Below are 49,566 nucleotides of genomic sequence, written 5' to 3' on the forward strand. Positions count from 1 at the left end.
TCCCACAGGTACACCACAGGTCCTGAAACCTGCGGCGTACCTGTGGGAGCTGGCTTGCCGGCGATAGGGCCGGTGAAGGCAGCGGATGAATCAGACGAGATGCAGGTGGTTGTCCCAGAAGCCGGATGGCAGGTTCATCGGCTGCCCGACCAGTTCGGCCTTGCGGCAATCGTAGAACCGGCAACGGCCCTGCCCGGAGGTGACGACAAAGCCGTCTTTCACCGCGCCAACCCCTGCGCAATCAGGCATGGGTGCATCCAGGCGAACTGCGCCGCTGTCCAGGTCCCAGACAAACAGGCGGTTGGCCCGCGGCGCGGTCAGTGCCACCAGCCGCAGTTCGCTGTGGATGGCAACGCTTGCGGTGTACTGGGCCATGGCCTGCAACTGCCGCTCTGGCACCGGGAAGGCCTTGAACGGCTCGCCCGGGCGCTTGATCGCCAGCAGCTCGGCAGTTTCATCGGCATCGCCCATGAACTGCTGGCAGGCGGCGATGGTGCCATCGCTGCCCACCGCCAGGTGGCGCACGCTGTTCATCTGCTGGGCCAGGGTTTCCTTGCTCAGCAGGGTGCCGTCGCGTTGCATCAGCACCAGGCTCGGCTGCATGGCGTCGAGGTTCATCTCCACCCGGCTTTCGGCTTCGGTGCGAATACCGCCGTTGGCCACGATCAGCGTTTCGCCATCGGGCAGCCAGGCCACCTCGTGCGGGCCGATGCCGTGGGTCGGAATCTCGCCGGTGTGTACCAGGCGTTCACCTTCGAAGCGGTACACGCCGAGCACGCCCCGGCCCGGGTCGGTGGTGTCGTTCTCGGTGGCATACAGCCATTCGCCGCCTTTGTGCACCACGGCGTGGCCGTAGAAGTGCCGGTTCGGCTGCGAGGCTAACGTTTGCAGCAGGCGCCCGTCGCGCAAGTCGATCAGGTAGCTTTCGGTACCGGGGCGGCGGGCGACGAACAGGGCGATCGGCTGCTCGGGGTGGTGGATGATGGCATGGCAACGCTGGGCGACCTGGGTGCTGAACACCTGGGTGCCGTCCAGGCGGAAACCGACGGCATAGTGCTTGCCGTCGCCGTCGTCACGCGCCGAGAGCAGCAATGGTTCGCTGCCTTTTTTGCGGAACAGGCTCCAGCCGCCCAAGGTGAGGGCGCTGAGCAATACGCTACCGAGTTTGAGTGCCTGGCGTCGCAGCATGATCAGTCACCGTCGTTGGCATTGAAGCCCAGCTGGATGTTCAACGCCTTGGCCAGTTCGCCTTCGTGCAGGCGGTGGACGACGTTGAGGCTGTCGTAGATCTGGTTGAGGGTTTGCTGGCCCGCGTCGTCGGCCAACAGCTCACCGAGGGTTTTCTGGTTGTCGGCCAGCAGTTTGAGCGAGGTAGCGTAGGCGGCGTCGATCTTGTCCGCCAGTGCTTTCTGATCGCTGGGCAGCAGGCCGCGCAGGCCCTGGTTGTCGACCCCGACCCAAACGGTTTCGGCGGCCTTGAGGGTGGCCTCCAGGCTTTTCAGCGAGTTGTGGCTGCGCCAGGCTTCGGCTTGCAGCGGCTGCGCGATGCCCTTGCTCTGGCGACCCATCGGCGCACCCAGCTTCTTCTTCAGGGTATCCAGGGCGGTGACCTGGGAGCGCAGCAGGTCGGCGATTGCCTCGTGAGAGTCAGCGTAGCGCTGGTTCGGGAACTTGGTCATCTGCGAAAGCATGCCGTCGGTGCTGTTCCAGCCCTTGAGGATCTCCTCGGCCAGCACCTTCTGGTGTTCACCGATGGCCACCAGCAGCGGGCAGTAGCGGGCTTTCTGCTCGGCAGTGGCGATGTCCGGCTTGCTGTCGAACAGGATGTACTCGTAGGCCGACAGGCCACGAACCACCACGCTGGACTTGCCCAGGGTCGCGGCATCGACCGGCTTGTCGCCATTGACCAGCTGTTCGACCTGGCGGCCGACCAGGTTCTTCTTGTCGGGCCAGAACTGTACCTGCCAGGCGCGGTTGCCTTCGGCCAGCGGGCCGACCAGCAGCGGCTGCAACTCGGCCCAGGCCTTTTGCGCGTTGAGGAAGTCGGCGCGGGCCTTGTCCAGGTCTTCCTTGCCTTCGCAGTAGGCCAGGGCGCTGGCGGCCAGCGCGCGATCGGCTTCGACCCAGCGGCTGTAGGTGGGCAGAATGACCTGTTTGGCGATGGCGGCAGAGGTCACTGCTTGCGGATCCTGCGGCGAGCAGGCACCGAGGGCGAGTGCGGCGAGGCTGGTGAACAACAGTTTGGGTCGGAACATGCCCGGCTCCTTTGCGCGTTTTAAAGTGAGTTCAGGAACGCCAGCAACGCGGCGCGTTGCTCGGCATTGAAAGTGAGTACGAAATTGCGTGCCGCGTCGGCTTCGCCACCATGCCAGAGCACGGCTTCAAGCAGGTTGCGGGCGCGGCCGTCGTGCAGGAACTGGCTGTGGCCGCTGACCGTTTCGTTCAGGCCCACGCCCCACAGTGGCGGGGTCCGCCAGTCCTGGCCGTTGGCGGCAAATTCGGTGCGTTCGTCAGCCAGGCCCGGGCCCATGTCATGCAGCAGCAGGTCGCTGTAGGGGCGGATGACCTGATTGGCCAGCTCCGGCTCGGCGGCATCGGCAGCGGTGGTGAACTGCGGTGTGTGGCAACCCTGGCAACCAGCCTGGTAGAACAGGTTCTTGCCCGCCAGCACCTGCGGCGCGCCCACATCGCGGCGGGCCGGTACGGCCAGGTTGCGGGTGTAGAAGGTCACCAGGCGCAGGATATTGTCACTGACTTCCTTCTCGCCATCGGCGCCGTCACCGTTGGGCGCGGCCAGGCAGTCGGCCTGGGCAGGGGTGCAATCGTCCTTGGGTTGCAGGGTACTGGTCAGGCCCATGTCGCCGACAAAGGCGTGCACGTTCTGCTGGTTGACGTTGGGCTGCCCGGCCTTCCAGCCGAAGCGACCGACCACGGTCTTGCCCTGGGCGTCGTCCCACACCCGGTTGGCCCGCCCGCGAATGCCGTCGCGGTTGTGGTCGTCCGGGTCTTCGTTGGCCAGCAGGTCGGCTTCGGGGATGGCTTCGAGCAGGCCCAGGCCGATCATCGGGGGGGCTGCCCGCGCCGAAAAACGGGTGTCGGGGTGCATCACGCCATAGCCGAGCTGGGTAATCTGCAGGGTTGGCTTGCGCAGCTCGACCTGGTGGCCGTCCTTGAACGACACGGTTTCCTGGGTGTAGGTCACCCGCACCTTGCCTTCTGGCGCCACGCCAGGGATGGCCATGTCCTGCAACTGGGTGCCGTACACCGGCTCCGGTACCACGCCGAGGCGCTCGATGACTTTGGCGAGGTAGGGCTGGTCGGGGATCGACAGGCGTACCAGCATGCCCACCGCGTTGCTGTCATCCGGCTCTGGCGGGTGGCCACGGCCATCGCGCACATGGCAGTTCTGGCAGGCGTTGGTGTTGAACAGCGGGCCCAGGCCATCACGTGCGGTGGTGGTGGACGGGGCGATCACCCAGGGGTTGCGGAAGAAGCTGTTGCCCACGGCGAAGTCCAGGCGCCGCTCGGGCGAGAGGTTGGCCGAGGGCAATGAATAGGCGTTGCGGTCGCTGCGCTGCACGGTCGCCTTGCCACCCGACAACGCTTCGCCGGGCTCGGCCTGGGTGAAACGCGGGGCGTCGTCACAGGCGGCGAGGGCAAGGGTTAGCAGCAGGGGGGAAAGTCGGGACAGCGACGAGGACATCAAGGATCCTGGGCGTGAGCGAAAACCGGCGTGCAAGCTTAGCAAAGTGGGGGTGTTTGAATAAGAGCAATTTGCAATTGCTGGATGAAATCGGTGTCAGTTGGCCAGTGTTTGTGATGGCCTGGTCGGGCCCTATCGCCGGCAAGCCTGCCCCCACAGGTAAACCACCAGCCTCAAAACCTGTTGAGTACCTGTGGGAGCTGGCTTGCCGGCGATAGGGCTAGATGCCAAAAAGGCGACCCGAAGGCCGCCTTTTCTGAGAACCGCTACAGCAAGATCAGAATTCGTGATCTGCGGTGTCCGGGTTCAGGTTGGCAATACCCAGCTTGCCTGCAGCCTGCTCGATCGCACCGGTCTGCTTGACCAGGGCGGCGATGGCGTCACGCACGATCTGGTTGCCGGCTGCGTTGTCGGCAGCGATCAGCTGGTCGTAGTGCTCGCCTTTGAGGGCGTGGTCGACGATCACCTGGATCTTGGCTTCGGTGGCTTCCAGGTCGGCCTTGAGGGTGGCGTCGGTGGCCGGGTCTGCCTTGGCGACCAGCGACGACAGGCTCGGGCCGCTTACCTTGGTGCCGTCCGGGCGGGTGTACTCGCCCAGGTAGACGTTGCGGATGCCTTTGGCGTCATAGAAGTGCGAGTAGTGGGTGTTGTCGCTGAAGCAGTCCTGCTCGTCTTCCGGCGAGTTGGCTTCCAGCGAAACTTTCATGCGCTCGCCAGCCAGTTCACCCAGCGACAGGCTGCCCATGCCGAACAGCATCTTGCGCAGGCCGTCGTTGACCGGCTCCGCTTCCAGGGTGGCACGGTAGTTGTCGGCAACGTTCGGCGCCCAGTTGCCGACCATCTCTTCGAGGTCCTTGACCAGCAGGTCGGTGACCGCTTTCAGGTAGGCACGGCGGCGATCGTTGTGGCCGCCAGTGGCGCCCTGGCCTTCCAGGTAGTCCGACGCAGGGCGATTACCAGCGCCTGGGCCGGTGCCGTTCAGGTCCTGGCCCCAGAGCAGGAACTCGATGGCGTGGTAGCCGGTGGCCACGTTGGCTTCAGAACCGCCCAGTTCGTTCAGGCTGGCCAGCTTCTCGGGGGTGATGTCCTTGACGTCGACCTTCTCTTCGCCCACCTGGATCTCGGTGTTGGCGATGATGTTGGCGCCGGCGGCCGGGTTGCCCAAGGCGTGCTCGTAGCTCTTGTCGACGTAGTCGATCAGGCCTTCGTCCAGCGGCCAGGCGTTCACCTGGCCTTCCCAGTCGTCGATGATGGTGTTGCCGAAGCGGAAGGCCTCGGTCTGCAGGTACGGTACGCGCGAGGCGAACCAGGCTTCCTTGGCGGCCTTCAGGGTTTCGTCGTTGGGCTTGGCCAGGAACGCGTCGACTGCGGTCTGCAGGGCCTTGGCGGTGCTCAGCGAGTCGCTGTACACGGCGTAGACCATTTCGGCGTAGTGCTTGACCACGGCTTTGCCGGCGGCTTCGTCGACAGCCCCTGGCGCAGCAGCGGTGGTGCTGGCGGCAGCAGCAGGTGCCTGGGCTTGCGGCGCGGCGGCTTTGTCGTCCTTTTCACCGCAACCGGCGAGAGCGATGGCAATGGCCAGCAGACTGGCGGAGGCCAGAGGCATTCGAATCATTATTGGTTTTCCTGCATCGTGTGGTTGGACCAAGGGGTGGACCGTGCGCCGTGGCACGCGAAACCGCAACATCATGCGAAAGATTTGCATTTGCTGTAAAGGGGCGGGCGTGCAATTCATGTAATTGCCGGTCACAGCCTGTAACCCGGCAGGCCGGCTCAGAGCATCGAAACCTGATTGCGCTGCGCCTGCTTGAGGAAACTGGTCAGCTCACGGGCCGACAGCGGCTTGCTGTAGTGATAGCCCTGGCCCTCGTGGCAGCCCTGGGCAACGATGTAGGTTTCCTGTTCGGCGGTTTCCACCCCTTCGGCAATCACCTGCATCCCCAGGCTCTTGCCCAGCTGGATGATGGCGCGAACGATGGTGGCGTCGTCATCGTCGTCGAGCAGGTCCTGGACGAAGCTCTTGTCGATCTTGATCTTGTCCAGCGGCAGTGATTTCAGGTAGCTGAGCGACGAATAGCCGGTGCCGAAGTCGTCGATGGCAATCAGCGCCCCGGAGCGGCGCAGGCTCAGCAGGTGCTGGGCGGCCGTGCTGATGTCTTCCATCAGGCCGGTCTCGGTCACTTCCAGCTCCAGGCTGCGTGGCGGCAGGCGGTAGGCCTGCAGCAGGTTGTTGACCACCCGCGGCAGTTCACTGTGGTGCAGCTGCACGGTGGACAGGTTGACCGCCATGCGCAGCTCGCTGAAGCCTTGATCGTGCCATTCGCGCAGTTGCCGGCAGGCCTGGTCCAGTACCCATTCGCCGATGCTGATGATGCTGCCGTTCTGTTCGGCCAGCGGAATGAACTGGTCCGGCGGGACCATGCCCAGCTCCGGGTGCTGCCAGCGCAGCAGCGCCTCGACGCCGACCACGCGGTGGTCGCGGTAGCTGATCTGTGGCTGGTACACCAGGTACAGCTGGTTGCGCGGCAGGGCTTCGCGCAGGTCCTTTTCCAGCTCGCGGCGGCGGCGCATCTCGCTGTCGACGCTGGCGATGTAGAACTGGTAGCGGTTGCGCGAACGGGCCTTGGCCAGGGTCATGGTCTGTTCGGCTTTCTGCAGCAGTTTCTCGGTGCTGTCGCCGTCTTCGGGGAACAGGGTGATGCCGATGGTGGCGCGCAGGCGGATCTGCTGGTGGTGGTCGAGGTCGAAGGGCACTTCCAGGTCGTCGAGGATGCTTTGCGCCAGTTCGGCCGCCTCGTAGGGCTGCTCGATATTGGCCTGCACCAGGGCAAACTGGTCACCGCCTAGCCGCGCCAAAGCGCCCAGGCGGCCGCTGTGGGCCCGCAGGCGGTCGGCCAGGGCCAGCAGCAGCTGGTCACCGACCTGGTAGCTGAACTGCTCGTTGATGCCCTTGAAGTCGTCCAGGCCCACGCACAGCACCGCCACACGGTGTTGCAGGCGGCCGCCGTCGACGAGAATCTTGTCCAGTTGCTGCTGCAGTTGCTGGCGGTTGGGCAGGCCGGTGAGGAAATCGTACTGGGCCATGCGCTGCAGGCTGTTTTCGGCTTCATGGCGCAAGTGGGTATTGCGCTCGATCGATGCCAGCAGCTGGTTGGCGGTATTGACCCAGAGGCCCAGTTCGTTCTTTTCGTGGCCCTTGAGTAGCGGTATCTGGTGCTGGCTGGGGCGGTCGGGGTTGATCTGGGTGAGGTGCTCGATGATCTTGGACAGCGGCTTGGTCAGCAGCCAGTGGTAGACCAGGTACAGCACCAGGCCCATGGCCAAGGCCCGCAGTACGCCGGAAATGAAGATGATCACCGCGTTGATCAGGAAGTCTTCGCCGTAGGACGAGGTGTCCAGGGTAATGCTCAGGTCGCCGTAGTATTCGCTGTAGGGGCCGCGGCCGACCAGTTGCGTGGTGTAGGTGCGTTCCTGGCCGAGGATCGGGTCGGTCAGCCAGCGCATGGGCATGTCCTGCAGCGGGCGGGACTTTTCTGCCAGCATGGTTTCGTTGGGGTGGCCGATGGACGCCATGCGCACCGACTCGTCCTGGAACAGGCCTTCCATCACCTGCATGCCCATTTCGCGGTCGAGGCTGTACACCGCCTGGGTGGAGGGGTCGCGGAACATGTCGAGGATGCGCTGGGCATCGTTGTTCACGGCCTGGCGGGTCTTGTAAGTGTCGTAGACAATTTGCGCACAGCTGAGCACGACGCCAACCGCCAACGCCGACAGCAGCACGACCCTGAGCAACTTGACCGACAAGCTGTTCCGCAATTCCAGCTTCAATGGGGTTTCCTTAATCCATGCGCATGGCATCATTTTGCCATCAACGATGACGATACACTACCGGCCGATCATGAGCAGTGTATCGGTTGCCTGACCCCGCAACTTGAGTGCGCTGTGTCAATCTTCCAGAGGTTTGATGTTAGCGCGGTATACGGGCTGAGCAAGCAAAACCGTGCCGGCCTCTTCGCGGGCACAGGCATAAAAAAACCCGGCACATGGCCGGGTCTTTACGTTCAGGGCTGAAGGACTCAGGCCTTGAAGGTGTTGCCTTCGAACTGCTCGGCAACGAAGGCCCAGTTGACCAGGTTCCAGAACGCCTCGACGTACTTCGGACGCAGGTTGCGGTAGTCGATGTAGTAGGCGTGTTCCCAGACGTCGCAGGTCAGCAGCGGGGTGTCGCCGCTGGTCAGCGGGCAACCGGCGCCGATGGTGCTGGCCAGGGCCAGGGAACCGTCAGCTTTCTTCACCAGCCAGCCCCAGCCGGAACCGAAGGTGCCAACCGAAGTCTTGGTGAACTCTTCCTTGAACTTGTCGAAGGAACCGAAAGCGGCGTTGATGGCGTCAGCCAGGGCACCGGTCGGTTGGCCACCGGCTTTAGGTGCCAGGCAGTTCCAGTAGAAGGTGTGGTTCCAGACCTGAGCGGCGTTGTTGAAGATGCCACCCGAAGAGGTCTTGACGATCTCTTCCAGGGTCTTGCCTTCGAATTCGGTGCCTGGGACCAGGTTGTTCAGGTTCACGACATAGGTGTTGTGGTGCTTGTCGTGGTGATACTCCAGGGTTTCCTTGGAGATGTGCGGCTGCAGGGCATCGTGGGCGTACGGCAGCGGCGGCAATTCAAAAGCCATGGTGGATCTCCTGATTCAGGTCTAGTTCGCGGTTTGCGCAGGGCCGATCACGGGCGGCCCTATGAGCGTCGGCGAGTTTGTACTCTTTGCGACGCAAGGGGTCGATCATAGCACCAGCCCCGGCGCATAACCACGCAACAAACATAGGGAATAGAGGTTCCGCAGCGGTTGGCGGGTACCGACCAGTGGTGGTCGTTTCCAGGCCAACCGATGTGTGCCGGGCCATGCAGGCCAGAGCTCAGTTGAAAATCAACTGCGCCGCCACCGCGAACATCATCACCGCCACCATCAGGTCGAGCATGCGCCAGGTCGCCGGGCGGGCCAGCCACGGTGCCAGCCAGGCCGCACCGATCGCCAGGGTCGAGAACCACAGCAGCGACGCACTGGCCGCCCCGGCCACATAGGCGCCAGGCTCGGTCTGCTGGGCGCCCAGCGAGCCGATCAGCAACACCGTATCAAGGTAGACGTGCGGGTTCAGCAGCGTTACTGCCAGCGCACTGAGCAGTACGGCACGGCGCGAGCGCATGCCTTGGCCTTCCTGGTGTTGCAGGCTTTGTTTGGAAAAGGCACTGCGCAGGGCTTTGGCGCCGTACCAGATGAGGAACAACGCGCCGCCCCAGCGCGCAACGGCCAGCAAGGTCGGGTTTTGCGCCAGCACCGTGGCCAGGCCGAATACCCCGGCAGCCACCAGCAGCGCGTCACAGACAATGCACAGCGCCGCTACCGGCAGGTGATGCTCGCGGCGCAGGCTCTGGGCGAGGACGAAGGCATTCTGGGTGCCGATGGCCATGATCAGGCCGAAGGCCACCAGCATGCCGTTGAGATAGCTTTGCCACATGGCGTGCCCTCCATAAAGGAAACGAAAGATGCTGGCCATTGTGGTGGTTGGCGCTGTATAAGAAAAACAAATAAAGCTGATCAGGCATTAGGAAAATCGATGTTCGACTACAAGTTGCTCGCCGCCTTGGCGGCGGTGATCGAACAGGGTGGTTTCGAGCGTGCCGCGCAAGTGCTCGGGTTGTCGCAGTCGGCCATCTCCCAGCGCATCAAGCTGCTCGAAGCGCGGGTCGGGCAACCGGTGCTGGTGCGTGCCACGCCGCCGAGCCCGACCGAAGTCGGCCGCCAGTTGCTCAACCATGTGCAGCAGGTGCGTCTGCTTGAACGTGACTTGCAGCGCCAGGTGCCGGCGCTGGACGAAGAGGGCATGCCGGAGCGCCTGCGCATCGCCCTGAACGCCGATAGCCTGGCCACCTGGTGGGCCGGTGCGGTGGGCAACTTCTGTGCGCAGCAGAACGTGCTGACCGACCTGGTGGTAGAAGACCAGGAAGTGGGCCTGAAACGCATGCGTGCCGGCGAAGTGGCGGCCTGCCTGTGTGGCAGTGAGCGCCCGGTTGCCGGGGCACGCAGCCTGCTGCTGGGGGCCATGCGCTACCGGGCGTTGGCCAGCCCCGGCTTCATGGCGCGGCATTTCCCCCAGGGTTTTGTCGCCAGCCGCCTGGCCCGCACCCCCGCTATCGTGTACGGCCCGGATGATTTCCTGCAGCATCGTTACCTGGCATCACTGGGCATCGAGGACGGTTTCCTGCACCACCTGTGCCCGTCGTCCGAAGGCTTCCTGCGCATGACCGAGGCCGGGCTGGGCTGGGGGCTGGTGCCCGAACTGCAGGCTCGGGAGCAGCTGGCCAGCGGGCAGTTGGTGGAAATCTGCAGCGATACCCCCATCGACGTGCCGCTGTACTGGCATCATTGGCGCAATGGCGGGCAATTGCTCGCGCAGCTGACCGACCACCTGCGGCACACCGCGCAGCAATGGCTGGTGCCCTTGTAGCCACGGCTGGCGTCAGTTGCATCTGAAATCTGGCAAGACGGAGTCTTACATGCGAATTCTGGTCACCGGCGCGAGTGGCTTCATTGGCGGGCGCTTTGCGCGCTTCGCCCTGGAGCAGGGCCTGGACGTGCGGGTCAGCGGCCGCCGCGCCGAAGGGGTCGAGCACCTGGTCAAGCGCGGCGCCCAGTTCATCCCTGGCGATCTGGGTGATCCCGAGCTGGCCCGCCGCCTGTGCCAGGGCATGGAGGCTGTGGTGCACTGTGCCGGCGCGGTGGGCAACTGGGGGCGCTACCAGGACTTCTACCAGGGCAATGTGGTCGTCACCGAAAACGTGGTCGAGGGCTGCCTGAAGGAACATGTGCGGCGCCTGGTGCACCTGTCGTCGCCGTCGATCTACTTCAATGGCCGCTCGCGCCTGGACATCCGTGAAGACCAAGTGCCGCGTCGTTTTCACGACCACTATGGGCAAACCAAGCACCTGGCGGAGCAAAAAGTGTTCGGGGCCCAGGAGTTCGGCCTTGAAGTGCTGGCGCTGCGCCCGCGCTTCGTCACCGGTGCCGGCGATGCCAGCATCTTCCCGCGGCTGATGCAGATGCAGCGCAAAGGCCGCGTGGCGATCATCGGCAACGGCCTTAACAAAGTCGACTTCACCAGCGTGCACAACCTCAACGAGGCCCTGCTCAGCGCCTTGTTCGCCGATGACCGTGCGCTGGGCCAGGCCTACAACATCAGCAACGACCAGCCGCTGCCGCTGTGGGACGTGGTCAACTACGTGATGCGCCAGATGCAGCTGCCGCAGGTTACCCGCTACCGTTCCTATGGCCTGGCCTACAGCCTGGCCGCGGTGAACGAGGTGGCCTGCATGTTATGGCCGGGGCGCCCGCAACCCACCCTGTCGCGCTTGGGGATGCAGGTGATGAGCCGTGATTTCACCCTGGATATCAGCCGTGCGCGGCAGTACCTGGACTACCAGCCCAAGGTCAGCCTGTGGACGGCGCTGGATGAATTCTGCGGTTGGTGGAAGCATTTGCCGCCTAGGCAGTAAAGCCGCTGGCGTGACAATGGTCATCAACGCGCCGCGCTTGCGGTTTATACTCGTGCCTCTTTGCGACTACCGCGGTTGAATGTATCCATGCGTAACCATGCTCACGATGACTTCGATGACGTGCCCAGCTTGCGGGCGGGGACCGTTGATGATGACGAACTGATGCCGGCGCACGTGGTGCGCAGCCGCCAGAAAGCCGCCCGCGGGGCCAGCACGGCGCCGTTGTGGGCGTTGCTCGGGGCCTCGTTCATCGCGTTGGCGGGCCTGGGCTGGTGGAGCTTCCAGCAGATCTCGCTGATGGAGCAGCAGCTGGTGGCGACCCAGGAGAGCTTTGCCCGCATCAGTGAAGAAGCAGCCGGGCGTTTGCAGGCGATCAGTGGCAAGGTGGAAGCGAGCGAGTCTGGTGTCACAACCAGCAGCGAGGCGCTGAAGCTGCAGTTGCGCCAGTTGCAGCAAGGCGTAGCCGGGCAGACCGGCGACCTGGGTAAGCGCCTGGAGCAGGTGCTGGCCGATACCCGTGAACAGCAGAAGGCTGTGACCGAGCTGCAAAGCCAGCTGCAGGCGCAGTTGAAGCTGGTGAATGGCGAGCTGGCCGCGTTGCGTTCAGGGCAGGTTGATGGCGGCAAGCTGGATGCCCAGTTGAAGGGCCTGAACGAGCAGGTTGCCGCGCTTAAGGCCGCGCAGGTGGATGGCGGCACGCTGGACGGGCAGCTCAAGAGCCTGGGCAGCGATGTGGCGGCGCTGAAGAAGCAGGGTAACCCCAGCGCTGCCATTCAGAGCCTGGAACAGGACATGCTGGTGCTGAAGAGCCAGATTGACAACCGCCCGGCTGCTGCGGCGTCCGGTGGTGCGTCGGTGCAGGAGTTCGATGCCTTCCGGGCGCAGATGACCCGCAACCTGAATACCTTGCAGAGCCAGGTTCAGAATCTGCAACAGCAGATCAACGCTCGGCCGTGACGCCCCAAGGGAGGGCGTTGCCCTCCTATCGCGACACAAGGCCGCTCCCACAATGTACGGTGTACGCCGATCCATTGTGGGAGCGGCCTTGTGTCGCGATGGGCCGCAAAGCGGCCCCGGCAACCATGATTACAACCGCGGATAATCGATATATCCCACCGGCCCCTTGCCATAGAAAGTCTCAGGCCGCGCCTCGTTCAACGGCGCATCCGCCGCCAGCCGCGCCGGCAGGTCGGGGTTGGCGATGAACGGCACCCCAAACGCCACTGCATCGGCCTTGCCACTGGCCAGGGCCGCATTGGCGCTGGCTTTGTCAAACCGCTCGTTGACGATGTACAAGCCGCCGAACGCTTCTTTGATCAATGGGCCGATGCTGTCATCGGCTTCCCGCTCCCGCGAGCAGATAAAGGCAATGCCCCGCTTGCCCAGCTCGCGAGCCACATAGCTGAACGTTTCGGCGCGGTCGGCATCACCCATGTCGTGAGCATCGGCACGCGGCGCCAGGTGCACGCCTACGCGGTTCGCGCCCCACACTTCGATGGCCGCATCGGTCACCTCCAACAGCAGGCGTGCACGGTTTTCCAGCGACCCGCCATAGCGGTCGGTACGCTGGTTGGTGCTGCTTTGCAGGAACTGGTCAAGCAGGTAACCGTTGGCGCCGTGAATCTCTACACCATCGAAACCGGCAGCCTTGGCGTTTTCGGCACCGCTGCGGTAGGCCTCGACGATGTCGTTGATTTCCTCGGTTTCCAGCGCGCGCGGGGTGGGGTAGTCACTCAGCGGGCGCACCAGGCTTACATGGCCCTTGGGCTGGATCGCGCTGGGGGCAACCGGCAGCTCGCCGTTCAGGTAGCTGGGGTGGGAGATACGGCCAACGTGCCACAGCTGCAGGAAGATGCGCCCGCCGGCGGCATGCACGGCCTTGGTGACGTTGTTCCAGCCACGCACCTGCTCATCGTTCCAGATGCCGGGGGTATCCGGGTAGCCGACGCCCATGGCACTGACCGAAGTCGCCTCGCTGAGGATCAGCCCGGCGCTGGCGCGCTGCACATAGTATTCGGCCATCAGCGCATTGGGTACGCGGCCTTCGTCGGCCCTGCAGCGGGTGAGCGGGGCCATGATGATGCGGTTGGGCAGTTGCAGGTCGCCCAGGGTAATCGGATCGAAAAGCGTGGTCATAGCGGTTACCTGCCTTGTCAAAGTGCTTGGCGCAGTTGTTCGAGGAACGCCTCGATGGTGGCTTCGTTGCGTTTGAAGAAGTGCCATTGGCCAATCTTCTGGCTGCTGATCAGCCCGGCGCGCTGCAAGGTGGCCAGGTGGGCGGAGACGGTCGACTGCGACAAGCCGCAGCGTTGGTCGATCTGCCCGGCACACACACCGTTTTCGGTGCTGTGGTACTGGTCGGGGAACTGCGTTGCCGGGTCTTTCAGCCAGCTGAGGATTTCTCGCCTGACCGGATGGGCCAGCGCTTTTATGATTTCGTCGAGATCGAGAGGCATGGGTTGAGGCTCGTTGTAGCGGTATATCGCGATAGGGCGAAATGTAAATCGCCCGATCCCGATATACAAATACGAAGAGGTTCTGAGCTGAGCACGAATCGCTATATCGCGTTATAACGATATGTCGGTGAGCGGTGCTAGACTGCGCCCATGAACTACCTCGCACACCTGCACCTGGGCGGCCCGGCGCCGCAACAACTGCTTGGCAGCCTGTATGGCGACTTCGTCAAGGGCTCGCTGGAAGGGCGCTTTCCGCCTGCGCTGGAGGCGGCTATCCGGCTGCACCGGCATATCGACAGCTACACCGATCGGCACCCGTTGGTGGGGGCAGCCCTGGCGCGCTTTCCGCGTGAGCGGCGGCGCTTTGCCGGCATCGTCCTGGATGTATTCTTCGACCATTGCCTGGCGCGGGATTGGGGCAACTACGCCGAGCAGCCCCTTGAGCAGTTTACTGGCGCGTTTTATCGGGTGCTGCTGGCGGAGCCAGAGCTGCCGGGGCGGCTGGCGCGGATTGCACCGTTCATGGCAGCGGATGACTGGCTAGGGGCGTATGGCGATTTTGCCACCCTGGAGCATGTGTTCAACGGCATTGCCCGGCGTTTGTCGCGACCTGAGGGCATGGCCGGGGTGATGGTGGAGCTGGAGCGGCTGTATGAGCCGCTGCTGGCGGATTTTCGCGAGTTCTACCCGCAGTTGCAGGCCTTTGCAGCGGCGCGCATGCCTGACAGCTGATTTTATTCGCCTGTTCCGGCCCTATCGCCGGCAAGCCAGCTCCCACAGGTTGAGCAACAGCTTCAAGACCTGTGGAGTACCTGTGGGAGCTGGCTTGCCGGCGATAGGGCCAGTACTGACAGCACAAAAAAATCAGGCAGCCCGCGCCTGCCGCCTTGGCGCTGCTTCAACTTCTTCAACCCCAAACAGCGCCAGGTGAATCGCCTGCTGCGCCTGCAACGCCAGCACCGCACGTTCCTTGCCCACGCTGCCAATCGGTTGCAGCAGGTGAATGCACACCTCGCTCCGCGGCTGGGCAAACAGGCGCATCAGGTGCGACACCAGGTCATCATCGCCAATGAACGGCGCAATCGGGTCGATCTGGCCATCACGCAAATACTGGATAGCCACCGGCTGCACGGGCACGCCGCGGTCGATGGCACCTGCCAGCAGGCGGCCATGGAAGGTGCGCAGGCTGCGACCGCTGGTAGTGGTGCCTTCGGGGAAGATCAGCAGCGGCCGGGCCAGCCCCAGTTGCCCGGCGATCTGTTCGCGCAGGCGCTGGCTGTCTCCCCCGCCACGGCGAATGAACAGCGTGCCGGCTTTTTCCGCCAGCCAACCCGCCACCGGCCAATGACGCACCTCGGCCTTGGACAGGAATGACAGCGGCAGCAGCATGCCGAGCAGGGGGATATCGGTCCACGAGACATGGTTGCTGACCCACAGCATCGGCCGCTGCGGCAACTCACCCACCACCCGCACATCGAAGGGCAGGGCGGCGACCAGGCGTTTCATGAACAGGCAGGTCCAGCGCTGGCGGCGTTCGAGGGGGGCCTTGAAGCCCAGGCGTTCACCGAGGGCGACAAGGCTGGCCATCAACATGCCCAGCAACAGTACCAGCAGCAGTCGGATCAGGCGGGCTACTACCCGCAGCTTCGGCATCACACCGCTGCCTTGAAGTGGCGGGCGTAGCGCGGGCACAGGTCGTCGCGCTTGAGCAGGATGAACACGTCGGCCACCTGGAAGTCCTCGTCCCAGCACGGTTCGCCGCAAATCTTCGCGCCCAGGCGCATGTAGGCCTTGAGCAGCGGTGGCATTTCGGCGATGACGTTACCCGGCAGGGCCAGGCTTGGCAGCGGCTTCTTCGGTTCGGCACGCAGGTGCTCGTTGCACAGGTAGCGGTCACGCAGGCGCTGCATCACGGCATGGGCCTGTATGCCGCCGTCCTGCATGGGGATGCTGGCGCAGCCCATCAGGTAGCTGTAGCGGCCCTCGTTGAGCACCGCGGCCAGTTCACCCCAGAGCACGGCGATGGTACCGCCGTTGCGGTAGTCGGGGGCTACGCAGGTTCGGCCCAGCTCCAGGATCGGGCCCTGCAGCTGCAACAGGCCGTGCAGGCGGAATTCTTCTTCGCTGTAGAAGCGGCCCAGGCTGCTGGCGGCCTGGTGGTCGAGCAGGCGGGTGGTGGCCACCAGCTCGCCGGTGCTCAGGTCACGCACACCAATATGGCGGCAGTGCACGTCGTAGTCGTCCATGTCCAGGCCCTGCTCGGCACCCTTGAGCTTGGCCTTGAATTCTGCGCTGAACACTTTGAAACGCAGGGCCTGGGCCTCTTGCAGCGCCGCGGCGCCAACCAGGCGTTCGGCTTGCAGACGGCGTTCAGTGCTGTTGTCGCCAGAGTGAGCGATCCGAGTCATTACGAGTCTCCATAAGCCAGCCATGAGGGTTGCGGCCGGTCGGCTTTGTTGTGCAAAGTCAGCCTAGGTAGACGCGGTGTCACCCCTGTGAATCTTTGGTGATGCTTGCGTGACACCCCCGAACCTTGACCAGAAAGCCCCAGCAAGGAGCCGTCCGATGGCCTGGTTGCAACGATTGAACGACCCGCTTCGCCACGCGCCGGCGGACACTCTGGGTGAAACCTATGCCGCGCTGCTCGAGCGCCTCGGCCCGGTTGCCCCCTTCGAACTGGCGGCACTGGGCGGGCGCGCGATGGCCACGCCGGGCCTGGCTTTTCTGGTGGGTTACCAGGCCGCCTTGCGCGTGCTGTGGCCCAGTGCACCGGCCAGCCTCGGCGCCCTGTGTGCCACCGAGCGGCGCAGCGTAAGGCCGGCGGACATGCATACGCGCCTGGACGGTTTGCGGCTGAGCGGCAGTAAGGACTTTGTCACAGCCGGGCTGGAGGCGGAGTGGCTGCTGGTGGCGGCGCGCAGCGAAACCGCAGGCGCGGCGCCACAATTGAACCTGGCGGTGGTCTACCCCGGGGAACCTGGCGTGACGCTGGAGCCATTGCCGACCCTGCCGCTGATGCCGGAGGTGGGCCACGGGCGCTTGCTGCTGGAGCAGGCAACGTGCGAGTTGCTGGCCGGTGACGGCTGGGATGCCTATGTGAAGCCGTTCCGCTCGCTGGAGGACTTGTATGTGCTCACGGCGCTTACGGCCTGGCTGTATGGCGTGGGGCAGGAAAGCGCCTGGCCACAGGATTTACGGCTGCAGCTGCTTGGGCTGCTGGCAGGGTGTGCGGAGGGCAGTCGGCAGTGTGCCGATAGCGTGAGTTGCCATTTGTTGCTGGGCGGGTTGTTTGCGCAGTTCCAGGCATTGCGGGGGGCGATCGATGCGGCCCTGGCGGCAGGGCCGGTGCATTGGGCACAAATCTGGCAGCGTGACCAAGGGGTGATGACGCTGGCCGCAGCGGCGAGAGAGAAGCGGCTGAACAAGGCTTGGGCTGCTGCGGGATTGTCATGAAGGCCTGATAGGTTTTTGTGAACCGATGATCCCGGGGGCCGCCTTGCGGCCCATCGCCGGCAAGCCAGCTCCCACATGGATCGCACAATGCCCAAGGTTTGTGCAGTGCCCAAGGTGTGTGCAGTACCTGTGGAATTGCCATGAAGGCTTGATAGATTTTTTCAACCGATGATCCCGGGGGTCCGTCCTGCGGCCCATCGTCGGCAAGCCAGCCCCCACATGGATCGCACAATGCCCAAGGTGTGTGCAGTACCTGTGGGAGCTGGCTTGCCGGCGATGGGCTGCGCCGCAGCCCCAAAATTTCGAGCTGAAACACAATGCTGAAAGGTCTGCTACTGGTTCTTTGCCTGGCCTTGGCAACCGCCGAAGCCGAGGAATGGCCTGATCCTGCCTGGCAGAACGACCCTGCCACGTTCGACTGGCAAGCCGTCGACGCCTACGCCTTCCCCCCTCGCACTGCCCCCGACCGCAGCGGCATCCGCACCGACGCGGTGCTGATCATCCGCGACGGCCGTATCCTCCACGAGCGCTACACCGCCCCCACCACTGCCGCCACCGCGCATCTGACCTGGTCGGTAAGCAAGAGCGTACTCGCCACGCTGATGGGCGTGGCCCAAGGCGAAGGACGCTTCCAGCTGGAAGATCCGGTCACCCGTTTCTACCCCGCCATGCGCGGTCATCCGGGCATACGCATGGCCGATCTGCTGCACTGGGCCAGTGGCCTGGACTGGCAGGAAGACTACGAATACGCCCCGCTCAAGTCCTCGGTGGTGGCCATGCTGTATACCCGTGGCCGCGAGGACATGGCGGCCTATACGGCGGCGCGGGGCGCGTCGGCCAGCCCCGGTCAGCGATTCCTCTACTCCAGTGGCGACAGCAACCTCCTGGCCGCCGCGCTGCGCGGCATGCTGGATGCCGGGCAATATCCCGATTACCCTTGGCACGCGCTGTTCACCCCGCTGGGTGTCGACAGCGCAGTGTGGGAGCGTGACCGGGCGGGCACCTACGTGGGCTCTTCCTATCTGTACCTCAGCGCCCGTGACCTGGCGCGTATCGGCTTGCTGATGCAGCGCGACGGCCGTTGGCAAGGCCGGCAACTGCTGCCCAAGGCCTGGGTGGCCTTCAACCGCACAGCGTTTGACCATGCCGAACCTGTGCCGGGTGAGGCCAATCCTGGCGGCCACTGGTGGCTCAACCATCCGCTGGCCGGCGCCGCGCGGCCTTGGCCGAGTGCGCCCGAAGACACCTACGCCGCCCTTGGCCACTGGGGCCAGGCGTTGTACGTATTGCCCGCGCAAAAGCTGGTGATCGTGCGCTATGCCGATGACCGCGACGGCAGTTACCAGCACGACGAACTGCTCAAGCGGGTACTAGCGGCATTGGCCGGGGAGGGCAGATGAAGCGGGCCTTGTTGGTGGTGCTGCTGGGCCTGTTGTTCTGGGCCTGGCAGGAGCGTCAGGCGCTGGCGGATTTCCCCGGCATCCTCTCGGCCTACTCGGCCAAGGAATACTGCTCGTGCCGCTTCGTCATGGGCTTCGAGCAGGCCTACTGCCAAGGTTATGTGAAGCAATGGCTGCCGCTGAGCCTGCTGGAGGAAAACAGCCAGCAGCGGCTAGTTACCGCCGAAGGGCTTGGGCGGCGCAACCAGGCTGCCTGGCAGGGCCTGCACGAGGGCTGCCGCTTGCTGCCATGAAGGCGGGCGGGTAAGGTTGGCGGCCTGGTTTCACGAGATTTGTCATGTTCAAACTGCCCCGTTTGCTGCCCGCCTTGTTGCTGGCTTTGTGCCTGCCCGCCCACGCCAATTGGCACCTCGATGGCGAATCGTCGCGCTTGTCGTTCATTACCGGCAAGAACGGTGACACCGCCGAAGTGCACCGCTTTCTGGTGCTGCACGGCACGGTCGACCGCAAAGGCGTGGCGGGGCTGAGCATCGAGATGGACTCTGTCAGCAGCGGCATCCCGCTGCGTGACGAGCAAATGCGCGACAACCTGTTCGAGGTCGGGCGCTTCGCCGAGGCCACGGTAAAGGCGCAGATCGATCTGCGGCCGATCAATGACCTGGCCGATGGTGCACAGATCGAGTTGCGCCTGCCGCTGACGGTCACAATGCATGGCCAGTCGCACAGCTACAACGCCTTGCTGCTGGCCACTCGCCTGGATGCGCGGCGGTTCCAGGTCGTGACCCTGGAACCGCTGCTGCTGCGCGCCGAGGATTTCGGTTTGCTGCCGGGGCTGGAAAGCCTGCGCAAGTTTGCCGGGCTCAAGTCTATCAACCCGTCGGTGCCGGTTAGCGCGGTGCTGATTTTCACCGCCCGCTGACATGCCGGGGCCGGTCTTCCCCTGGCGGGATGGCAACCAGTTCGAACTGCTGATCGACGGCCCCGAGTTCTTTCCGCGCATGCTGGCGGCAATCGTGGGTGCCGAGTTTCAGGTTGACCTGGAGCTGTACCTGGTCGAGGCCGGCGCCTGTGCCGAGGCCGTGGTCGAAGCGCTGGAGCAGGCCGCCCGGCGTGGTGTGCGGGTGCGTTGCCTGTTCGATGACTATGGCTCGCTGGCCTTCAACAGCGCCCTGCGCCAGCGCCTGCTGGAAGCCGGTGTGTACCTGCGCTGGTACAACCGCCTGCGCTGGAAGCGTGGCCTGCGCAACCTGTACCGCGACCACCGCAAGCTTTTGCTGGTGGACGAACGCTGGGCGGTGGTGGGCGGCACGGGCGTAACCGACGAGTTCTGGAAGCCGGGCGACGCGACCAGCGAATGGCATGAGGTGATGGTGCAGATTCAAGGGCCGGTGGTAACCGACTGGCAACTGCTGTTCGACCGCCAGTGGTCCGCCAACAATCGCCGCACCGCCTGGCGCCCTGCCGAAGGCTTCGGCCTGCCGCGCCTGCCCAAGTTGCCTGCCCACGGGCAGGGCATGGGCCGGGTGGCCTATGCCGACGCCCGTCAGCATCAGGACATCCTGCATTCGCTGGTGCGGGCGCTGAACAGTGGCAAGCAACGGGTATGGCTGGCCACGCCGTACTTCCTGCCGACCTGGAGCGTGCGCCGTTCGTTGCGCCGTGCCGCCAGCAAGGGGCTTGATGTGCGGCTGTTGCTGACCGGCCCACGCACAGACCACCCGTCGGTCCGCTACGCCGGGCACCGCTACTACCCACGCCTGCTGCGCGCCGGGGTGCGGATTTTCGAATACCAACCGTGCTTCCTGCACCTGAAGATGGCCGTGGTAGACGACTGGGTCAGCGTCGGGTCGTGCAACTTCGACCACTGGAACCTGCGCTTCAACCTTGAGGCCAACATCGAAGCGCTGGACCCGCCGTTGACAGCGGCGGTGGTGGCCAGCTTCGAGCGCGACTTTGCCTTGAGCCAGGAAGTCGACCTCGACCACTGGCATGCCCGCCCCCTCTGGCGCAGGGTGAAGCAGCGGATCTGGGGCTGGATCGACCGACTGGTGGTCCACGTGCTCGACCGCCGTGACTGACAGCGGCTATCGTGCATTGACTGTTAACCGAAGGAGTGGGTGCGATGACGGCGAAGAAGATTCTGATGCTGGTGGGCGACTACGTCGAGGATTACGAAGCGATGGTGCCGTTCCAGGCCTTGAGCATGGTGGGCCATACCGTGCATGCGGTGTGCCCGGAGAAACTGGCGGGGCAGACCGTGCGCACTGCCATCCATGATTTTGAGGGTGAGCAGACCTACAGCGAAAAGCCGGGGCACAACTTTGCCCTGAATTACGACTTCGTGCGGGTGCGGCCCGAGAGTTACGACGCGCTGCTGATCCCGGGTGGCCGTGCGCCGGAGTACCTGCGCCTGGATGAAAAAGTGCTGGAGCTGGTGCGGGCGTTCGACCAGGCCGGCAAGCCGATTGCGGCGGTGTGCCATGGTGCTCAGCTGTTGGCGGCGGCGGGTGTGCTGGAGGGGCGCGAATGCAGCGCGTACCCCGCGTGTGCGCCGGAAGTGCGTCTGGCGGGCGGCACGTTCATCGACATCGCGGTGGACCAGGCCCATGTGGATGGCAACCTGGTGACTGCACCGGCCTGGCCAGCCCACCCGGCGTGGCTGGCGGCCTTCCTGAAAGTGCTGGGTACCCGTATCGTCTGACCGGGCCCCTTCGCAGCACAAGGCTGCTCCTACAGGGACCCCACAACACTCAGGTCTTGTGCTGGCCCTGTAGGAGCAGCCTTGTGCTGCGAAGAGGCCGGTACAGGCAATGCAGCTCTCTCAGGCTTAGGCTACTTGCTCAACCCAGTCATTGAGGTTGTAGTAGTTGGTCACCCGGGCAATCTTGCCGCAGTGGATATAGAAAAACGCCCCCGCCGGCAGCACATAGGTCTGCCCGTTGGCTGCCGGCAACCCTTGGTCATCCGCCAGATACTCGCCATGCACGGTGAACTCCGCCGCCGCGCGGCTGCCGTCGGCATTCTGCATCACCACGATATCGGCCAGGCGTTCGCGGTAGCAGCGGTTCATCTTGTCCATGAACGCGGCAAACCGGGCCTTGCCCATTTGCCGCTCGCCCTGGTTGATGTCGTGGATCACGTCCTCGCTCAGCAGGGCGAGAAAGCCCGGCATGTCGCCGGCGTTGAACGCGGCGTAGTAAGCATTTACCAGTTCGGTAGCGGTCATGGAACAGTACCTGTCGTGTAGGGAAAAGGCGGGTCGCTGCCTCGGATGATAGGGTTTCCCTTCAAGCCCGGCTTAGCCGAGCGCGTCATCCACATCGACAAAACGACCGCCACGCATGGAAATACGCCTGTTGCACGGCGCCGCTATCGCGCCATACATCGATGACCTCGCTCGCCTGCGCCTTAGCGTGTTTCGCGAGTTTCCCTACCTGTACGACGGTACCCCGGAGTACGAGGCTGACTACCTGGCCGCCTATGCGCGCTCCGGGCGTAGCCTGGTGGTGCTGGCGCTGGACGACGGCAAGGTGGTAGGCGCTTCCACCGGCCTGCCGCTGGTGGATGTCGCCCCCGAGTTCCAGCAGCCGTTCCTGGCCCAGGGCCGCGACCCGGCCAGCGTGTATTACTTCGGTGAGTCGCTGGTGCTGCCGGAGTACCGTGGCCAGGGCCTGGGCGTGCGCTTCTTCATCGAACGCGAGTCCTATGCGCACAAACTGGCTGAGTTCGATTACTGCGCGTTCTGCGCGGTGGAGCGGCCAGGTGTGCACCCGCGACGGCCGGCAGACTACAAACCTTTGCACGGTTTCTGGCGCAACCGCGGCTTCCTGCATGACCCGTCATTGCGTACCACCTACGCCTGGCGCGACCTGGATGAACAAGAAAGCTCCGACAAGCTGATGTCATTCTGGCTGAAGGAACTGCCGATATGATCCGCCTGGCGGCCTGCCAGTACGCCATCGAACTGCATGAAACCTGGGACGCCTACGCCGACCACCTGCAGGGCCTGTGCGCCGAGGCCGTGGAGGCGGGCGCACGCTTGCTGCTGCTGCCGGAATACGCCGGTCTGGTATTGAGCGGCCAACTGAGTGCCGAGCAGCGGGGTGACCTGAAGGCTTCGATTGCCGGCATCCAGCCGTTGATCGAGCCATGGAGGGCGCTGTGTGAGAGCCTTGCCCGGCGCTGGGGAATCTACCTGCAACCGGGCAGCGTGCCGGTGCTGGACAGCGATGGGCGGTACCGCAACCGTGCCTGGCTGTTCGGCCCCAAGGGTGCGCTGGGTTACCAGGACAAGCTGATGATGACCCGGTTCGAGCGAGAGCAGTGGGACATCGCGGCGGGCCAGGGGCTACAGGTGTTCGACACCGAGTTGGGGCGCCTGGGGATTTTGATCTGTTATGACAATGAATTCCCCATGCTGGCCAGGGGCCTGGCCGAGGCGGGTGCCGACCTGATCCTGGCGCCCAGCTGTACCGATACCGAGGCGGGTTACCACCGGGTACGCATCGGCGCCCAGGCGCGGGCACTGGAGAACCAGATTGCCGTATTGCAGAGCCCTACGGTGGGGCATGCGCCATGGTCGCCTGCGTTGGACGAGAATATCGGGCGGGCAGGGTTGTTCGTTCCGCCGGATCACGGGATGCCGGGGGATGGAGTGGTGGCGTTGAGCGAGGCAGTGAGCCCGGCGTGCAGCCAGTGGCTGGTGTGTGAGGTGGACCTGGAGGAAGTGCGGCGTGTGAGGCGGGAAGGGCAGGTGTTTACCCGCAGGGACTGGCCGGAGCAGTTTGACAGAGTCTTGTGAAGACAGTGGCGCCCGCAAAGCAGGCGCCGCTGTTACATCAGGTTTACTTCACTTCGACGGCCAGGCTTTCGGCAATCTTGCTCTGCCACAGGGCAGGGCCAGTGATGTGTACCGACTCACCGTTGCTGTCTACGGCAACGGTAACCGGCATGTCCTTGACGTCGAACTCGTAGATCGCTTCCATGCCCAGCTCGGCGAAGGCCAGGACCTTCGACTTGCGGATGGCCTGGGCCACCAGGTAGGCAGCGCCACCAACGGCCATCAGGTACACGGCCTTGTTGTCCTTGATCGCTTCGATGGCGGTCGGGCCACGCTCGGACTTGCCGATCATGCCCAGCAGGCCGGTCTGCTCAAGGATCTGGCGGGTGAACTTGTCCATGCGGGTAGCGGTGGTCGGGCCGGCAGGGCCTACCACTTCGTCACCGACCGGGTCGACCGGGCCTACGTAGTAGATGAAGCGGCCTTTCAGGTCCACCGGCAGCTCTTCGCCACGGTTGAGCATTTCGACCATGCGCTTGTGCGCGGCATCGCGGCCGGTCAGCATCTTGCCGTTGAGCAGGATGGTTTCGCCCGGTTTCCAGCTGGCAACTTCTTCCGGGGTGATGTCGTCGAGGTTGACGCGGCGGGCACTTGGGCCGGCTTCCCAGACGATTTCCGGGTAGGCGTCCAGCGACGGCGCTTCCAGTTCGGCCGGGCCGGAGCCATCGAGCACGAAGTGGGCGTGACGGGTGGCGGCGCAGTTGGGGATCATGCACACCGGCAGCGACGCGGCGTGGGTCGGGTAGTCCATGATCTTGACGTCGAGCACGGTGGTCAGGCCACCCAGGCCCTGGGCACCGATGCCCAGCTGGTTGACCTTCTCGAACAGCTCCAGGCGGATTTCTTCCAGACGGTTCTGCGGGCCACGGGCTTTCAGCTCGTGGATGTCGATGGACTCCATCAACACTTCCTTGGCCATGACGGCGGCCTTCTCGGCGGTACCGCCGATGCCGATGCCGAGCATGCCAGGCGGGCACCAGCCAGCACCCATGGTCGGGACGGTCTTCAGCACCCAGTCGACGATCGAGTCGGACGGGTTGAGCATGGCCATCTTCGACTTGTTCTCCGAACCGCCGCCTTTGGCTGCGACATCGACCTCGACCTTGTCGCCGGGGACGATGGAGTAGTGGATCACTGCCGGGGTGTTGTCCTTGGTGTTCTTGCGGGCACCGGCCGGGTCGGCCAGGATCGAAGCGCGCAGCACGTTTTCAGGCAGGTTGTAGGCGCGACGCACACCTTCGTTGATCATGTCGTCGACGCTCAGGGTGGCGCCGTCCCAGCGTACGTCCATGCCCACGCGCACGAACACGGTGACGATACCGGTGTCCTGGCAGATCGGGCGGTGGCCGGTGGCGCACATGCGCGAGTTGATCAGGATCTGGGCGATGGAGTCACGCGCAGCAGGCGACTCTTCACGCAGATAGGCCTCGTGCATGGCCTGGATGAAATCGACGGGGTGGTAGTACGAAATGAATTGCAGGGCGTCGGCGACGCTCTGAATCAGGTCGTCTTGCTTGATCACGGTCATGCAGCGCGCTCCTCTTAAAGACGGGAACATTCATAAAGACGCTCGACGGTGCCGACCAGCATGTCGAAACGTCTTGCAAGGCGCCGGCAGGTCAGGCCGGCGGAAAAAGGCGCGGCAGTATAGCGCGCATCTGTGCCGGGCACACCTTCGGCCGGTCTGGACCATGGTCGGCCGCGGGCAGGCACTGTTCTTGCTGTCTGGCTGAAGAGATAGGATGCTTGATGGGGGCTGGCTTGCAGCCCAATCGCCGCCAAGCAGCTTGCACTGATCTGTGGGAGCTGGCTTGCCGGCGATTGGGCCGCAAAGCGGCCCCGGCAAGATAAAGAGCCAGGAGAGATAGCTGACAATGCCCGAAATTTGCGTGGGCGAGCGCCGCTGGGCGGTGCCGACCGGCAGCAACCTGCTCGATGCCTTGAACGAGGCCGGGTTGAATGTGCCCTACAGTTGCCGCGCCGGTAGCTGCCATGCCTGCCTGGTGCATTGCCTGGACGGGCTGCCAGCGGACGCCTTGCCCGAGGCATTAGCGCTGGAGAAACACGCCCAGGGCTGGCGACTGGCTTGCCAGTGCCGGGTAGTGGGTGACCTGCGTGTGGCGGTGTTCGACCCGCAGCAGGATGGCATTCCCGCACAGGTTTGCGCACTGGACTGGTTCGGTGACGTGCTGCGCTTGCGCCTGCGCCCAGAGCGCGCAGTGCGATATCAGGCGGGCCAGCATGTGGTGTTGTGGAGCGGGGCGGTAGCGCGGCCCTATTCCCTGGCAAGCCTGCCGGGTGAAGACGACTTCCTTGAATTTCATATCGACTGCGAGCGGCCCGGTGCTTTTTGCAGCAAGGCCCGCGGGTTCAAGGTTGGCGACTCGATGCGCTTGGGGGAGCTCAGGGGCGGAGCGTTGCATTACGACCCGGACTGGCAAGGACGACCGCTCTGGTTGCTGGCTACGGGTACTGGGCTTGCGCCTTTGTGGGGCATTTTGCGCGAGGCGATGCGGCAGGGGCATCAGGGGGAAATCAAGGTGATGCATGTGGCGCATGGCCACGTTCAGCATTACCTGGCTGAGCCGTTGCAAGGGATTGAAGGCGTGAGTGTCGAGCTGGTGCTGGCGGAGCAGTTGGATGAAGCGCTTGCGGCATTGCGGCCGACATCACGGCAGACGGTTGCACTGGTATGTGGCTCGCCGGCGAGCGTGGAGCAGTTTGCACGGCGGCTGTTTATTGCAGGGGTGCCCAGGAACCAGGTGTTTGCCGATGTGTTTGTCGAGCATGCTTGAACAAGAAGGGGCCGCAAAGCGGCCCCCGGGGTAGATCAGCCGACCAGCGGATCACCGACATGCAGGATCTTCATGCCGTTGGTGCCACCGATGGTGTGGTAGCTGTCACCTTTGGTCAGGATCACCCAGTCACCCTGTTCCACCAGGCCACGCTTGAGCAGTTCGTCGACTGCCGCCTGGCTTACCTTGTCGGCCGGCAGCGAGGCCGGGTCGAAGGCGATCGGGTAGACGCCGCGGAACATCGAGACGCGAGCCTGGGTGGCGCGGTGCGGTGACAGGGCGAAGATCGGCACGTGCGAACGCAGGCGCGACATGATCAGCGGGGTGTAGCCGCTTTCGGTCAGGGCGATGATCGCCTTCACGCCCGGGAAGTGGTTGGCCGTGTACATGGCCGCCAGGGCGATGCTTTCGTCGCAACGCTCGAAGGTGGTGTGCAGGCGGTGGCTGGACTTCTGGTTGGTCGGATGCTTTTCGGCACCTTGGCAAATCCGCGCCATGGCCTGTACGGCTTCGATCGGGTAGGAACCGGCAGCACTTTCGGCCGACAGCATCACCGCATCGGTGTTGTCCAGCACGGCGTTGGCCACGTCGGACACTTCAGCGCGGGTCGGCATCGGGTTCTGGATCATCGACTCCATCATCTGGGTCGCCACGATCACCGCCTTGTTGTTGCGGCGGGCGTGCTGGATGATCTTTTTCTGGATGCCGATCAGCTCGGCGTCGCCGATTTCCACACCCAGGTCGCCACGGGCAACCATCACCGCGTCGGAGGCGGCGATCAGCTTGTCGAGGGTCTCGTCGTCGGCAACCGCTTCGGCGCGTTCGATCTTGGCCACCAGCCAGGCGCTGCCGCCGGCCTCGTCACGCAGCTTGCGTGCGTATTCCATGTCGCTGGCGTCACGCGGGAAGGAAACGGCCAGGTAGTCCAGGTCCATTTCCGCAGCCAGTTTGATGTCGGCCTTGTCTTTTTCGGTCAGGGCCGGCGCGGTCAGGCCGCCACCTTTACGGTTGATGCCTTTGTGGTCCGACAGCGGGCCACCGATGATCACCACGCAGTGCAGGGCGTCTGCAGTGGCGGTTTCGACGCGCATGACCACACGGCCATCGTCGAGCAGCAGTTCGTCACCGACGCCGCAGTCCTTGACCAGGTCGGGATAATCGATACCGACGATGTCCTGGTTGCCTTCGGTCAACGGGTGGGCGGTGGAGAAGGTGAACTTGTCACCGATCTTCAATTCGATGCGCTTGTTGGCGAACTTGGCGATGCGGATCTTCGGACCCTGCAGGTCGCCCAGCAGCGCGACATGGCGGCCGTTCTTGGCGGCGATGTCACGGATCAGGCGGGCGCGGGCCTTGTGCTCGTCCGGAGTGCCGTGGGAGAAGTTCAGGCGTGCCACGTCCAGGCCGGCAAGGATCAGTTGCTCGATCACTTCCGGCGAGTTGCTGGCGGGGCCAAGGGTGGCGACGATTTTGGTACGGCGGATGGTCATGCACAGACTCCTATAGTGAAGCGCAGCGAAAGGCTACTCCTGAATCTCGCTGTAGTCATTGTTCCGTTGCACTACCTGCGACCAAGGCAGGGTGGCATTTGAACGGTCGGGGTATCCTTGCAAAAGCCTGTGAAGATTTGTTGGCGTTGGCCGATACACAGGCATCAAAGGAGATCCCCATGCGAGCCCTGATCGTTTTAGCCCTGGCGGCCAGCGCCGTCGGCTGCACCCGCTGGTCCATGGACCACCACCTGAACAATGCCTACCGCGCCTACGATCGTGGCGACTGCGCACGGGTCATGCTGGAGCTGTCGCAGGTCGACCGCACCAGCCGTTCGCGGCCGTTCATCCATCCGGAGGTGTCGCTGCTGCGTGGCCAGTGCCTGGAGCGCCAGGCGCTTTACGTGGACGCCGCGCAGACTTACCAGTACCTGATCCAGAAGTACCCGGGCAACGAGTACGCCTATCGTGCCCGGGCGCGCCTGCAGACTCTTGAAAAACTTGGCCATGCCCGTAGCGGCGAAGCGGCTGTGGCCAACCCGGTGACGGCCACACCTTGGCGATAACACCAAGGTGTGGTTTATTTCACGAGATTTGCGGCGCGCCCTGCGCTAATCTGTAACTCAGCTGTTACAACAACCGCCAGTACCTTGTATTCCTGGCATCAGGTACGGAATACACTCGCGATCATGTTCAACAAGCGCCACATCGAACGCCATCAACTGCCTTGTGTCCTCAAGGTATTCAACCGTTTTACCGGTCAAGAAATCGGCCAGCTGGGTAATGCCTCCGAGGATGGCCTGATGGTAATCAGCCAGCTGCCTGTGCTGGTAGGGCCCGATTACGAACTGCAATTGCGCTTGCCGCTGGTCGGCGGCGGGCATCAGTTCGTCAACCTGACCGCCAGTTGCCTGTGGTGCCGCGAAGACCAGACGCCCGGGCACTACGATTCGGGCTTCATGCTGTTGCAGGCGCCCCGCGAATTCGACGAGTTCGTGCGCTCACTGCGTGATTATTTCAGTTTCCTTCCTGCCAACGCTTCTGTATGAGGCTGCGCTAGAATCGGGTCGACCTTGATACAGGACGACCCCGTGACCTCAAGCATTTTCTGGCACGACTACGAAACCACCGGCATCAACCCGCGTTGCGACCGGCCACTGCAGGTGGCCGGCGTGCGCACCGATTTCGACCTTAACGAAATCGACGAGCCGATCAGCCTTTATTGCCGGCCTTCCGACGACATCCTGCCGCACCCGGCGGCTTGCCTGGTGACAGGCATCACCCCGCAGTTGCTGGCCGAGCAAGGCCTGTGCGAGGCCGAGTTCATGACCCGGGTGCATGCGCAACTGGCACAGCCGGGTACCTGTGGCGCTGGCTACAACACCCTGCGCTTCGACGATGAAGTGACCCGCTACAGTTTGTACCGTAACTTTTTCGACCCGTATGCCCGGGAGTGGCAGGGCGGCAACAGCCGCTGGGACCTGATCGACATCGTGCGGACCGCCTACGCCTTGCGCCCTGACGGTATTCAATGGCCACAACAGGATGGGCGCACCAGCCTGCGGCTTGAACTGTTGAGCAAGGCCAATGGCATTGACCATGGGCATGCCCACGAGGCGCTTTCCGACGTGCGGGCAACCATTGCCCTGGCCCGTCTGATTCGGCAAAAACAGCCCAAGTTGTATGACTGGCTCTTCCAGTTGCGCAGCAAGCATAAAGTGATGGAACAGATCCGTTTGTTGCAGCCACTGGTGCATATATCCGGGCGCTTTTCGGCGGCGCGTAATTACCTGGGTGTCGTATTGCCATTAGCCTGGCACCCGCGTAATCGCAATGCGCTGATCGTCTGCGACTTGCATCAGGAATCCCTACCGTTACTAAGGGAAAATGCTGAGGTTCTACGCCAGCGCTTGTATACCCGTCACGATGCGCTGGCCGAGGGTGAATTACCGGTGCCGCTCAAATTGGTGCAGATCAATCGCTGCCCGGTACTGGCGCCATTGTCGGTATTGCGTCCGGCCGATCAACAACGATTGGGCCTGGACTTGACGTTGTTACAATTGCGTGGCGAGCAGTTGGCTAATCAACAGGCGCAATGGCAAGACAAGCTGGAGCACATCTACGGCAAGGAAGACTTCGCCCCGAGTGAAGACCCGGAACAGCAGTTGTATGACGGTTTTGTGGGGGACCGAGACCGCCGCTTATGTGAGCAAGTGCGTGCGCTGGAACCCGCGCAATTGGGCCGTGGCCAGTGGATGTTCGATGACCCGCGTTTACCGGAATTGCTGTTCCGCTATCGGGCGCGCAACTTCCCTGAGACCTTGACCAGCGAAGAACGCCAGCGCTGGTATGGCTTCTGTCAGCAACGCCTGAGTGACCCGCAGTGGGGAGCACCCAATACGCTGGGCGACTTCGAGCAGGCGCGTCAGCAAGCCTGGGAAGGCGCTGACGAGGCTGGCCGGCGTGTACTGGAGGCTTGGCAAATGCATGCCCGGCAATTGCAGACACAATTTGCAATTGACTGACAGCGGCGCAAACAAAAACGCCGGCAATGTGCCGGCGTTTTTGTTGCGTTAAGCAAAAGGCAAATGCGGACAATCAGTCCAGCAGGGTTGCCCAGCTCTCAACCACATCACCACCCCAAGTGGCTTTCCACTCTTTCAGGGTCTTGTGGTTGCCGCCTTTGGTTTCGATCACTTCACCGTTGTGCGGGTTTTTGTATTGCTTGACCTTGCGCGCACGTTTGGTGGCAGTAGGCTTGACCGCGCCGCGAGGTGCCTTGCTCAGTTTCGACTCTGGGTCGAGCAGGGCAATCACGTCGCGCAGCGATTTGGAGTACTCGCCCATCAGTGTGCGCAGTTTGCCTTCGAACTCCAGTTCTTTCTTCAGCTTGTCATCCTGCGACAGGTTGGCCAGGCGGGCCTGAAGTTCCTTGATGGCTTCTTCGGTGGCGCGGTACTCGTTGATCAGGGACATGGAGTGTTCCTTTAATGCGTGTTCAGAAATGTGTGGGGCAATAATAGACAGGCCATACTCGCAAGTAAACATGATATTCCGCGATTAACTGTTAATTAAGCTGCGACAACATTTCGCTACGTGAACAAAAATTTACTTACAACCCCCGCATTTCGTCATGTCTGTCAGACAATGCCTGCGCCGCGTATGGCGACCGGCATACGTCATCGTGCCTGCGATCAATACTGCGTTTTTTCGGGCGGGCCGCTAGAATAGGCGTCTTTGCGAAGTTCTGGAGTCTCATTCATGCGCACCTATCGTCTGGTGATCGCCTGCCCCGACCGTGTAGGCATCGTGGCGAAAGTCAGTAATTTCCTGGCCTTGTACAATGGCTGGATCAACGAAGCCAGCCACCATTCTGATGAGCAGAGCGGCTGGTTCTTCATGCGCCATGAGATCCGCGCCGAATCGCTGCCGTTCGGTATCGAAGCCTTCCGCGAAGCGTTTGCGCCCATCGCCGAAGAGTTCTCCATGACTTGGCGTATTACCGACTCGGCGCAGAAAAAGCGCGTGGTACTGATGGCCAGCCGCGAGTCGCACTGCCTGGCCGACCTGCTGCACCGCTGGCACACCGATGAGCTGGATTGCGAGATCCCATGCGTGATTTCCAACCACGACGACCTGCGCAGTATGGTCGAGTGGCACGGCATTCCGTTCTTCCACGTGCCGGTCGACCCCAAGGACAAGGCACCGGCCTTTGCCGAAGTGTCGCGCCTGGTCCAGGAGCACGCCGCCGATGTGGTGGTGCTGGCCCGTTACATGCAGATCCTGCCACCGCAACTGTGCCGGGACTTTGCTGAAAAGGTGATCAACATCCACCACAGCTTCCTGCCGTCGTTCGTCGGCGCCAAGCCTTACCACCAGGCCTCCCTGCGTGGGGTGAAACTGATCGGCGCGACCTGCCACTACGTCACCGAAGAGCTCGACGCCGGCCCGATCATCGAGCAGGACGTGGTGCGTGTCAGCCATGCCGACAGCATCGAGGACATGGTCCGCTTTGGCCGTGATGTGGAGAAGATGGTTCTGGCCCGTGGCCTGCGTTATCACCTGGAAGACCGGGTGCTGGTGCATGGCAACAAGACTGTCGTATTCGATTGATGATGCAGGGGCTGCCTTGCAGCCCATCGCCGGCAAGCCAGCGCCCACTTCGATCGCACACACTTCAAGCCATATGCGATCCCTGTAGGAGCTGGCTTGCCGGCGAAAGGGGCGCAAAGCGCCCCCCTGCAATCTTGAAAGGAACACCGATGGCCAAACAACGCAACAACCCCACCGCCTCACCGCCTCCCACTCTCGGCGAAGGTTGCCTGGCCCGCTACGACCCCGAAGCCCTGGATGACAGCGACGGCACCGACTTCCCCGGCGCTGCCGAACTCTGGCAACAGCTCAACCCGCCTGACGCCGCCAGCGCTCCAGCAACGGACGCGCCAGCAGGCACACGAACACCGGGCCGCCCGCCAGCAGATAAAAGTAGTAAGTAACCGCCCGCCATATCAGGATCGCCGCGGCTGCGGTCGAACTGCCCACCCATGGCGTCAGCAGGCTGGCCGAAGTCAGCTCGGCGGCACCCGCGCCCCCTGGCAGCAGGCTGAACTGGCCGGCACTGAGCGACAGCATCTGCACCAGAAAGCTGGGGATCCATGCCAGGTCCACCCCCAACCCCCTCAATACCAGATACAACACGCTGTAGCGCAGGCCCCAGTGTAGGCAGGTCAGGGTAAACACCAGGCTTAACGTGCGCTTGGGCAACTGCCAGGTCTGCGCCAGCGCGTGCATGAAGTGCAACAGCTTGCGGGCCCAGCGGCGTTTGCGCTGCTGGCTCATGCCCAGGCGCCGCAGCAGCCTGCCGTTCAAGCGCATGACCTGGCGGCGGTAGCGCAGCAGCCCGGCCACCCCGGCCAGTGCTGTGCACAGTAGCAGCGCACTGCCCAGCAACATGCTTTCCTGGCTGCGGCCCAGGCTGTGGAACAGTGCGTAACCGGCTATCGCCAGCATTGCGCAGAAGAAAAACACCAGGTCGTTCAACTGGTCCATGGCGAATACCGCGCCGCTGCGTGCCGGGCTGATGCGGTCACGCGCCAGCAGGGCCATGAGGGTCAAAGGCCCGCCGCTGCCGCCGGGGGTGGTGCAGATGGCAAATTCGGTGGCCATGACCACGCCCAGGCTGCGCAGTGGCCCAAGCCTGGCACCTTGCTGGCCGAGCAACAGGCGCAAGCGAATGGCGTTGATCGCCCAGCACAGCAGGATCATGCCCAGCAGAGTGAGCATCAGCACAGGGTCGAAGCGTTGCAGCCTCGGCAGCAGCTCGCTGCCACCGAGCAGGATCGGCACCAGCAATGCCGCGAGCAGTGCCAGGCCCACCCATGCCAGGCGGTTCATGCGCTGGCCTGGCGGTCCAGCCAGGCCGATTTGGTCAGTGGCTCGCGGCCTTGAGCCAGCAGGCTGCGCAAGGTGTTCAGCCAGTATTCACGGGAGGTGCGGTGGCGCATGTCCACCGGGTGCAAGCCCAGGCGCAGGGTCTCGGCATCGCGCCAACGGCGGCATTGCCAGTCGCACAGCACCCTTGAAAGCCCTCGGCGCCAGGCGCTGCGGGCACTCCACACCAGCCCCGGGGCTTCAATCGCGGTGAAGTCCGGTAAGCGGTACAGGTGCTGTGGCGTGCTGGTGTAACGCAGCGGCAGGCGGCGCAAGGCCTGGCGGGTGCCCTCGCTCATCAGCCAGGCTGGCGCGACAAAGCCGGCCACAGGCCAGCCCTGCTGGTGGAACATTGCCAGGCCGCGCTCCAGCCGTTGCAGGGCCTGCTGCTGGTCGAGGCCGTAGAACTCACCTTCGTGGGTGTAGATACGGCGCATGAAGTAGTCGCCGGGCGTGCGGGGCGGCGGGCCGTTGTCGGCATGGTAATAGCCGTGCAAGGCCAGTTCGTCGCCCTGAGCCAGGCGCCGGTCAAGCAAGCGGCAGAAGGTGGGAGAACGCAGCAGCAGGTTGCGCTGGTGGAAGTCCGGCACCACAAGCCAGGTCATCGGGATGCCGCCGAGGCTGTCGACGGCTTCGACGAAGGGTTGGTAGTCCGGCCAGGTCTCGGGCGCAACATCATGCAGCACCAGCATCAGGCTACGTGACGCCGGCCGTGCCTCAACCATGGGCGCGCACCTGCGGCGGGTGGCCGAGCACGGCCTGATAGTGTTGCAGCAGGCCGCAGACCACGTTGTCCCATGAATAGTGCTGTTCCACGTGGCGGCGAGCCTGCGCCCCGAGTGGGCGTACGCCGGCCTCGAACGCTTCGCGCACGGCCGCTGCCATGGCCTGGCCATCGTTGGGGCGGCACAGGCGCCCGCACTGTTCGTTGACGATTTCGCCGAAGGCGCCGGCGCGCACGGCCACCACGGGGGTGGCGCTGGCCATCGCTTCGAGGATGACCAGGCCGAAGGTTTCCTGGTCTCCGGCGTGCACCAGCAGGTCGGCGCTGGCCAGCAGCCGGGCAACTTCCGGGGCCGGGCAGAAGTGGTCGATCACGCTGACGTTGCGCGGCACGTTGGCCGGCATATTCGAACCCACCAGTAGCAGGTGGTAGGGGGCACCCAGCTGCTTCATGCAGTCGAGCAGCACCGGCAGGTTCTTTTCCCGCGAGCCGCGGCCGGCATAGATCAGCAAACGGCTGGTATCGGCAATGCCCAGTTCTGCGCGCAGGTGCGGGTCGCGCTGGCCGGGGTTGAAGGTGGCCAGGTCCACGCCCAGGCGCTGCACATGCACATCGCGAACGCCCAGGCGGCGCAATTTGTCGGCCATTACCTGGCTGGGCGCGAGCACCCGGTCGAAATTTCCGTACAGCTTGCTGACATAAGCCTCGACATTGGGCGTGAACCAGTTGCCCATACGGTTGCTGACCAGTAACGGCAGGTCGGAATGGTAAAAGCCGATCACTGGCACATCCAGTTGACGCCGTGCCTCCAGCGCTGCCCAGGCGGTCAGGTAGGGGTCGCCGACTTCGATCAGGTCGGGCTTGAGCCGTCGCAGTTCACTGCACCAGGGTGCCAGGCGTACCGGGAAGCGGTAACCCTTGCCGAATGGCAGAGGCGGGGCGGGCACTTGATAGATGCCATCGGCGTGCTGTGCACTGGCACCGGGGATCAGCAGGCTGTGGCGTACGCCGTGCATGGCGTCAAGGCGGCGGTGTTTGGCATCAAGATAGGTACGTACGCCGCCGCTGGCCGGGGCGTAGAACATGGTGATGTCGGCGATGTGCACGATCAGCATCCCTCCGGGATCATCTTCGGTCTGTCATTCGGCGGTAACTGCCGGCGATGACGCGCCTAAAGGTGGACCTTTCAGAAGGATAGTTTGTTCGATCGGTTTGAGGAGAGGGGGAGTTCGGAATCCTTGTAGCAGCAGCCTTGTGCTGCGAAGAGGCCGGTGAAGGCAACATGGCAGTATTGCCTGTACTGGCCTCTTCGCAACACAAGGCTGCTCCTGCAGAGGAGGGTGTAGCTCCGGTCAGATGCGGAAGCTGCCCACCAGCTGCTTCAGGCGGCCGGCCTGCTGCTCAAGGTCCGAGCAGGCGCGCAGGGTGGCTTGCAGGTTCTCCACGCCTTCCTGGTTGAGCATGTTGATCTCGTTGATGTCCATGTTGATCGCCTCGACCACGGCGGTCTGCTCTTCGGTGGCGGTGGCCACCGACTGGTTCATGCCGTCGATCTCGCTGATGCGCACGGTAACGCTGTCCAGCCGCTCACCGGCCTGGTTGGCGATCTGCACGCTGTCCTGGCTGTGGCGCTGGCTCTGGTCCATGGTGTCGACCGACGCGCGGGCGCCAACCTGCAGCTCTTCGATCATGGTCTGCACTTGCTGCGCCGATTCCTGGGTGCGGTGCGCCAGGTTGCGTACTTCGTCGGCTACCACGGCAAAGCCGCGGCCGGCTTCACCGGCACGGGCCGCTTCGATGGCGGCGTTCAGCGCCAGCAGGTTGGTTTGCTGGGAAATGCTGGTGATCACTTCAAGGATCTGGCCAATGTTGACGGTCTTGTTGTTCAGCGTCTCGATGTGCCCGCTGGAACTGACGATCAGGTCGGACAGGCGGTTCATTGCCGCAATGTTTCGCTCCACCACCTGTTGCCCCTCTTCGGCCAGCAGGCGAGCCGAACTGGCATGCTGCGACGCCTGAGCAGCGTTGCCGGCGATTTCCTGGGCGGCGGCGCCCAGTTCGTTGATGGCGGCGGCCACGCTGTTGGTACGGTTGGACTGTTCGTCAGAGTTGGTCATCGACGAGTTCGAGGCGCTGATGACACGCAGGGCCACTTCGTTGACCTGCTCGGTGGCCGAGGACACCTCGCTGATCGAGCTGTGAATGCGCTCGACGAAACGGTTGAAGGCGGTCCCCAGGATGCCGAACTCGTCGTGGTTGTGAATGCGCAGGCGTTTGGTCAGGTCGCCTTCACCCTCGGCGATGTCTTCCATGGCGCGGGTCATGGTGTGCAGCGGCTGCATCAGCACGTTGATCAGCAGGCCGAGCAGGCCAATGATGATCACCACCGCCACCACCGTGGCGATCACCGCCGAGGTGCGGAAGGTGCTGAGCATCGAGAAGGCCTTGTCCTTGTCCACCGACAGGCCGATGTACCAGTTGGCCGAAGGCAGGCCGGTGATCGGGGTGAAGGTCAGCAGGCGGGCGTGGCCATCGCTTTGCACTTCGGTCAGCTCACCGGTCAGTTTTGGCGTGTGCTGCGGGAACAGGTCCGACAGCGACTTCATCACCAGGTCTTTGTCAGGGTGCACCAGGACCTTGCCCTGGTCGTTGACCAGGAAGGCGTAGCCCATACCGCCGAAGTTCAGCGAGTTGATGATCTGCACCAGGCCGTCCAGGGCCAGGTCGCCACCGACCACGCCGACACTGCTGGAAACCTTGCTGAGGATGCCAATGACCATCTTGTTGGTGGTCATGTCGATGTACGGTTCGGTCAGTGTCGCGCCGGCGGCACTCATGCCGTCCTTGTACCAGGGGCGCGTGCGTGGGTCGTAGCCATCGGGCATTTTTGCGTCCGGGCGCACGCTGAAGCCGCCGTCCACCTTGCCCAGGTAAACGGTGAGGAAGCTGGAAATGAGCGCGTTCTGGCCCATCAGGGTTTCGGCGTTGGTGGGGTCCTGGGCAATGTTCTGTGCCAGGTTTTCCACCAGCTTGATACGGCCGTCGAACAGGTTGCGGATGTTGGTCGAAGTGGAGGCGCCCATTTCAGCCAGATAGTTTTCCAGGTCCTCGCGGATCGCATTACGCTGGAGGTAATCGTTGTAGAGCGTGAAAAGGCTGAAGGCGAGTATCACGATCAATGATGCTGCCAAAAGAATCTTGTGGCTGAAACGAAGGCTTTTATTCATGGCGTAATCGGTTCCGCTAAGGTGTTATATCAGGCGTTCGCACGGGTGGAGCCGCAAAGCAGTGCAACATCCCGAAAAGTCCCTTTTCGGTTGTTCCTCTCTAATTAAGGCGAATATCACCCAAAGGTATCGGCCGAATTAAGGTAAAGCTTGAGCAGAGGATTACAGAGATGTCGGAAACATCGACCATAGTTGTAGGTGCTTGCCCGGATGGCCAGCCAGTCGGGCAAGCGATGCGGCTGGCCAACCGCCATGGCCTGGTGGCGGGCGCGACGGGCACCGGCAAGACCGTGACCTTGCAGCACTTGGCAGAAGTGTTCAGCGACGCAGGGGTGGCCGTATTCGCGGCCGATGTCAAAGGTGACTTGTGTGGCCTGGGTGCCGCTGGCACACCACAGGGCAAGGTGGCCGAGCGAATCGCCGGTATGCCTTGGCTCGGGCACACGCCCCAGGCCTACCCGGTAAGCCTGTGGGACATCGCCGGGCAGTCCGGCCACCCGCTGCGCACTACCCTCAGTGAAATGGGGCCGTTGCTGCTGGGCAACCTCCTGGAGCTTACCGACAGCCAGCAGGCGGCGCTGTATGCGGCCTTCAAGGTGGCCGACCGAGAGGGCCTGTTGCTGCTCGACCTCAAGGACCTCAAGGCGCTGCTGGCGCACCTGAAGGACAACCCGCAATTGCTGGGTGAAGACAGTGCACTGATGACCACGGCCTCCACCCAGGCCTTGTTGCGGCGGCTGGCGACCCTGGAACAGCAGGGCGCCGAGGCGCTGTTTGGCGAGCCGGCATTGCAGCTTGAAGACCTGCTGCGGCCGGGCTCGGATGGCCGTGGGCGCATCCACCTGCTCGACGCCAGCCGGCTGGTGCATGAGGCGCCTAAGGTGTACGCCACCTTCCTGCTGTGGCTGCTGGCCGAGCTGTTCGAGCAGTTGCCCGAGCGCGGAGATGCCGACAAGCCGGTACTGGCCTTGTTCTTCGATGAAGCGCACTTGCTGTTCAACGGTACGCCCAAGGCGCTGCAGGACCGCCTGGAGCAGGTGGTGCGGCTGATCCGCTCCAAGGGCGTGGGGGTGTACTTCGTCACCCAGTCACCGGGTGACTTGCCGGATGCGGTGCTGGCCCAGTTGGGGTTGCGCATTCAGCATGGCCTGCGAGCCTTTACCGCCAAGGAGCAGAAGTCGCTGAGGGCAGTGGCCGATGGCTTTCGCCCGAACCCCGCGTTCGAAACCCTGGCGGTGCTGACCGAGCTGGGGATTGGCGAGGCGCTGGTGGGGACACTGGAAGAGAAGGGTACGCCTGCCATGGTGCAGCGGGTGCTGATTGCACCGCCGCAGTCGCGTATCGGGCCGCTGAGTGCGGCCGAGCGCAGTGCGCTGATTGCCGCTTCGCCGCTGGCGGGGCGCTATGACAAGCCGGTGGACCGTGAGTCGGCCTATGAAATGCTGACCCAGCGCAAGGGCGAGGCGGTGGAGCCAGCCCCGCAGCCGAAGGCGGATGGGGAGAGCTTTGCCGACAAGGCCGGTGACTTCCTGCAGAGTGCGGCGGGGCAGGCTATCAAGTCGGCAGTGCGCCAAGCCGCCAACCAGTTGGGGCGGCAACTGGTGCGCGGGTTGATGGGGTCGTTGCTGGGGGGCAAGAAAAGGTAGTTTGCCTGTACCGGCCCTATCGCCGGCAAGCCAGCTCCCACAGAGGTCTCGCTGCCCGTGTGGGAGCGGGTTTACCCGCTAGGAGGCCGGTGCAGATAAGCACAAATGAAAAAGGCGCCCCGAAGGCGCCTTTATACTGAGAGCGGTGTCACTCAGCCAATGGCTTTGGATGCCAGCCAGAACAGGCCGGCGGCCAGGCCCATCGAGGCCGGCAGGGTCAGGACCCAGGCCAGCAGGATGGTCTTCACCGTGCCGCCTTGCAGGCCGCTCTTGTTGGCGACCATGGTGCCGGCCACGCCTGACGACAGCACGTGGGTGGTCGATACCGGCAGGGCGAACACGTTTGCCATGCCGATGGCGCAGGCCGCGGTGATCTGTGCCGACATGCCCTGGGCATAGGTCATGCCCTGCTTGCCGATCTTCTCGCCAACGGTAAGTACCACACGCTTCCAGCCAACCATGGTGCCCAGGCCCAAGGCCAGGGCGACGGCCACGATCACCCAGAACGGTGCGTATTCGGTGGTGGCGGTCAGGTCTTTACGCAGTTTTTCCAGGTCGGCCTTTTCACGGGCGTCGAGGCCTGGCAGCTTGCCAACCTTCTTAGCGGTGTCATCCAGGCACAGCAGATAGCGACGCACTTCAACGCGCTTGTCGGTATCCAGGCTGTGGTAGTCGGTCACGCCCTGAAGCGAGGACTGCAGCGCGGCGATGGTCGGCTCGGTCTGCTGCGGGTTGCAGCTGAACTGCTCCGGCAGGTCGTTGGACTTGGCCTTGTCCAGTGCCAGGAACTCGCCAAGGGTGGCGGCGTTGCGCTGGTAGAACTGGCTCATGTGCAGGGTAGCGTCGCGAGTACGCTCGATCTGATAGGTGGTGCTGTTCAGGTCGAGGACGAACTTGGCCGGGACGATACCGATCAGCACCAGCATGATCAGGCCGATGCCTTTCTGACCGTCGTTGGAGCCGTGCACGAAGCTCACGCCCATGGCCGAAACCACCAGTACCATGCGGTTCCAGAATGGCGGGTGCTTCTTGTCGTCGAGCTTGCGGCGCTGGTCGGGGGTCTTGTGCATCTTCGACAGCGGGCGCCACCACTTCAGGCCGATCAGCACCAGGGCTGCGACGGCGAAGCCGGCCATTGGCGAAACCACCAGCGACATCGCGATGTCGATCGCCTTCTGCCAGTTGACGCCATCGGCCAGCGGGATGTCGTTGATCAGGGCGTTGGCCAGGCCGACACCGAGAATGGAGCCGATCAGCGTGTGCGAACTGGAGGCGGGGATACCAAAGTACCAGGTGCCCAGGTTCCAGGTGATGGCCGCAGCCAGCAACGAGAAGACCATGGCCAGGCCGTGTCCGGTGTTCACATTGATCAGCAGCTCTACCGGCAGCAGGTGCACGATGGCATAGGCCACCCCGACACCGCCGAGCAGAACGCCAAGGAAGTTGAACACGCCGGAGAAGAACACGGCGAGGTGCGGCGGCATGGCTTTGGTGTAGATGACGGTAGCTACCGCGTTGGCGGTGTCATGAAAGCCATTGATGAACTCGAAGGCGAGTACGAAGGTCAAGGCGAGCAGCAGGCTCACCAACACCCAGGCATCCAGTCCGCTGAATAAATCGATCATGAAGGTTGTCTGGCGGGTATAGGGGGGCGGGATTATGCCAGAAAACCTTGGCAATCGATGCACCTGCTACAGACCGATGGCAATCTCCATCGGGTGAGCGCACGGTGCACGTAGGGGCGCTGAGGCAGGGAAATATCGGCTAAAAAGCGCAAAGCGTGGCTAAATCATGCCGAAAAGCTAAGATATGGCCGATTCGCCATCATTCAAACGGGCGTATGAAATTTGTGTAATTCCATTTCATCATCGGTCAGATGGTAAAGATCGACCGCGCCCGGACTGGCCGGGCGACGACGCGCTGGCGTGGTCCCGGGTCAGGGATTGTCGCTGCGCAGTTCCTTTTCAATGCGTTCCAGTTCCTGGTTGAACGCCTGGTCGCGCACGCTGGCACGTTTGCGCCAAGGTTTGCGTTCCGGATCCGGTTGTGCGGCGTAAGTGGTGACTTCACCACCGTAAACATCCTTGTAACGTTCAGCCTGGCGCTCGAGTTCTGCGCGCAGTTCATCTTTCGTCACATGCAGTACCTGAATTAAGTGTGATGACTGTTGTTATGCATTGTGCAGCATGCACATGCCCGCTGGCCGCAACGGCTAGATACAGCGGAAGGTTCCATTACTACGCTAGCGTCGGGGCCTGCGCAATCGATTATAGCAACCGATAATTCGCCGAACATCGTTATTTACCCAACCCTGACATCATCTGACGCAAGTAGTGGCAGGTATCGGCAAACAGTTTGGACGTTTCGTACAAGTTTGAAAGGCATGGCGGATAAAAGTTCGATGCAACGCCGGGGCGAGGCCCGAATGAAAAACGGCCTCGCCAAAAGGCGAGGCCGTTGCCTGGGGACTTCTACGGTGGGTACCTGACCAGTCTCTCCAAAGAAGCCACAAGTGGCAGGAGAAAGGTATAAGCAAAAGTGTCAGCGGTCAATTGCGATTATCGGCCGTTTGTTCGATAATCGCACGAACGGGCGTTTTTTTTGAGGTGTGCGATGAGTGACGAAACCCTGGTCAACGATCCGGTCAATCCAGAGCCGGCGCGACCCGCTTCGGCCGCCATGGCGCCGCCGATCGTGGCTTCTCCGGCCAAGCGCATCCAGGCGTTTACCGGCGATCCCGACTTCATGACCTCCCTGGCACGTGGCCTGGCCGTGATCCAGGCCTTTCAGGAGCGCAAGCGCCACCTGACCATCGCCCAGATCAGCCACCGCACCGAAATCCCTCGCGCAGCGGTGCGCCGTTGCCTGCACACGCTGATCAAGCTGGGTTACGCCACCTCCGACGGGCGTACCTATTCGCTGCTGCCCAAAGTATTGACGTTAGGGCATGCCTACCTGTCGTCGACGCCGCTGGCGATTTCTGCCCAGCCTTATCTGGACCGTATCAGTGACCAACTGCACGAAGCGGCCAACATGGCCACACTCGAAGGCGACGACATTCTTTATATAGCCCGTTCGGCCACGGTGGAACGGCTAATATCGGTCGACCTGTCCGTTGGCGGGCGCCTGCCGGCCTATTGCACATCGATGGGGCGCATCCTGCTGGCGGCGATGGACGACACCAGCCTGCGTGAATACCTGGAGCGTGCCGACCTGAAAGCGCGCACCAGCCGTACGCTGCATGACCCTGAGTCACTGTTCGCCTGCATCCAGCAGGTGCGCGCCCAGGGCTGGTGCGTGGTGGACCAGGAGTTGGAGCAGGGGCTGCGTTCGATTGCCGTGCCGATCTACGACGCGTCGGGGCAGGTGTTGGCGGCGCTGAACGTGAGCACCCATGTGGGGCGGGTGACGCGTAGCGAGCTGGAACAGCGGTTCCTGCCGATCCTGCTGGCGGCCAGCCGGGACCTTTGCCATCAGTTGTTTGGCTGAGATTGCAGGGGGCCGTAAAGCGGCCCAATCGTCGGCAAGCCGAACTCCCACGGAAACCGTGAAAGCCGCGAATGGGCAATACCTGTGGGAGCTGGCTTGCCGGCGAATGGGGCGCGGAGCGCCCCCTTTCACATTTAGAACAGGCAAAACAGTTTCTTGTGCGATAAACGCACAGTGTCGCTCCGGGCGAATTGCGCCACCGCCGCCCGCTGATTAATGTCTCTCGCAACGGTCGGCCAAGCCGACCGAACAAAAAATACAAGAGGCACTTACCATGAATACTGTCCACTTGCTGCTGCGGCCGCACCCGCACGCAGTACCGTTGTATCCAGGCTGACGCAGGCCATATTCCCCAATCATCGTCCCCTGTACCGGTTGCCCGTGTGCAGTGGTCTGGCTGTGCCCTACATTCTGGATAACAACAATGAACCAAGCACAAAACAGCGTCGGCAAAAGCCTCGACGTCCAGTCGTTCATCAATCAGCAGCCGCTGTCCCGCTACCAGTGGCGGGTCGTGTTGCTGTGCTTTCTGATCGTCTTCCTCGACGGCCTGGACACGGCCGCCATGGGCTTCATCGCCCCGGCGCTGTCGCAGGAGTGGGGCATCGACCGGGCCAGCCTTGGCCCGGTGATGAGCGCCGCATTGATCGGCATGGTGTTCGGTGCCCTGGGCTCCGGGCCGTTGGCTGACCGCTTCGGCCGCAAAGGTGTGCTGGTGGGCGCGGTGCTGGTGTTTGGCGGTTTCAGCCTGGCCTCGGCCTATGCCACCAACGTCGACCAGTTGCTGGTGCTGCGCTTCCTGACTGGCCTGGGCCTGGGTGCCGGCATGCCCAATGCCACCACGCTGCTGTCCGAATACACCCCCGAACGCCTCAAGTCGCTGCTGGTGACCAGCATGTTCTGCGGCTTCAACCTGGGCATGGCCGGTGGTGGTTTCATTTCCGCCAAGATGATCCCGGCCTATGGCTGGCACAGCCTGCTGGTGATCGGCGGCGTGCTGCCACTGCTGCTGGCGCTGGTATTGATGGTGTGGTTGCCGGAGTCGGCGCGGTTCCTGGTGGTGCGCAATCGTGGTACCGACAAGATCCGCAAGACCCTGTCGCCCATTGCGCCACAGGTGGTGGCCGAGGCGGGCAGCTTCAGCGTGCCAGAGCAAAAGGCCGTGGCCGCGCGCAGCGTGTTTGCGGTGATTTTCTCCGGCACTTATGGCCTGGGCACCATGCTGCTGTGGCTGACCTACTTCATGGGCCTGGTAATCGTCTACCTCCTGACCAGCTGGCTGCCAACCTTGATGCGTGACAGCGGTGCGAGCATGGAGCAGGCCGCGTTCATCGGTGCGCTGTTCCAGTTCGGCGGCGTGCTGAGTGCGGTGGGTGTGGGTTGGGCCATGGACCGCTACAATCCGCACAAGGTAATCGGCATTTTCTACCTGCTGGCCGGGGTGTTCGCCTACGCGGTAGGGCAGAGCCTGGGCAACATCACCGTGTTGGCCACCCTGGTGCTGATTGCGGGTATGTGCGTGAACGGTGCGCAGTCGGCGATGCCGTCGCTGGCGGCGCGCTTCTACCCGACCCAGGGCCGTGCCACGGGTGTATCGTGGATGCTGGGTATCGGCCGCTTTGGTGCGATCCTAGGGGCCTGGAGCGGCGCAACGCTGCTGGGCCTGGGCTGGAACTTCGAGCAGGTGCTGACGGCGTTGCTGGTGCCTGCGGCGCTGGCGACCGTAGGGGTGATCGTGAAAGGGCTGGTGAGCCACGCCGACGCGACCTGAGGAGCGGGGGCCGCTTTGTTGGCCATTCGCAGCACAAGGCTGTTCCTGCAGGGAGCGGCCTTGTGTCGCGATAGGGCTGCGCAATAGCCCCGGCATGCAGATAAGTAGCAGCGCAACAAACGGTTCGATAACCGCACGAATAGTCGATTATCGGATTGTAAGCCTACCGCCACTCTCCTTAATCTGAGCTCATCGAAGCACCCTGACCAGTAGCCTCCACACGTACCGCCGCGGCCTATGGCCAGTGGCAGGAGAAGCCTAATGCGCGACGTATTTATCTGTGACGCCATCCGCACCCCCATCGGCCGCTTCGGCGGCGCCTTGGCGGGTGTGCGTGCCGACGACCTGGCTGCCGTGCCGCTGAAAGCGCTGATTGAGCGCAACCCTGCGGTGCAGTGGGACCAGGTTGATGAAGTGTTCTTCGGCTGCGCCAACCAGGCCGGTGAAGACAACCGCAACGTGGCGCGCATGGCGCTGCTGCTGGCCGGCCTGCCGGAGAGCATCCCGGGCGTCACCCTGAACCGCTTGTGCGCGTCGGGCATGGATGCCATCGGCACTGCCTTCCGCGCCATCGCCAGCGGCGAAATGGAGCTGGCGATTGCCGGCGGCGTCGAGTCGATGTCGCGCGCACCGTTCGTCATGGGCAAGGCTGAAAGCGGCTATTCGCGCAACATGAAGCTGGAAGACACCACCATCGGCTGGCGCTTCATCAACCCGCTGATGAAGAGCCAGTACGGTGTGGACTCCATGCCGGAAACCGCCGACAACGTGGCCGACGACTACCAGGTTTCGCGCGCTGACCAGGACGCTTTCGCCCTGCGCAGCCAGCAGAAGGCTGCAGCCGCCCAGGCTGCCGGCTTCTTCGCCGAAGAAATCGTGCCAGTGCGCATTGCCCACAAGAAGGGCGAAACCATCGTCGAGCGTGACGAGCACCTGCGCCCGGAAACCACGCTGGAGGCGCTGACCAAGCTCAAGCCGGTCAACGGCCCGGACAAGACTGTCACGGCCGGCAACGCCTCGGGTGTGAATGACGGTGCTGCGGCGCTGATCCTGGCGTCGGCGGAAGCGGTGAAGAAACACGGCCTGACCCCGCGTGCCCGGGTACTGGGCATGGCCAGCGGCGGTGTTGCACCACGGGTGATGGGCATCGGCCCGGTACCGGCAGTGCGCAAGCTGACCGAGCGCCTGGGTGTGGCGATGAGTGATTTTGATGTGATCGAGCTCAACGAAGCCTTTGCCAGCCAAGGCCTGGCGGTACTGCGTGAGCTGGGTGTGGCCGACGATGCGCCGCAGGTGAACCCGAATGGCGGTGCAATCGCCTTGGGCCATCCGCTGGGCATGAGCGGTGCGCGCCTGGTGCTGACTGCGCTGCATCAGCTGGAGAAAAGTGGCGGGCGCAAGGGCCTGGCAACCATGTGTGTGGGTGTCGGCCAAGGTCTGGCGCTGGCTATCGAGCGGGTTTGACCTGTACCGGCCTCTTCGCGGGTAAACCCGCTCCCACCAGGATCCACGCAATCCCCTGTGGGAGCGGGCTTGCCCGCGAAGGGGCCGGCCTTGTTAGACACAAGGCCAATTGCCAGCCAGATAGCGGAACGAGTGTGTTACCAGGTATGTCTAGACTTACCTAGGACCCTCCAGGAGTAAAACCGTCATGACCTCAACCTATTACACCGGCGAAGAACGCAGCAAGCGCATCTTCGCTATCGTCGGTGCCTCATCAGGCAACCTGGTGGAATGGTTCGACTTCTACGTCTACGCCTTCTGCGCAATCTACTTCGCCCCGGCCTTCTTCCCGTCCGACGACCCTACCGTGCAGCTGTTGAACACGGCTGGTGTGTTCGCCGCAGGCTTTTTGATGCGCCCCATCGGTGGCTGGATCTTCGGCCGCCTCGCAGACCGCCATGGTCGCAAGAATTCGCTGATGATCTCGGTGCTGATGATGTGCTTCGGCTCCCTGATGATCGCATGCCTGCCCACCTATGACAGCATCGGCACCTGGGCCCCGGCACTGCTGTTGCTGGCCCGCCTGATCCAGGGCCTGTCGGTGGGTGGCGAATACGGCACCACCGCCACCTACATGAGTGAAGTGGCGCTGCGTGGGCAGCGTGGCTTCTTTGCCTCGTTCCAGTACGTCACCCTGATTGGCGGCCAGTTGCTGGCCGTGCTGGTGGTGGTGATCCTGCAACAGTTGCTGACTGAAGATGAACTGCGTGCCTGGGGCTGGCGCATTCCATTCGTGGTAGGGGCCATCGCCGCGCTGATCTCGTTGATGTTGCGCCGCTCGCTGCACGAGACCAGCAGCGCCGAAACCCGCAACGACAAAGATGCAGGCACCATCAAGGGCCTGTTCCGCAACCATGCGGCGGCTTTCATCACCGTGCTTGGCTACACCGCCGGCGGCTCGCTGATCTTCTACACCTTCACCACCTACATGCAGAAGTACCTGGTCAACACCGCGGGTATGACGGCGAAAAACGCCAGCTACGTGATGACCGGCGCGCTGTTCCTGTTCATGGTGGTGCAGCCGTTCTTCGGCATGCTGTCCGACCGCATCGGCCGGCGCAATTCGATGCTGCTGTTTGGCGCGCTCGGTACCTTGTGCACCGTGCCGCTGCTAATGGCGCTGAAAACAGTCACCAGTCCGTTCATGGCCTTCGTGCTGATCAGCCTGGCGTTGTGTATTGTCAGTTTCTACACCTCGATCAGCGGCCTGGTGAAGGCCGAGATGTTCCCGCCACAAGTACGTGCGCTGGGTGTGGGCCTGGCCTATGCAGTGGCCAACGCGGCATTTGGCGGCTCCGCCGAGTACGTGGCCCTGGGCCTGAAGACCCTGGGCATGGAAAACACTTTCTACTGGTACGTGACGGCCATGATGGCGATTGCCTTCCTGTTCAGCCTGCGCCTGCCGAAGCAGGCCGCGTACCTGCACCACGATGACTAAGGACGTGGCATGACCAACCAACTGTTCGACGCCTACTTCACCGCGCCGGCCATGCGCGAGATTTTCTCCGACCGTGGTCGCTTGCAGGGCATGCTCGATTTCGAAGCCGCACTGGCCCGTGCCGAAGCCGCTGCCGGGCTGGTCCCGCACAGCGCCGTGGCCGCCATCGAGGCGGCATGCCAGGCCGAGCGCTATGACGTGGGGGCGCTGGCCAATGCCATCGCCACCGCTGGCAACTCGGCAATCCCGCTGGTGAAGGCGTTGGGCAAGGTGATTGCCAGTGGCGTGCCCGAGGCCGAGCGCTATGTGCACCTGGGCGCCACCAGCCAGGACGCGATGGACACCGGTCTGGTGTTGCAGTTGCGCGATGCCCTCGACCTGATCGAAGCGGACCTGGGCAAACTGGCCGATACCCTGGCCCAGCAGGCCTTGAAGCATGCCGATACGCCATTGGTGGGCCGCACCTGGCTGCAACACGCTACCCCGGTGACCCTGGGCATGAAACTGGCCGGCGTGCTGGGGGCATTGACCCGCCACCGTCAGCGCCTGCACGAGCTGCGCCCGCGCCTGTTGGTGCTGCAGTTCGGCGGCGCCTCGGGCAGCCTGGCCGCTCTAGGCAGCAAGGCGATGCCGGTGGCCGAGGCCCTGGCCGAGCAACTGAAGTTGACCCTGCCCGAGCAACCCTGGCACACCCAGCGTGATCGCCTGGTGGAGTTTGCCTCGGTGCTGGGCCTTGTGGCCGGCAGCCTGGGCAAGTTCGGCCGCGATGTCAGCCTGCTGATGCAAACCGAGGCGGGGGAGGTGTTCGAGCCTTCCGCACCAGGCAAGGGCGGCTCTTCGACCATGCCGCACAAGCGCAACCCGGTGGGCGCTGCGGTGCTGATCGGTGCCGCGACCCGCGTGCCGGGGCTGGTATCGACGCTGTTCGCCGCCATGCCCCAGGAGCACGAGCGCAGCCTGGGCCTGTGGCATGCCGAATGGGAAACCCTCCCGGACATCTGCTGCCTGGTCTCCGGCGCGCTGCGCCAGGCCCAGGTGATTGCCGAGGGCATGGAAGTGGACGCAGCGCGCATGCGCCGTAACCTCGACCTGACCCAAGGGCTGGTGCTGGCAGAAGCGGTGAGTATCGTCCTCGCCCAACGCCTGGGCCGCGACCGTGCCCACCACTTGCTGGAACAATGCTGCCAGCGCGCCGTGGCCGAGCAGCGCCACCTGCGTGCGGTGCTGGGTGATGAACCGCAGGTCAGTGCCGAGCTGTCTGCCGAAGAACTTGATCGCCTGCTCGACCCTGCCCATTACCTGGGCCAGGCCCGCGTCTGGGTGGCGCGCGCCGTATCCGAACATCAACATTTCACTGCCTGAAGGAGACTGCTGTGGCGCATTTGCAACTGGCCGATGGCGTTTTGAATTACCAGATCGATGGCCCGGAAAACGCCCCGGTGCTGGTCCTGTCCAACTCGCTGGGCACCGACCTGGGCATGTGGGACACCCAGATTCCGCTGTGGAGCCAGCACTTTCGCGTGCTGCGCTACGACACCCGTGGCCATGGCGCATCGTTGGTCACCGAAGGCCCTTACACCATCGAACAGCTGGGCGGTGACGTGCTGGCCCTGCTCGAAGGCCTGGACATCCAGAAAGCGCATTTCGTCGGCCTGTCGATGGGTGGCCTGATCGGCCAGTGGCTGGGCATCAACGCCGGTGAGCGCCTGCACAGCCTGACCCTGTGCAACACCGCCGCCAAGATCGCCAGTGACGAAGTGTGGAACCCCCGTATCGACACCGTGCTCAAGGGTGGCCAGCAGGCCATGGTCGACTTGCGCGATGGCTCTCTCGCCCGCTGGTTCACCCCGGGCTTCGTCCAGGCCCAGCCTGAGCAAGCCCAGCGCATTTGCCAGATGCTGGCGCACACCAGCCCGCAAGGTTATGCCGCCAACTGTGCAGCGGTGCGTGATGCCGATTACCGTGAGCAACTGGGCCGCATCCAGGTGCCGGCGCTGATCGTTGCTGGCACCGAAGACGTGGTCACCACCCCTGAACATGGCCGCTTCATGCAGGCCGGTATCAAAGGTGCCGAGTACGTCGACTTCCCGGCAGCGCACCTGTCCAACGTCGAAATCGGTGAGGCGTTCAGCCGCCGCGTGCTCGACTTCCTGCTGGCTCACTGAGGACAACGCCATGGATGAGAAACAACGTTACGACGCGGGCATGCAAGTGCGCCGTGCGGTACTTGGCGATGCCCACGTGGACCGCAGCCTGGAAAAGCTCAATGACTTCAACGGCGAGTTCCAGGAGATGATCACCCGCCACGCCTGGGGTGATATCTGGACCCGCCCCGGCCTGCCGCGCCATACCCGCAGCCTGATCACCATCGCCATGCTGATCGGCATGAACCGCAATGATGAACTGAAACTGCACCTGCGCGCCGCAGCCAACAATGGCGTGACCCGTGAAGAGATCAAGGAAGTGCTGATGCAGAGCGCGATCTATTGCGGTATCCCGGCAGCCAATGCCACCTTCCACATGGCCGAATCGGTGTGGGATGAACTGGGTGTAGAGTCCCGACAGCAGTAATGCCTGCACTGGCCCTATCGCCGGCAAGCCAGCTCCCACAGGGATTGCACTGCCCTCAGGCCTGATGCAATCCCTGTGGGAGCT

General features: G+C 63.4%; 46 protein-coding genes and 1 pseudogene. 25 read left to right on the forward strand and 22 right to left on the reverse strand.

What is annotated here, in order from left to right; translation table 11 throughout:
* Window positions 1–90: 90 nt before the first annotated feature.
* The 7 genes from ACN6NG_RS04090 to ACN6NG_RS04120 form a co-directional block, all read right to left on the reverse strand.
* Window positions 91–1,188: a DUF1513 domain-containing protein gene (locus ACN6NG_RS04090; protein ID WP_063422291.1), complete on the reverse strand. Its 1,098-nt coding sequence runs from the start codon at window positions 1,186–1,188 to the stop codon at window positions 91–93.
* A 2-nt stretch (window positions 1,189–1,190) separates the two neighbouring features.
* A complete protein-coding gene (locus ACN6NG_RS04095; protein WP_063422290.1) occupies window positions 1,191–2,255 on the reverse strand; it encodes an imelysin family protein in 1,065 nt (354 codons plus the stop codon).
* Window positions 2,256–2,275: 20 nt separating this feature from the next.
* A complete protein-coding gene (locus tag ACN6NG_RS04100) occupies window positions 2,276–3,703 on the reverse strand; it encodes a di-heme oxidoreductase family protein (protein ID WP_474313004.1) in 1,428 nt (475 codons plus the stop codon).
* A 277-nt stretch (window positions 3,704–3,980) separates the two neighbouring features.
* The gene (locus tag ACN6NG_RS04105) at window positions 3,981–5,318 is read right to left on the reverse strand and encodes an imelysin family protein (RefSeq protein ID WP_063422288.1); all 1,338 of its coding nucleotides are present in this window, start codon (window positions 5,316–5,318) and stop codon (window positions 3,981–3,983) included.
* Between the two features lie 158 nt (window positions 5,319–5,476).
* Window positions 5,477–7,531 carry a putative bifunctional diguanylate cyclase/phosphodiesterase gene (locus tag ACN6NG_RS04110; protein ID WP_059396327.1) on the reverse strand — a complete coding sequence of 685 codons (2,055 nt, stop codon included), beginning with the start codon at window positions 7,529–7,531 and terminating at the stop codon, window positions 5,477–5,479.
* Between the two features lie 248 nt (window positions 7,532–7,779).
* The gene (locus ACN6NG_RS04115) at window positions 7,780–8,376 is read right to left on the reverse strand and encodes a superoxide dismutase (RefSeq protein WP_474313006.1); all 597 of its coding nucleotides are present in this window, start codon (window positions 8,374–8,376) and stop codon (window positions 7,780–7,782) included.
* A 238-nt stretch (window positions 8,377–8,614) separates the two neighbouring features.
* Complete coding sequence (locus tag ACN6NG_RS04120; protein ID WP_049273246.1) at window positions 8,615–9,214, reverse strand: LysE/ArgO family amino acid transporter; 600 nt, start codon at window positions 9,212–9,214, stop codon at window positions 8,615–8,617.
* Between the two features lie 99 nt (window positions 9,215–9,313).
* Between ACN6NG_RS04120 and ACN6NG_RS04125 the strand changes: the two genes are divergently transcribed.
* From ACN6NG_RS04125 to ACN6NG_RS04135, 3 genes are all read left to right on the forward strand, one after another.
* Window positions 9,314–10,204 (forward strand): LysR family transcriptional regulator ArgP, encoded by an 891-nt coding sequence (locus ACN6NG_RS04125; protein ID WP_016498086.1) that lies wholly within the window; start codon window positions 9,314–9,316, stop codon window positions 10,202–10,204.
* Between the two features lie 49 nt (window positions 10,205–10,253).
* Window positions 10,254–11,249, forward strand: a complete 996-nt coding sequence (locus ACN6NG_RS04130; protein ID WP_474313008.1) for an NAD-dependent epimerase/dehydratase family protein — start codon at window positions 10,254–10,256, stop codon at window positions 11,247–11,249.
* Window positions 11,250–11,336: 87 nt separating this feature from the next.
* Window positions 11,337–12,206: an ATPase gene (locus ACN6NG_RS04135; protein WP_474313009.1), complete on the forward strand. Its 870-nt coding sequence runs from the start codon at window positions 11,337–11,339 to the stop codon at window positions 12,204–12,206.
* A gap of 129 nt (window positions 12,207–12,335) precedes the next feature.
* Here the strand turns inward: ACN6NG_RS04135 and ACN6NG_RS04140 are convergent, their stop codons facing one another.
* A complete protein-coding gene (locus tag ACN6NG_RS04140) occupies window positions 12,336–13,385 on the reverse strand; it encodes an alkene reductase (RefSeq protein ID WP_016498089.1) in 1,050 nt (349 codons plus the stop codon).
* A gap of 17 nt (window positions 13,386–13,402) precedes the next feature.
* On the reverse strand, window positions 13,403–13,705 hold the full coding sequence (locus ACN6NG_RS04145; protein WP_016498090.1) for an ArsR/SmtB family transcription factor: 303 nt from the start codon (window positions 13,703–13,705) through the stop codon (window positions 13,403–13,405).
* Window positions 13,706–13,855: 150 nt separating this feature from the next.
* Here ACN6NG_RS04145 and ACN6NG_RS04150 point away from each other — a divergent pair, with 150 nt between their 5' ends.
* Window positions 13,856–14,437, forward strand: coding sequence for an acyl carrier protein phosphodiesterase (locus ACN6NG_RS04150; RefSeq protein ID WP_474313011.1), 582 nt, complete (start codon window positions 13,856–13,858; stop codon window positions 14,435–14,437).
* Between the two features lie 132 nt (window positions 14,438–14,569).
* Here the strand turns inward: ACN6NG_RS04150 and ACN6NG_RS04155 are convergent, their stop codons facing one another.
* Complete coding sequence (locus tag ACN6NG_RS04155) at window positions 14,570–15,358, reverse strand: lysophospholipid acyltransferase family protein (RefSeq protein WP_063422281.1); 789 nt, start codon at window positions 15,356–15,358, stop codon at window positions 14,570–14,572.
* Window positions 15,358–16,113 (reverse strand): L-ornithine N(alpha)-acyltransferase, encoded by a 756-nt coding sequence (gene olsB / locus ACN6NG_RS04160; RefSeq protein WP_474313012.1) that lies wholly within the window; start codon window positions 16,111–16,113, stop codon window positions 15,358–15,360. Before olsB ends, ACN6NG_RS04155 begins: the two co-directional genes overlap by 1 nt.
* Before the next feature lie 157 nt (window positions 16,114–16,270).
* Between olsB and ACN6NG_RS04165 the strand changes: the two genes are divergently transcribed.
* The 6 genes from ACN6NG_RS04165 to ACN6NG_RS04190 all read left to right on the forward strand — a co-directional run bounded on the left by ACN6NG_RS04165 (window position 16,271) and on the right by ACN6NG_RS04190 (window position 21,259).
* A complete protein-coding gene (locus ACN6NG_RS04165) occupies window positions 16,271–17,158 on the forward strand; it encodes an acyl-CoA dehydrogenase family protein (RefSeq protein WP_016498094.1) in 888 nt (295 codons plus the stop codon).
* 317 nt (window positions 17,159–17,475) lie between these two features.
* Window positions 17,476–18,558: a serine hydrolase domain-containing protein gene (locus tag ACN6NG_RS04170; RefSeq protein ID WP_474313014.1), complete on the forward strand. Its 1,083-nt coding sequence runs from the start codon at window positions 17,476–17,478 to the stop codon at window positions 18,556–18,558.
* Window positions 18,555–18,851 carry a hypothetical protein gene (locus ACN6NG_RS04175; protein ID WP_063422278.1) on the forward strand — a complete coding sequence of 99 codons (297 nt, stop codon included), beginning with the start codon at window positions 18,555–18,557 and terminating at the stop codon, window positions 18,849–18,851. The genes ACN6NG_RS04170 and ACN6NG_RS04175 overlap by 4 nt, the downstream gene beginning before the upstream one ends.
* 44 nt (window positions 18,852–18,895) lie before the next feature.
* Window positions 18,896–19,477 carry a YceI family protein gene (locus ACN6NG_RS04180; RefSeq protein WP_474313016.1) on the forward strand — a complete coding sequence of 194 codons (582 nt, stop codon included), beginning with the start codon at window positions 18,896–18,898 and terminating at the stop codon, window positions 19,475–19,477.
* A gap of 1 nt (window position 19,478) precedes the next feature.
* Entirely contained in the window at window positions 19,479–20,636 is a 1,158-nt protein-coding gene (locus ACN6NG_RS04185; protein WP_474313018.1) for a phospholipase D-like domain-containing protein, read from the forward strand.
* Window positions 20,637–20,680: 44 nt separating this feature from the next.
* Window positions 20,681–21,259 carry a DJ-1/PfpI family protein gene (locus tag ACN6NG_RS04190; protein ID WP_016498099.1) on the forward strand — a complete coding sequence of 193 codons (579 nt, stop codon included), beginning with the start codon at window positions 20,681–20,683 and terminating at the stop codon, window positions 21,257–21,259.
* Between the two features lie 126 nt (window positions 21,260–21,385).
* Here ACN6NG_RS04190 and ACN6NG_RS04195 read toward each other — a convergent pair whose 3' ends face one another.
* Window positions 21,386–21,784 carry a nuclear transport factor 2 family protein gene (locus ACN6NG_RS04195; RefSeq protein WP_016498100.1) on the reverse strand — a complete coding sequence of 133 codons (399 nt, stop codon included), beginning with the start codon at window positions 21,782–21,784 and terminating at the stop codon, window positions 21,386–21,388.
* A 115-nt stretch (window positions 21,785–21,899) separates the two neighbouring features.
* Between ACN6NG_RS04195 and ACN6NG_RS04200 the strand changes: the two genes are divergently transcribed.
* Window positions 21,900–22,490 (forward strand): GNAT family N-acetyltransferase, encoded by a 591-nt coding sequence (locus ACN6NG_RS04200; protein ID WP_016498101.1) that lies wholly within the window; start codon window positions 21,900–21,902, stop codon window positions 22,488–22,490.
* On the forward strand, window positions 22,487–23,359 hold the full coding sequence (locus tag ACN6NG_RS04205) for a carbon-nitrogen hydrolase family protein (RefSeq protein ID WP_197898153.1): 873 nt from the start codon (window positions 22,487–22,489) through the stop codon (window positions 23,357–23,359). Before ACN6NG_RS04200 ends, ACN6NG_RS04205 begins: the two co-directional genes overlap by 4 nt.
* 43 nt (window positions 23,360–23,402) lie before the next feature.
* Here ACN6NG_RS04205 and ACN6NG_RS04210 read toward each other — a convergent pair whose 3' ends face one another.
* Window positions 23,403–24,926, reverse strand: a complete 1,524-nt coding sequence (locus tag ACN6NG_RS04210; RefSeq protein WP_016498103.1) for a fumarate hydratase — start codon at window positions 24,924–24,926, stop codon at window positions 23,403–23,405.
* Between the two features lie 346 nt (window positions 24,927–25,272).
* Between ACN6NG_RS04210 and ACN6NG_RS04215 the strand changes: the two genes are divergently transcribed.
* On the forward strand, window positions 25,273–26,193 hold the full coding sequence (locus ACN6NG_RS04215; RefSeq protein ID WP_474313025.1) for an iron-sulfur-binding ferredoxin reductase: 921 nt from the start codon (window positions 25,273–25,275) through the stop codon (window positions 26,191–26,193).
* 35 nt (window positions 26,194–26,228) lie between these two features.
* Here the strand turns inward: ACN6NG_RS04215 and pyk are convergent, their stop codons facing one another.
* Window positions 26,229–27,683, reverse strand: a complete 1,455-nt coding sequence (gene pyk, locus ACN6NG_RS04220) for a pyruvate kinase (protein ID WP_016498105.1) — start codon at window positions 27,681–27,683, stop codon at window positions 26,229–26,231.
* Window positions 27,684–27,862: 179 nt separating this feature from the next.
* Here pyk and ACN6NG_RS04225 point away from each other — a divergent pair, with 179 nt between their 5' ends.
* The 3 genes from ACN6NG_RS04225 (at window position 27,863) to sbcB (ending at window position 30,208) form a co-directional block, all read left to right on the forward strand.
* Window positions 27,863–28,249: a tetratricopeptide repeat protein gene (locus ACN6NG_RS04225; protein ID WP_353457397.1), complete on the forward strand. Its 387-nt coding sequence runs from the start codon at window positions 27,863–27,865 to the stop codon at window positions 28,247–28,249.
* Window positions 28,250–28,372: 123 nt separating this feature from the next.
* Window positions 28,373–28,732 (forward strand): PilZ domain-containing protein, encoded by a 360-nt coding sequence (locus ACN6NG_RS04230; protein WP_016498107.1) that lies wholly within the window; start codon window positions 28,373–28,375, stop codon window positions 28,730–28,732.
* Window positions 28,733–28,774: 42 nt separating this feature from the next.
* Window positions 28,775–30,208 (forward strand): exodeoxyribonuclease I, encoded by a 1,434-nt coding sequence (gene sbcB, locus ACN6NG_RS04235; RefSeq protein WP_197898154.1) that lies wholly within the window; start codon window positions 28,775–28,777, stop codon window positions 30,206–30,208.
* 73 nt (window positions 30,209–30,281) lie between these two features.
* Here sbcB and mvaT read toward each other — a convergent pair whose 3' ends face one another.
* On the reverse strand, window positions 30,282–30,659 hold the full coding sequence (gene mvaT / locus ACN6NG_RS04240; protein ID WP_016498109.1) for a histone-like nucleoid-structuring protein MvaT: 378 nt from the start codon (window positions 30,657–30,659) through the stop codon (window positions 30,282–30,284).
* 285 nt (window positions 30,660–30,944) lie between these two features.
* On the opposite strand from mvaT, the gene purU reads away from it, so the two are divergent.
* Window positions 30,945–31,796, forward strand: a complete 852-nt coding sequence (gene purU / locus ACN6NG_RS04245) for a formyltetrahydrofolate deformylase (protein WP_063422272.1) — start codon at window positions 30,945–30,947, stop codon at window positions 31,794–31,796.
* A 288-nt stretch (window positions 31,797–32,084) separates the two neighbouring features.
* Here purU and ACN6NG_RS04250 read toward each other — a convergent pair whose 3' ends face one another.
* The 5 genes and pseudogenes from ACN6NG_RS04250 to ACN6NG_RS04270 form a co-directional block, all read right to left on the reverse strand.
* Entirely contained in the window at window positions 32,085–33,077 is a 993-nt protein-coding gene (locus ACN6NG_RS04250) for a lysylphosphatidylglycerol synthase transmembrane domain-containing protein (protein WP_059396081.1), read from the reverse strand.
* Window positions 33,074–33,838: a DUF2334 domain-containing protein gene (locus ACN6NG_RS04255; RefSeq protein WP_063422271.1), complete on the reverse strand. Its 765-nt coding sequence runs from the start codon at window positions 33,836–33,838 to the stop codon at window positions 33,074–33,076. Before ACN6NG_RS04255 ends, ACN6NG_RS04250 begins: the two co-directional genes overlap by 4 nt.
* Entirely contained in the window at window positions 33,831–34,952 is a 1,122-nt protein-coding gene (locus ACN6NG_RS04260) for a glycosyltransferase family 4 protein (protein ID WP_063422270.1), read from the reverse strand. Before ACN6NG_RS04260 ends, ACN6NG_RS04255 begins: the two co-directional genes overlap by 8 nt.
* A gap of 237 nt (window positions 34,953–35,189) precedes the next feature.
* A complete protein-coding gene (locus ACN6NG_RS04265; RefSeq protein ID WP_421666950.1) occupies window positions 35,190–35,954 on the reverse strand; it encodes a methyl-accepting chemotaxis protein in 765 nt (254 codons plus the stop codon).
* A 93-nt stretch (window positions 35,955–36,047) separates the two neighbouring features.
* Window positions 36,048–37,064: pseudogene (locus ACN6NG_RS04270) on the reverse strand (cache domain-containing protein); the annotation flags it as partial.
* 170 nt (window positions 37,065–37,234) lie between these two features.
* Between ACN6NG_RS04270 and ACN6NG_RS04275 the strand changes: the two are divergent.
* Entirely contained in the window at window positions 37,235–38,710 is a 1,476-nt protein-coding gene (locus tag ACN6NG_RS04275) for a helicase HerA-like domain-containing protein (protein ID WP_063422268.1), read from the forward strand.
* 152 nt (window positions 38,711–38,862) lie between these two features.
* On the opposite strand, the gene ACN6NG_RS04280 is transcribed toward ACN6NG_RS04275, so the two are convergent.
* A complete protein-coding gene (locus ACN6NG_RS04280; RefSeq protein ID WP_474313033.1) occupies window positions 38,863–40,335 on the reverse strand; it encodes an inorganic phosphate transporter in 1,473 nt (490 codons plus the stop codon).
* A 311-nt stretch (window positions 40,336–40,646) separates the two neighbouring features.
* Complete coding sequence (locus ACN6NG_RS04285; protein WP_016488886.1) at window positions 40,647–40,847, reverse strand: hypothetical protein; 201 nt, start codon at window positions 40,845–40,847, stop codon at window positions 40,647–40,649.
* Window positions 40,848–41,389: 542 nt separating this feature from the next.
* Between ACN6NG_RS04285 and pcaR the strand changes: the two genes are divergently transcribed.
* From pcaR to pcaC, 7 genes are all read left to right on the forward strand, one after another.
* On the forward strand, window positions 41,390–42,199 hold the full coding sequence (gene pcaR / locus ACN6NG_RS04290; protein ID WP_033732052.1) for a pca regulon transcriptional regulator PcaR: 810 nt from the start codon (window positions 41,390–41,392) through the stop codon (window positions 42,197–42,199).
* Window positions 42,200–42,623: 424 nt separating this feature from the next.
* Window positions 42,624–43,970: a 4-hydroxybenzoate transporter PcaK gene (pcaK, locus tag ACN6NG_RS04295; RefSeq protein ID WP_016498119.1), complete on the forward strand. Its 1,347-nt coding sequence runs from the start codon at window positions 42,624–42,626 to the stop codon at window positions 43,968–43,970.
* A gap of 261 nt (window positions 43,971–44,231) precedes the next feature.
* On the forward strand, window positions 44,232–45,434 hold the full coding sequence (pcaF, locus tag ACN6NG_RS04300; RefSeq protein WP_043197769.1) for a 3-oxoadipyl-CoA thiolase: 1,203 nt from the start codon (window positions 44,232–44,234) through the stop codon (window positions 45,432–45,434).
* Window positions 45,435–45,621: 187 nt separating this feature from the next.
* Window positions 45,622–46,911 carry an MFS family transporter gene (locus ACN6NG_RS04305; protein ID WP_063422266.1) on the forward strand — a complete coding sequence of 430 codons (1,290 nt, stop codon included), beginning with the start codon at window positions 45,622–45,624 and terminating at the stop codon, window positions 46,909–46,911.
* A gap of 9 nt (window positions 46,912–46,920) precedes the next feature.
* Window positions 46,921–48,273: a 3-carboxy-cis,cis-muconate cycloisomerase gene (locus tag ACN6NG_RS04310; RefSeq protein ID WP_258653875.1), complete on the forward strand. Its 1,353-nt coding sequence runs from the start codon at window positions 46,921–46,923 to the stop codon at window positions 48,271–48,273.
* 11 nt (window positions 48,274–48,284) lie between these two features.
* Window positions 48,285–49,076: a 3-oxoadipate enol-lactonase gene (gene pcaD / locus ACN6NG_RS04315; RefSeq protein ID WP_197898162.1), complete on the forward strand. Its 792-nt coding sequence runs from the start codon at window positions 48,285–48,287 to the stop codon at window positions 49,074–49,076.
* Between the two features lie 10 nt (window positions 49,077–49,086).
* Window positions 49,087–49,482 carry a 4-carboxymuconolactone decarboxylase gene (gene pcaC / locus ACN6NG_RS04320; protein ID WP_264360630.1) on the forward strand — a complete coding sequence of 132 codons (396 nt, stop codon included), beginning with the start codon at window positions 49,087–49,089 and terminating at the stop codon, window positions 49,480–49,482.
* The last annotated feature ends 84 nt before the right edge of the window (window positions 49,483–49,566 follow it).

It is taken from the genome of Pseudomonas sp. TSO6 (assembly GCF_056098905.1).

Bases quoted from the DNA above. Each gene is read 5' to 3' on its own strand.
- ACN6NG_RS04150 (WP_474313011.1), top strand. From the start codon at position 13,856: ATGAACTACCTCGCACACCTGCACCTGGGCGGCCCGGCGCCGCAACAA.
- ACN6NG_RS04095 (WP_063422290.1), bottom strand. From the start codon at position 2,255: ATGTTCCGACCCAAACTGTTGTTCACCAGCCTCGCCGCACTCGCCCTC.
- ACN6NG_RS04170 (WP_474313014.1), top strand. From the start codon at position 17,476: ATGCTGAAAGGTCTGCTACTGGTTCTTTGCCTGGCCTTGGCAACCGCC.
- ACN6NG_RS04205 (WP_197898153.1), top strand. From the start codon at position 22,487: ATGATCCGCCTGGCGGCCTGCCAGTACGCCATCGAACTGCATGAAACC.
- ACN6NG_RS04215 (WP_474313025.1), top strand. From the start codon at position 25,273: ATGCCCGAAATTTGCGTGGGCGAGCGCCGCTGGGCGGTGCCGACCGGC.
- ACN6NG_RS04130 (WP_474313008.1), top strand. From the start codon at position 10,254: ATGCGAATTCTGGTCACCGGCGCGAGTGGCTTCATTGGCGGGCGCTTT.
- pcaK (WP_016498119.1), top strand. From the start codon at position 42,624: ATGAACCAAGCACAAAACAGCGTCGGCAAAAGCCTCGACGTCCAGTCG.
- ACN6NG_RS04115 (WP_474313006.1), bottom strand. From the start codon at position 8,376: ATGGCTTTTGAATTGCCGCCGCTGCCGTACGCCCACGATGCCCTGCAG.
- ACN6NG_RS04090 (WP_063422291.1), bottom strand. From the start codon at position 1,188: ATGCTGCGACGCCAGGCACTCAAACTCGGTAGCGTATTGCTCAGCGCC.
- ACN6NG_RS04155 (WP_063422281.1), bottom strand. From the start codon at position 15,358: ATGCCGAAGCTGCGGGTAGTAGCCCGCCTGATCCGACTGCTGCTGGTA.
- ACN6NG_RS04125 (WP_016498086.1), top strand. From the start codon at position 9,314: ATGTTCGACTACAAGTTGCTCGCCGCCTTGGCGGCGGTGATCGAACAG.
- ACN6NG_RS04280 (WP_474313033.1), bottom strand. From the start codon at position 40,335: ATGATCGATTTATTCAGCGGACTGGATGCCTGGGTGTTGGTGAGCCTG.
- pyk (WP_016498105.1), bottom strand. From the start codon at position 27,683: ATGACCATCCGCCGTACCAAAATCGTCGCCACCCTTGGCCCCGCCAGC.
- pcaC (WP_264360630.1), top strand. From the start codon at position 49,087: ATGGATGAGAAACAACGTTACGACGCGGGCATGCAAGTGCGCCGTGCG.
- ACN6NG_RS04145 (WP_016498090.1), bottom strand. From the start codon at position 13,705: ATGCCTCTCGATCTCGACGAAATCATAAAAGCGCTGGCCCATCCGGTC.
- ACN6NG_RS04225 (WP_353457397.1), top strand. From the start codon at position 27,863: ATGCGAGCCCTGATCGTTTTAGCCCTGGCGGCCAGCGCCGTCGGCTGC.
- ACN6NG_RS04165 (WP_016498094.1), top strand. From the start codon at position 16,271: ATGGCCTGGTTGCAACGATTGAACGACCCGCTTCGCCACGCGCCGGCG.
- ACN6NG_RS04140 (WP_016498089.1), bottom strand. From the start codon at position 13,385: ATGACCACGCTTTTCGATCCGATTACCCTGGGCGACCTGCAACTGCCC.
- ACN6NG_RS04190 (WP_016498099.1), top strand. From the start codon at position 20,681: ATGACGGCGAAGAAGATTCTGATGCTGGTGGGCGACTACGTCGAGGAT.
- ACN6NG_RS04310 (WP_258653875.1), top strand. From the start codon at position 46,921: ATGACCAACCAACTGTTCGACGCCTACTTCACCGCGCCGGCCATGCGC.
- ACN6NG_RS04185 (WP_474313018.1), top strand. From the start codon at position 19,479: ATGCCGGGGCCGGTCTTCCCCTGGCGGGATGGCAACCAGTTCGAACTG.
- ACN6NG_RS04180 (WP_474313016.1), top strand. From the start codon at position 18,896: ATGTTCAAACTGCCCCGTTTGCTGCCCGCCTTGTTGCTGGCTTTGTGC.
- purU (WP_063422272.1), top strand. From the start codon at position 30,945: ATGCGCACCTATCGTCTGGTGATCGCCTGCCCCGACCGTGTAGGCATC.
- ACN6NG_RS04135 (WP_474313009.1), top strand. From the start codon at position 11,337: ATGCGTAACCATGCTCACGATGACTTCGATGACGTGCCCAGCTTGCGG.
- ACN6NG_RS04230 (WP_016498107.1), top strand. From the start codon at position 28,373: ATGTTCAACAAGCGCCACATCGAACGCCATCAACTGCCTTGTGTCCTC.
- olsB (WP_474313012.1), bottom strand. From the start codon at position 16,113: ATGACTCGGATCGCTCACTCTGGCGACAACAGCACTGAACGCCGTCTG.
- ACN6NG_RS04265 (WP_421666950.1), bottom strand. From the start codon at position 35,954: ATGACCAACTCTGACGAACAGTCCAACCGTACCAACAGCGTGGCCGCC.
- ACN6NG_RS04255 (WP_063422271.1), bottom strand. From the start codon at position 33,838: ATGGTTGAGGCACGGCCGGCGTCACGTAGCCTGATGCTGGTGCTGCAT.
- ACN6NG_RS04210 (WP_016498103.1), bottom strand. From the start codon at position 24,926: ATGACCGTGATCAAGCAAGACGACCTGATTCAGAGCGTCGCCGACGCC.
- ACN6NG_RS04200 (WP_016498101.1), top strand. From the start codon at position 21,900: ATGGAAATACGCCTGTTGCACGGCGCCGCTATCGCGCCATACATCGAT.
- ACN6NG_RS04250 (WP_059396081.1), bottom strand. From the start codon at position 33,077: ATGAACCGCCTGGCATGGGTGGGCCTGGCACTGCTCGCGGCATTGCTG.
- mvaT (WP_016498109.1), bottom strand. From the start codon at position 30,659: ATGTCCCTGATCAACGAGTACCGCGCCACCGAAGAAGCCATCAAGGAA.
- ACN6NG_RS04175 (WP_063422278.1), top strand. From the start codon at position 18,555: ATGAAGCGGGCCTTGTTGGTGGTGCTGCTGGGCCTGTTGTTCTGGGCC.
- ACN6NG_RS04195 (WP_016498100.1), bottom strand. From the start codon at position 21,784: ATGACCGCTACCGAACTGGTAAATGCTTACTACGCCGCGTTCAACGCC.
- ACN6NG_RS04305 (WP_063422266.1), top strand. From the start codon at position 45,622: ATGACCTCAACCTATTACACCGGCGAAGAACGCAGCAAGCGCATCTTC.
- pcaF (WP_043197769.1), top strand. From the start codon at position 44,232: ATGCGCGACGTATTTATCTGTGACGCCATCCGCACCCCCATCGGCCGC.
- pcaR (WP_033732052.1), top strand. From the start codon at position 41,390: ATGGCGCCGCCGATCGTGGCTTCTCCGGCCAAGCGCATCCAGGCGTTT.
- ACN6NG_RS04260 (WP_063422270.1), bottom strand. From the start codon at position 34,952: ATGCTGATCGTGCACATCGCCGACATCACCATGTTCTACGCCCCGGCC.
- ACN6NG_RS04120 (WP_049273246.1), bottom strand. From the start codon at position 9,214: ATGTGGCAAAGCTATCTCAACGGCATGCTGGTGGCCTTCGGCCTGATC.
- ACN6NG_RS04100 (WP_474313004.1), bottom strand. From the start codon at position 3,703: ATGTCCTCGTCGCTGTCCCGACTTTCCCCCCTGCTGCTAACCCTTGCC.
- ACN6NG_RS04105 (WP_063422288.1), bottom strand. From the start codon at position 5,318: ATGATTCGAATGCCTCTGGCCTCCGCCAGTCTGCTGGCCATTGCCATC.
- ACN6NG_RS04275 (WP_063422268.1), top strand. From the start codon at position 37,235: ATGTCGGAAACATCGACCATAGTTGTAGGTGCTTGCCCGGATGGCCAG.